Here is a 57230-nt window from a genome sequence, read left to right on the forward strand (position 1 = left end):
CATCAGCTTGTTTTGATAAATCATCATAAATAATTAAAACATGTTGTCCATTATGCATGAAGTACTCACCCATGGTAGCACCGGCATAAGGAGCGATGTAAAGAAGTGATGCAGGTTCAGAAGGACCAGCATTAACAACAATGGTGTAATCCATAGCGCCATACTTCTCTAAAGTACTTACAGATGAACGAACAGTTGAATCCTTTTGTCCGATAGCAACGTAAATACAAATCATATTTTGATCTTTTTGATTTAATATTGTATCAATAGCAATTGATGTTTTACCAGTCTTACGGTCACCGATGATTAACTCACGCTGACCACGACCAATAGGAATTAATGAATCGATGGCTTTCATACCAGTTTGTAAAGGTTCGAAAACTGACTTACGTTCCATTACACCAGGAGCCTTACGCTCGATTGGCATATGGTCGCTTGCCTTTATGTCACCTTTACCGTCAATCGGTTCACCAATAGAATTAACAACCCGACCAATTAAAGCATCCCCAACGGGAACTTCCATGATCCGACCAGTTCTTTTTACAGAATCGCCTTCACGAATACCTGTATCATCACCAAGAATGGTGATACCAACCTCGTTAGCTTCAAGGTTTTGAACCATTCCGAAGACGTCGTGGCCGAAGTCGAGCAACTCTCCAGACAACGCATTTTGAAGTCCATGAGCACGAGCGATACCATCACCAACATAAGTAACGATACCTGTTTCTTGAACGTCGAGCTCGTTGTTATAGCCCTCTAATTGTTGTTTAATAAGAGCACTGATTTCCTCAGCTTTAATGCTCATAAATTTCACCTCTTTAAAATAGATATCGTTATTTTAGTAACAATTCTTTCACTTTTTCGATTCGAGCCTTAACACTGCCATCAATTAGTGTATCTTCAGACCGTAATACGATTCCTCCAATAATATCACTATCAACTCGCGTATTTAAGACGACCTTTTTGGCTCCAATACGATTAGCAAAGGCATCAGCAATTTTTGATTGTTGATCATTATCCAACTCTACAGCAGAAGTAACTTCAGCTGTGACGATTGAATTTTCTTTGTTATAAAGCTTTCCAAATTCGTCAATAATGGTAACGACTTCAGTGTATCTTTGATATTCATCAATTATGTTGAATAGATTAATTAAGAAATCAGACCCATTTTCTAGAATGGGTTTTAATAACGACTGTTTTTGGTCAGCACTGGTTTGACTACTTTCCAAGATCGATGCTAATGAAGGATTTTCCTTAAATATTTTACGAACTTCAACAAGTTCAGAATATTCTTCATCTAACTTGTTTTGATCTTTTAGGGCATCCAACATTGCTTTTGCATATTTCTTTGCGGAAGTTATATTATCTGTCATTTAGCTTTCCCAACCCTTCAACATAAGAATCAACGAGAGCTTTTTGGTCATCCTCGTTTAATTCTTTAGAAATGATTTTGGAAGCGATCTCAACTGATAGACTTGCCACATCTTTCTTAGAGTTTGCCAATGCTTCTTGTCGTTCTCTCTCAATATCTTGTTCAGCAGAACTCTTAAGGTTTGAGGCATCTTGCCGAGCATCGTTGATAATTTGATCACGTTGCTTTTGACCAGAGTCCTTAGCTTGACTAATAATTCCACTAGCTTCTTCACGAGTGTTTTGAAGTTCTGCTTGTCTTTTACTTGCAAGATCAGCAGCTTCAGTCCGTGATTTTTCTGCGGAATCAATATCATTTGAGATTTTATCGGAACGATCTTGTAACATCTTGGTCAATGGTTTCCACGCAACTAGTTTAATCAACCACATTAAGATCAAGAAACTAATCATGACGAAAATCATATCACCAGTGTACAACTGTGTTCCTACTACAGAATACGAAAACATTTATTGGCACCTCCTTCTGAAATATTATTAATCGTCACTACTTGTTCATTACTAACAAAGCGACAACGAAGGCGATGATAGGCATAGCTTCAACCAAACCTACACCAATAAACATATTCGTACGTAATTGACCTGACATTTCTGGTTGTCTAGCCATACCATCTAACATTTTTGAAATAATAAGACCGTTACCAACACCAGCACCAATAGCGGCACCAGCCATAGCAATACCTGCAGCAATTGCTCCCATAATTAATAATCCTCCTTAAATTTTACTCCTCGACTTCAACTTTTCGAGAAATATAAACAGCTGATAATGTTACAAAAATAAAGGCTTGAATACATCCAATAAATACAGAGAAGCCTTGCCAAGCCAATTCAAGTGGTAAACTAACAACCCACATTAGTGGACCGCCCTTTACCGCCATACCTGTGATAATAGTTAATAACATTTCACCGGCATAGATATTACCGAATAGTCGTAGTCCTAAGGTCAAGAAATTAGTAAATTCCTCAAAGATGTTAACCACGAAAAACAGTGAAAATGGTTTAAGATAATTGGCAAAATGCTTCTTGTATCCTAGAGCCCTAATACCCATAAACTGAGCTAAAGTCAAAGTTAACAGCGACAACGTTAAAGTAACGATTGGATCAGCTGTTGGACTCTTAACATAGGTCACACCGGAAACATCAACGTGCAAGAATAATCCTAGTTGGTTAGCAACCAAGATGAATAAAAACAGCGTAAATGCCCAGAGTCCTAAATCTTTGCTCATTTCACCAGGGAGAGAGCCTCTAACGATTCCGTTAGTAAAATCAACCGCATACTCCAGAATGTTTTGACCCTTTCCAGGCTTAAGGCTTAAATGTCTAGACAAACCAAATACGATTCCAAATACAATAAGAAAAACAATCATAATTGAAATTAAGTTTCCAACGTTAAAAGTTAATCCTAAAAATTGAAAGGTAGAAGTAGGTTGTCCCACATAGTCTCACCTCTTTCCATGACAAATTCTACGCAACGTGTATCTAACTGGTTAGTGGTCGGGAAGACATCTCATACCAAAGATAAATTTGCGATGGTAATGAACGAAATTATAAATCCGTCCAAATACATTAGAAATCATACCACCAAACAAGCCAAAATTCAAAGCAATATTGACTTTAAAAAAACTTATTAGATAAGGTCGTTAACGACTTTTTAAACGCATATCAAAAAAGCAGAGGCAAAACTTCACCATCTGCAAATTAATTAATTATTTAGTTCCGAATAAACGGTCACCAGCATCCCCTAAACCGGGAATAATGTAACCATCATCACTTAGCTTATCGTCAAGTGCGGCGGTGTAGATATCAACGTCTGGGTGCGCTTCTTGTAATGCCTTAACTCCTTCAGGAGCAGAAACTAAGCAGACAAACTTGATGCTACTTGCACCGCGTTTTTTCAATGCATCGATGGCCATGATTGCTGAACCACCAGTTGCCAACATTGGGTCCACAACAAAAACTTGTCGCTGATCAATATCAGAAGGCAATTTTACAAAATATTCATGAGGCTCAAAAGTCTCTTCATCACGATACATACCAATGTGTCCAACTTTGGCTGCAGGAATCAAATCAAGAATTCCATCTACCATGCCGATTCCGGCTCTCAAAATTGGCACAACGGCAACTTTTTTACCCGAAATTTGCTTAGCATGGGCAATTGCGACTGGAGTTTGAACGTCAACATCTTCTAAAGGCATGTCTCGAGAAACCTCAAACGCCATTAACGTTGCAATTTCGTTAACAATTTGTCGGAAGTCTTTCGTACCACAATCCTTATTTCTTATCATTGTCAATTTATGTTGAATCAACGGATGATCCATAACTTGAAACTTACCCAAAGTATTCCACTCCTTCTTTATTCCAAACAATTGTATCACATTCATACCTGACTGTTGAGATAAGTTAGGCCTAATTAGCAATTTTAATGCAAAAAAAGAATTCCAACCGTCTCTGAGTTGGAATTCTGCTTAAATCTCTACTATTGTATTGGATATTTATCTGTTAATTCGATAGCTTGTTTAGCGACCTGTTGTAAATTAGCTTCATTTTCAGGATCATTGATAACTTGAAGAATCAATTTGGCAACAGTTCTACAATCATTTTCTTTAAATCCACGAGTAGTTATCGCAGGTGTTCCTAATCTTAAGCCACTAGTTTTCGAAGGTGGCAATGGATCGTTAGGAATCCCTTCTTTATTGGTAGTGATATGAACTTTATCTAATAAATCTTGTAGCTCAGCACCATTTAACCCACACTTCGAAAGATTCAAAGTCATTAAATGATTATCCGTACCGCCCGTCAAAACTGAGACTGTGTCTGATGACTGAAATACCTCGGCCATTGCCTGAGCATTTTTAATAATCTGTTTGGCATAATCTTTGAATTCTGGTTGTAAGTCTTCATAAAACGCTGCAGCTTTACCTGCTATTACATGTTCAAGTGGACCACCCTGACTACCAGGAAAAACAGCTGAATTCAATTTTTTAGCATATTCTTGTTTAGCTAAGATCATTCCACCACGAGGACCTCTTAAAGTCTTATGGGTCGTTGTAGTAACCACGTCAGCATATTCAACTGGATTAGGATGTAATCCTGCAGCAACTAATCCAGCGATATGAGCCATATCGACCATCAGATAAGCACCAACAGAATCAGCGATATCTCTGAATTTTTGCCAATCGATAATTCGGCTGTATGCAGAAGCCCCTGCTATGATGAGCTTTGGCTGAACTTCTTGTGCTTGTTTTGCAATAGCATCATAATCTAAAAGTTCAGTTTCAGAATTTAATTCATACGAATGAGCATCATAGAGCTTTCCAGAAAAGCTGACTTTCGCACCATGGGTAAGATGACCACCAGCATCTAAACCCATGCCCAAAATTGTATCCCCAGGCTTTAAAAAAGCAGCGTATGCAGCTTGGTTGGCTTGCGATCCTGAGTGAGGCTGAACATTTACATACTCAGCATTAAATAATTCCTTAGCTCGATCAATAGCCAGTTGTTCAACCACATCAATATATTCACAACCGCCATAGTAACGACGTCCAGGATAACCCTCAGCATACTTGTTAGTTAAGACTGAGCCTTGAGCAGCTCTGACAGCATTAGAAACAATGTTCTCTGAAGCAATCAATTCAATGTTATGTTGCTGACGATTTTCTTCATGACCGATTGCATCCCATAAGGCACGGTCCTGCGTTTGATAATCATAGTTCAACCTACAACACCTCACAATAATTTTTTAGTTCTCTAAAATTTCTGAAACGATACCTAAATTATAACTGCTTGAAATGCATTTGCCCAGCTGATTTGTTTAAGCGATTCATATAAGCCTCGCCCAGTCCAACTGGAGCCACGCCCTGAACAAAAATCGTTTTATATTCAGGCTGATCATCAAACGCTCTTAATTCGTTGAATAGATTATGGCTGGCATCTTGCACATCAGTTCCTAGAGAAATTTTTTCAATATTATTGGCCCAATCAACTGATTTTAAGTCCTTATCAAATGCCATCACACCGATTGGATCACTTGATTGATTATCTTTAACCCATTGATTAACGTCTTTCCAACTATCATCTGGGTCCACGATATATACCTGAGCATTGGGAGCATAATGTTTGTACTTCATGCCCGGAGCCTTTGGAACTTCATCTACGCCGACATGATGTAATTCATCCATAACAGGCTTACCAATAACCGCCTCAATTTGATCTTTAGTGACAGCGCCGGGTCTCAAGATTGCGGGTTGATCAGTAGACATATCTAGTACCGTTGACTCAACGCCAACCTCAGTCGGTCCATCATCTAAAATGGCGGCTATTTTACCTTTTAGATCGTGATAAACATGTTGAGCTGTGGTAGGGCTTGGTTTACCAGATGTATTGGCAGAAGGGCCAACCATTGGCTTACCAGAAGTTTTGATTAAGTTTAATGTTGTTTGGTTATTAGGAAATCTAAAAGCTGCCGTACTTAATCCACCAGTAACGGCTGGTGATAATACATTGGGCTTTAATTTAAAAATCATCGTCAAAGAACCTGGCCAGAAAGCATCCATCAATTTGTGGGCTTCAGCACTTAAAGTATCAGCAAAATGTTCAACAGTGGCAATATCTGCCACATGGACGATCAAGGGATTATCACTGGGACGCCCCTTAGCTTGGTACACTTGTTTAACAGCTGATTCATTAGTTGCATCAGCACCTAAGCCATATACAGTTTCAGTTGGAAAAGCGACTAGTTCACCAGCACGAATTAACTTAGCGGCCTCGTCAATTTGATCTGGTTTTAAAATTTTTGTTTCCATAATATACCTCCCAGTATTACTTCTTTAATTTAATCATTCGTTGATTACCTGCAACATCATGTCGTGAAGTAACCGATGCTTCATCAAAATGTTTCGTTAATAATTTTTCAACAGCCTGTTCTTGCTGGAATCCAATTTCAAAAAATAACATCCCACTACCATTTAGATGTTGATCCAAATTTGCGATGATCCGCTTATAAACGGCTAATCCATCATCTGGTGCAAACAAAGCTAACGCTGGTTCGTATTTGACCACACTGTCTCCCATGTCACCGATTTCTGATTCTGATATATATGGTGGGTTGCTGACGATAATGTCATATTTATCTGAGATGTTGTCAAACACGTCACTAAGAATGAACGAAATATCAACGTTTTGTTCTTTTGCATTCTCAGAAGCGATTTTTAAAGCTTCACTTGAAATGTCTGAAGCAGTCACATTAAAATTAGGCCGATTTTTCTTTATAGCAATCGCAATCGCACCACTTCCCGTGCCAATATCTAGGAACCGAAGTGACTCATCTTTGATCTCAGTTGTAGATTCTAAAATCCAATCGATCAATTCTTCAGTCTCAACTCGAGGAATAAGTACCTGCTGATTAACTTTTAATTGCATGCCATAAAAGTCAGCCTTGCCGATTGCATATTGAGGTGGCACGCCTGTAGCAATTTCATTAACCACTCGTTGAAACTCTTGCCAATCTTTTGAAGCCATTTCAGTTTGATTTTTTATCAACAACTGAACCTGCGAAATATTAAACAAGTGTGTCATGATAAAATCGACGTCGGTTAAAGTATTAAATTCTGAATTATCTTTTAAAGTAAAAGAAGCCCATTGGCGGGCTTCAAAGTATGTCTTAGTCATTATTTAAGTTCTCTAATTTTTGGGCTTGATCTGAAACAATCAAGGCATCAATAATGTCATCAAGTTCACCATTCATTACTCGGTCCAACTTGTTCAATGTCAAACCAATTCGATGATCAGTTACCCGGTTTTGTGGGAAGTTATAAGTTCTGATTCGTTCAGAACGATCACCAGAACCAACTGCAGATTTTCTTTCAGCGTTATATTGATCCTTTTCTTGTTGAGAATAGTAGTCATATACACGGGCTTTAAGAATCTTCATTGCTTTAGCACGGTTTTGTTGTTGTGAACGTTCATCCTGCATAGCTACCACGATTCCAGTAGGTAAATGAGTCATTCGCACAGCTGAAGAAGTCTTGTTAATATGCTGACCACCGGCTCCAGAAGAACGATAAACATCGGTTTTAATATCTTTAGGATCGATTTCGATATCAACATCTTCTTCTTCAGGCATAACACCCACTGTGGCAGTAGAAGTATGAACACGACCTGCTGATTCAGTTACTGGAATTCTTTGAACTCGGTGAGCACCATTTTCGTACTTAAGCTTTGAATAGACCTTGTTACCAGTAATCATCAAAACAATTTCCTTAAATCCACCAACTTCAGTGTCAGCTTCATCAACGATTTCAACGTTCCAACCTTGCTTTTCAGCATATTTTGAATACATATTAAATAAATCAGCTGCGAAGAGACTTCCTTCATCCCCACCAGCGGCCCCATGAATTTCCATGATGATGTTTTTATCATCATTAGGGTCTTTAGGTAGAAGCAAAATTTTCATTTCTTCTTCAAGTTGTTCTTTTTGATCACGTAAATCAGAAATTTCTTCTTTAACCATTGATTCTAATTCTGAATCATCGATTTTTCCTCGAAGCATCTCTTCATCATCATCTAACTGACTAGTAACATCCTTGTACTTAGTAAAAGTTGCTACTGTTTCTCGAAGATCAGCTTCTTCCTTTGAAAGCTTCATGAATTTTTGAGTGTCTGAAATGACTTCTGGATCACTGATCAACTCATTTAATTCATCATAACGGTCAACGACCGCTTGTAATTTGTCAAAAATTTCATCCATTAAATATTTTCCTCACTTTGTTGCTTAATCAGTGGATTGTAATAATGCTTACGACATACGGGGTAATATGATTCGTTACCACCCATTTGAATTTGTTCACCCTCATACACTGGTTTTCCATCATGAAATCTAAGGTTCATAATAGCTTTTTTGCCACAGAACCAGCAAATTGTTTTCATCTCTTCAATCTTATCTGCGTAAAGTAATAAGTACTCAGAACCCTCAAATAAGTGATTCTGAAAGTCATTCTTCAACCCAAACGCAATAACTGGAATATTTAATTCATCAACGATTTTTGCGAGTTGCAAAACGTGCTGTTTCTTTAAAAATTGGGCTTCATCAATCAAAACACAGCTAGCATTAGGATCAATTTTTTGGACCTGCTCAAAGACGTCTGTGTCGTCCATGATTGGGTATGCAGGTCGTTCCAGACCAATTCTTGAGGCAATCATTCCGTGCTTTTCACGAGTATCGACAGCACTAGTCATGATGACTACACTTTTGTTTTGTTCTTCGTAGTTATGGGCGACCTTAATAATCTCAATCGTCTTACCACTATTCATTGCTCCGTAACGATAAAAAAGTTGTGCCAATTTATCCACCCTTTTTCTGACAGTTTCCATTCCATTATACAGAATTCTTGCTAAAATATCGATACCTACTATTGAATCCATTGACAATCTATTAGCAAATCATTAAAAGTAATGATTATTTACCAATTCCACCAATCAATATGCTAAACTTAGTTTTTGGATTAAAAGTACTATATTGTTCAAAGGAGCAATCGACATGTCATTAAAAAGTTCATTTGCAAAGGCAGCAGGAAAATCTTCCTACTGGTTCCTTCACACTTTTCTAAATGGTGGTAGTTCCCTTCCTGGAAAAATCACCACTCGCATCGACCCTGACATCTTAGAAACATTAGGCCGAGATTATGACGTTATCGTGATTACTGGAACAAATGGTAAGACACTTACCACCGCTCTTACAGTTCAGGTATTGAAGCAAAAATACGAAAACATCTTAACTAATCCTTCTGGTTCTAACATGGAACAAGGAATCGTGACCACTTTCTTAACAGCTAAAAAGTCACGGAACCAACGTCCTTTGGCAGTACTTGAAGTTGATGAAGCTAATATCATCAAGGTTACCAAGTATATTAAGCCTAAGGCATTCGTTTTCACTAATATTTTCCGTGATCAAATGGATCGTTATGGTGAAATCTACACTACTTATCAAAAAATCATGGATGGGGTTGCTTTGGCACCTAATGCAACGATTATTGCTAATGGAGATGCTCCAATCTTCCATAGTAAGCAGTTGCCTAACCCAATGGTATTTTATGGTTTCAAAGATCAACCAGAGTCAGATATCAAAGCATCTCCAAATACCGATGGAGTTCTGTGTCCAAATTGTCAACACATTCTCCACTATAAATACATTAGTTACGCCAACTTAGGGGACTATTTCTGTCCAAATTGTGGATATTCACGTCCTGAACTAAACTTCGCATTAAACAAACGTATCGAATTAACTCCAACCTCATCAACATTCGAAATTGATGGCGAACCGATTAAGATTGGTATCGGTGGAGTTTATAATATTTATAACGCACTTGCAGCTTACTCAGTTGGCCGATTCATGGGCGTATCACCTGCTCAAATTCGTAAAGGATTTGAACAAGATGAACGAATTTTTGGTCGCCAAGAAGAAATTAACGTTAACGGTAAAGATGTAACTTTGATTTTAGTTAAAAATCCAGTTGGTCTTAATCAAGTTATCGATATGATTTCAACTGATAAGGATGAATTTTCGTTTATTGGATTATTAAACGCTAACTACGCTGACGGAATTGATACTAGTTGGATTTGGGATGGCGACTTTGAACGTCTACCAAAAATGAACATTAAACAATTCATCACTGGTGGTGAACGCTATAAAGACATCACCTATCGTTTGCAAGTGGCCGGCGTCGATCCTGCTAAACACTTAGTTGAACCCGACTTAGATAAAGTTGTGGAGATGATTGATGACACACCAACCAAAAAGGTGTATATTCTAGCAACGTATACAGCAATGTTAAGTTTGAGAAAGACATTTGCTTCGAAGGGTTATATTAAGGGAGGTATGGACTAATGAGTTACTCACTTAAAGTTGGTCATCTATATGGGGATTTAATGAACACCTATGGTGACATTGGTAATATTTTAGTTTTAAAGCACTTAGCCAAAGAAATGGGCGTTGAGATGGATGACGAAGTTGTCAGCCTTGATCAACCATTTGATAAAGACAAGTATGACATCGTCATTTTTGGCGGTGGTCAAGACTTCGAACAATCAATCATTTCTAAAGATATCCAAACTAAAAAAGCCGATTTGACCGACTTCATTGAGGATGGCGGATCAATGGTTGCCATCTGCGGTGGGTATCAGCTCCTAGGTCATTATTACATTGGTGCTAACGGTGAAAAGCTTGAAGGTATTGGTGCGTTAGACCACTACACTGAAAAACAAGAAGACCACCGATTCATCGGTAATATCTTGATTGAAAATCAAGAGACTGGTGAAAAGTACCGAGGCTTCGAAAACCATCAAGGAATCACTTTCTTAGGTGAAGGCGAACGCCCACTAGGTAACGTAATCGAAGGTTATGGTAACAATGGTGAAGACAAAACCGAAGGTGCCATTTACAAGAACGTCTACTGCACCTATTTCCATGGTCCAATCCTTGCTAGAAATAATCAAATCGCTAAGCATGTATTGATGAATGCTTTAAGTCGTAAGTACCCTGATGCTGATTTAACTGCACAAAAACAACTGCAAGTTTCTGAAACATTTTAGGTTTAATTAAAAGCAAAAAAAGTAGCCACTAACTATTTAGTGGCTACTTTTTTATTGATTAGATTCACTAATAAACGTGTGGATTAATTCACTACGGTACTTTAGAAATGGTTCACCTACTACTTGCGGGTGCACCCGGTTTGATAAATACACTAAACCACGATGATGCTGTTTATCAATAATCAACAGTGTCCCCGTATATCCCGTATGAAGAATAATTGGTTGTTGCTGATAGTAAGTTAAAATCCAGCCAAAAGATCGAATTCCTAGATGCGTGGGCGTCTGATCTTGGTAAATTCCCGCCAACATTTTATCGTTAAGGACATCCTTAAAATCATCTCGGTTTTCACCTAAAATAAAACGCACGAATTTTTCTAAGTCTCTTTGAGTAGAAAACATTCCCGCCGCCCCACTATCAGAACCTAATATTTGAGTTTTCGGATCATGAACCATTCCTCTTAACAACCCGTATTTGGGTACGATTTGGGTTGGAACTACCTGCGAGGAATCTTGGGGATTAAAGGTAGTTTCTGTCATTTTTAACGGCCGCAATACTCTCTCAGTCATCAACTGCTGAATTGGCTTACCAGCAATTCGCGAAGCAATCCATCCCAAGAACAGGAAATTAGTGTCTTGATAACGAAGTACCTGCGAGCGCTTGTCACCTGATGACAGACCAAGTTCTGCTTGAATAAGTTGTTCTTTTGGCAATTCATTGCGATGAGGAATATACCCGACAATATCTGAAGTATGAGTCAATAGGTTGCGAATAGTCACTTCTGGGGAATGCCATTCCGGTAAGTACTTACTGATCGAATCTTCAAGACCTATCTGGCCATCACTAGTTAATTGTAAAATCACGTTAGTTGTCCCAACAACCTTAGTTAAAGATGCCAGATCATATAATTCATTTGGCTGTAATGGGATTTCAGTTGGCTCCAATTCTTGTTGCCCCACCTGTCCCTCTAAATGATCAACGCCATCGATAACCGTGTAAGACGCGCCAGGAACGATGTGTTTGTCGACTCCATCTTTTATTTTGGCAATTGTTTTATCAAATTTCATTTTTATCAGCTCTCATATCATTGATATTTCCATGATACCATTCCGGCTTAATCATCACCGCATTTTTCTGGTACAATTAAACAAAGAAATATTTTTACGGAGGCCTAAAGATGGCAAGTAATTCAGATACAATATTTCATGTATTAAATTATATCAAAAAGCATCCACAGCAAGTCATCATGGATAATGATCAGTATAAAAATGCCGTTTCATTCTACCTGGATGACCAAGTTAAAGTTGGCAATCCCGAAATATACTTTCCAGAGAAAAATCTGACTATTAACCGAATGACTGAAGATTTTATTGCCAAAAATGGCGACCTACTGGATTATTTTCACGGTCAAACCAAGGTATCAGACCAAAATTATCACGACCTGTGGGTAACCACCAGTCATCTAGCCAACCAAAAACGATATTTGGTCGACTTATCATTCGAATAAATGAAATGGAGTTTACAAAATGGGGGTACAACTGCTCGACATCATTACTAAATTAGCATCATACGCGATGGTAATTTGTTTTGGATTATTTGCGTATTATAAAATTACAGATAAGTCCACTAATATTCATTACGGCCGATATGCCCTATTATCACTAATAATTATGATTATGTTTGGAACAGCTTTCTTCTTAACGCCTCAAGGCCAGCACATTTTAAAAACGGGTGACACTTCTGATACCGTATTATCGGGATCAGCTAAGAAAAAAGCCGTTATAAAAAATCCAGTTACGGCAGTGACAAAGACTTATAACGACACCAATAACCTAATTTTTAAGCATCCTACCGAAGTGACTCTTAAGAGTAAAAAGCTCAACGTGACTGTGGCCGATTCCAGAGACACCAATGGTTCATTGAAATTGGCAACTGCAGAAATACTAACTACACTCAAGCAATCCAATTTAAAGGATATCAATAACATTCAAATCACATATCGACCACTCAATAGCCAAAAAACCAGACTGAAATATCAACTAAGTAAGTCGCAACTGATCAACTCTTTACCTAAAAAAGTCACGACAAATAATTTGAATAAGTTTGCAAACTAAAAAGCAAGCCAACACCACGTTGGCTTGCTTTTATTTATTAATCAGTATGTTGTTAAAATATAAACGACGTCACCCGTCATTTTCTAGAAAATTAGTGACTACATCGTTTGCTTTAAGAACAAAATGGTGTCGTCGTATACATCATCCAAATAGCCTTTAGCATGACGAGAACCAGTTAAGAATCTAGTTCTAACAGGAATATTGTGTTCAACTAAGGTCTTTTCAAGTTGAAGAACACCACTAGTTGGCACGAATTCGTTCATTGAATTAGCTAAGTACATTGGTCCTGTTTTGTCAGTAACGCGATGGTATGGAGTTGCAGGTTCAAACTCGGCTTGGTTGCCATCAAAGTAGTTAACGACAAACCACTTGTAAAATGCGTCGTTGGCACCAGTTTGATTGATTTCTGAACTAGCTGTACTGTTAAATGTATTATTTGTATCACCAGGTTGTGGAACAACATCCTCATGCTTAGACAACCAATCATCAATGTCTAAGATTCCTGATAAGGAAACCACTGGGATTCCATACTTAATTCCCATTTCAACAGACATATTTCCACCAGCTGAAGAACCAACAACGCCAATGTGGTCATGGTCAAATGAATAATCAGAAGCTTTCAACCAACTGTAAAGATCGTCCATATCTTCAAGTGGAGCTGGGTAATGAGCAGCAGGTGTGTAGCGATAATTAGGAACTGCTACAAAGTAACCCTCTTTAGCAAGACGCTCTCCCCAATCAGCATCCTTACTCTTGTCACCACGGAACCAGCCACCACCATGAATATCAATAATGGCACCAGAATAAGATTTTAAATCTGCGTCGTAATATATATCAGTCTTTAAGTCTTTATCTAAATTGTAAACAACATCTAATTCACTTTTAATTGCTGTCATATTGGACAACCCCCTTCATTAATACAATTAGTATAAGGCTGTTATCTGTGCAATGAAAGCATTTGGCTTGCCCAAGAATAAACAAAAAAGTCCAAAACGTTAGGTAAAACCCGACATTTTGGACTTTCTTTTTTAATTATCACCCGCACGGGGCTCGAACCCGTAACTCCGCCTTGAGAGGGCGACGTCTTAAACCAGTTTGACCAGCGGGCAATGTGATTGTCGCTCAAACTTACTATAATAATTTATCGCATTAACGCCGGCTTGTCAAGTTTTCTCAGCCATATTTTGATTTGACAAACCTTTTAAATATCGATATCATATTATTTGTTAATAATTCATTGGGTATTCGCCAAATTGGTAAGGCAGCGGACTCTGAATCCGTAATTTACTGGTTCGAGCCCAGTATACCCAATCTTGATATCTACTGTGACTATTAGTCTTTAAGAGACTATGGTCACAGTTTTTTTGTATGAATAGATATTTTTGATACAAATGTATAAACTGTCCATTTCGTTTTTCATATAATAACAAAAAGGTTCTCACAACCTATTTCGTTGTGGGAACCTTTTTTACCTATCTTAAAGACGCTTATTTAATTCATCACCAATTTCTTCAAATCCTGGTTTACCCAGCAACCCAAACATATTAGTCTTATATGCTTCAACCCCAGGTTGATTAAATGGATTAATTCCGTTTAAGTAACCTGAAATGGCGATTCCAATTTCGAAGAAGTAGATCAAATATCCAAGTGAGTATTCATTAAGTTCTGGCATATGAACTGTCATAACTGGCACCCCACCATCGGTATGAGCTAAAACAACCCCTTCATAAGCCTTAGTATTAACCCAATCCATTGATTTGCCTTCAAGATAACCAAGCCCATCTAAGTCCTTATCAGCAGAAGGAACGATAATGTCCTCGTTTGGCGTATCCAACTTAACTACTGTTTCAAATAAGTTTCTCAAGCCTTCTTGAATGTATTGACCTAAGGAATGTAAATCGGTAGTGAAGTTAGCTGAAGATGGGTAAATTCCTTTTTGATCCTTACCTTCAGATTCACCTGCCAATTGTTTCCACCATTCAGAAAACATTCTCAAGTTTGGTTCATAGTTTTCCAATAATTCTGTGGTGTAACCCTTACGGTACAAGATGTTTCTCAATGCAGCATACTTGTAGGCATCGTTCTTAGTAACATCAGGATCAGTCAATTCATTTTGAGCATCACGGGCACCGTGCATTAAATCGTCGATATTACCGCCAGACACGGCAATAGGCAATAAACCAACTGGACTCAATACTGAGTAACGACCACCAACACCATCAAGAATAACAAAGGATTCCCAACCGTTAACATCAGCTTCACGCTTTAAAGCACCGCGTTTAGCATCGGTAGTAACGTAAATTCTTCCATTAGCTTCTTTTTCGCCATACTTTTGCATTAATTTTTCTTTGAACACTCTGAATGCAATTGCTGGTTCAGTGGTAGTACCTGATTTAGAAATAACATTAATTGAAAAGTCATCATCACCAACCAAGTCCAACAATTCGCTCAAGTATGATGAGCTCAATGAGTTACCAGCAAAAATTACTTGAGTTTCATCGGATTTTCTAGTGTAGAAGTTGTTGTGTAAAACATCAATAGCCATTTGGCCGCCAAGATATGAACCACCAATTCCAATAGTGATTAAATATTTTGAATCACTACGAATTTTATCTGCGGCCTTTTGAATCCGGGCAAACTCATCTTGATCATAATTAGTTGGTAACTCCAACCAATCACGATACTCGCTACCTGCACCAGTGCCGTTTCTCAATTGGTCATCAGCAGCATTAACCATTGCTTGCATTTCTGACAATTCATTCTCATGAACGAATTTACTTAATTTAGAACTATCTAATTTGATGTATGCCATCTTTACTTACCATCCTTAATGTCTTTTGCTTGGTTCTCAGAATCTGGATTGGATTTACTGTGTCCTTCATCTGGGAAGACAATTATAAATGTTGTGCCTTCATCGAGCGTAGATTGCACTGAGATTGTACCGCCGTGCTGTTTAACTAACTGATGCACAATTGCTAACCCTAAACCGGATTCACCATATTCGCCACTGCGACGAGAGGCGTCGGCTTTGTAGTAGCGTTCAAAGATATTTCTTTTCTGCTCCTCGCTCATTCCAATTCCGGTATCAGCTATTCGGATAATGGTTTCGTTAAATCCCCGTTCACCAATAATGGTAACTGTACCATTTTCCGTGAATTGTAGTGCATTGTTAACGATATTGATAATAATTTCTGAAAAGCGATCATAATCTGCGTAAACCGGCAATTCTTTAGGTGATTTAATGATTAATTCATCACCCGCATCCTTTGCCTTATTACTCAATTGTTCTACAACGTTCGTAATTAAATTATACGCATTAAAGTTTATTCTATCCAGTTGAATTGAGTTAGTTCTGATTTTTTCGTAATCTAAGTTATCATTGACCAAGCGAATCAGCCTTTGAGTTTCACTATTCATCAGTTCAAAGCTTTTGTCTCTTGCTTCAGTGGGAATGACATCATATCTAATTCCTTCAAGAATTCCAGATATTGTAGTTAATGGCGTGCGCATCTCATGAGCAGCATCTGCTAAAAATTCTTGACGGCGCTCCTCTTGACGTTCAATTTCTTGATTAGCCTCTTTTAAAGATGAAGTCATGTGGTTAAAATCCCCAATTAACTGACTTATTTCATCATTGCCTCTGTTAGGAAGTTGAATGTCATAATTACCATTAGCCACCTGTTTAGCTGCACTTCGTAGTTTTGCAACACGCCGGTTCATACGACTAGCAAGAAATAAACTGACTACCATAGAAATAACCAGTGCCACCACTAAACCAACCAATAGATTTCGATTGATTCTTTTAACATTTGAATTGAGATTAGAAACAAAAGATCCCGTAACTACCGCCGCTACTAATTTTTTATTATAGTAATATGGCTTAACAACTTCGATCATCGCAGGTCTAGTCTTGCCATCATTCATTTTTTTGGAACGATTACTAATCTTTCTGACAATTCTTCCGTTTTTGATACTATTCCAATCACTTTTGGTAATATTGGTTGAAATTCCATCATTAGGAAATAATACCTGTTTTTTTGCACTAAAAATCGTAAAATGGGCAGACTGATTGTCTAACATTGCCTCACTAGTTTTTAAGCTCAAATTATTAAACGAAACACTGTTATCTTTTTTATTAATAATTAGTGACTGCTGTATTAAGCTATCTGAATAATTCTCTAGTCGCTGCCAAGTACTATCGTAGACAAATGCTTTACTCATTCTTGAAAAGGAAAAACCAAGTAATAAAATTATGAATGCTATCACCACAAAAAATGCTAGCAACTGCTGATAAATCATTTTCATTTTTGATTATCCACTTCACTATCATCGAACTTGTAACCCACTCCCCACACGGTTTGAATAACTTGAGGCCCAACTTGTTCGATTTTTTTCCTGAGTTTTTTAACATGGGCATCAACGGTTCGTTCATCACCGTAATATTCATAATCCCAAACTAACTCTAATAATTGCTCGCGAGAAAATACTTGTCGCGGTTTTTGACCCAAAGTTTTGAGTAACTCAAATTCTTTCGGAGTCAATCCTGGTATTAATTTGCCATCCAAATATGCCTCACGAGTTTTGACATTCAATCTAAAGTGATCTGTTAATATTTGTTCATCACTATTATGACCATTTTCCTGTTCTTCATTGGTATCAGCGGTATTGTTTTGTGATCGCCTTTGAAGTGCCTTGATTCTGGCAACTAGCGTAATAGGCGAAAATGGTTTAGTAACGTAATCATCTGCACCCATCTCAAATCCTAAGACCTGATCACTATCCGAATCTCTAGCTGTTAACATAATAATTGGTACCGAAGCTGATTCCTTACGAATTTCTTGAGCCACCTGCATGCCATCTTTTTTTGGTAAGTTCAGATCTAATGTAATGATGTCCCAGCCTTGTGGATCTTTATTGAAAATGTCCATTGCCTCTTCACCATCATAAGCATATGAAACATTCCATCCTTCCTTTTGAAAAAACATCGACATCATTTCTGATACAGATTTATTATCTTCAATCATTAATAAATTCATTTAATCTCTCCTAATAACTAATTGCATCGACAGTGTTTTCATACAAATGTTTTTTCAGATGACCTGTTGAAATGATTTCTAATCTACCAGTCCATGGGTCATTGTAGTAAATCGTGTGTTTATTAAATCCAACTATCAAAATAAAACTGTTTTTTAGATTATTCATACCAGCAACCCGGAGCAAGATTGGCTTACGTCTCATTAATTGAGTTTGTAACTGTCGCATGTTGACTTTTCGCAAGTCTTTAATGGAATGCGTGTGATCGATAATAATTGATTTTAAATCAATTAAATCAGTTGAAGTATCATTCCACTTTTTCACGGCATCTAGAACAACATCGTATCCAATTGAATCACGCGAGCCACTTGTCAATAACATCATCAGCGCAGTCGCTTGATTATCAATATCACTTTGCGACTCTTGTTGAATAGGTTTAATAGCTAATCGGCGATAGTTAGCCTTCACACTACGTTTTAGAATCCAGCCCGAAATATCATCAATGGTAAATTTATACCATGCTTGTTTATTAAAAAAACTAAGTTCATCGATTAATAGATCTTGTCCAGCGACGCTATCTGGAAAGCTAACCTTGCGATTGCTTTTATCAGTCGCGTCATCTAGATCCCTGATATACCAGTTATCACCGGCCACAGGTTTTAAGCGCACATAAAATGGATTAGGGCGCTCATTTGCAATTGAGATTTTTCTCATTATGTTCACCTCATGTAATATCTATTTTACCAATAAACAGCTTAACTTGCTTGAAAAGTCCAAAGATTGTTATTATTAACTCGTACATAATAAATCATGTTAGGTGGTAAATTCCATGTATAAAGCAATTGCGTTTTTTGACCTTGATCACACTCTATTGAATGAACAGACTAAAGTTGACGACGAAGTAGTGGACGCAATGAAACAGCTTCGAGAAAATAATGTTCTGCCCGTCATTTCTAGTGGACGAAATATTTTTGAAATTACCGAGATTCTGAATCGCACAGGAATCGACACGGTGGTTGGAGCCAATGGTAGTTATGTTGAATACGAAGGCAAACCAGTCTATAAATCACTCATTTCCAATGAATTGATCGAAGAATTTATGGAATTTGCCAAACCATTTGATGATTCAGTGACTGTTTATAATGATGAAGACTACCGAATTAATTTTGTAAACGATAATGTCAAAAGTAACTACGCATCAATCAATACCCCTATTCCGCCTCTTGGTGTGAATGATTATATTAAGAATCATGAAATCGTCATGATGGTCATCAACACTGTCGGTCATGACAAAGATTATATCGATAAGTTTGCTGGTAAATTAACTTTCTATAGAAACACGCCATATAGTATGGATGTTGTGATGGATGGTGGATCTAAAAAACGTGGAATTCAAGAACTACAAAAAAATGCTGGGTTAGAAAACATACCAACTTACGCTTTTGGCGATGGAAACAATGATGTTCCTATGCTTGAATACGTTGACCATCCTGTAGTTATGGGAAATGGTCTCCCACACGTTAAAGAACTGGCAGAGTTCATTACCACCAATAATACTAATCATGGTATTGTGAATGGTTTAAAACATTTTGATTTGATTTAACAAACATAATATCTGCACTGAGGTGCTTATATGCTCGGACGCGGGTTCGACTCCCGCCGACTACATTTTATAGCATCTAGAACAGACACAGTAAAATAATAAACAAGGGACGTCCTATATGGATGCCCCTTGTTTATTTAGATATCTAGATTATTTCGTAGCAATCAATATTTTGGTACTTAGTGCCCCATACATACCATTAATACCAGCATGGGCAATGTGGATATCACTAACACCAAGATGTTTTAATCTATTTTGATATTCCTTCACGTGCTCAATATCTAAAACAACGATTTTACCACCTGGCTTTAACACTCTGTATGCCTCATCGATTGCCTTTTCTCGACTACTTTTGGGCTTCACATTGTGAATCGAAAGGCTAGCTACAACGTAATCAAAATAATTATCTTCAAAAGATAACTTAGTCATGTCTCCTGTCACCAATTCACTAACTGAAGCAAGCCCTAGACTCTGAATATTTTGTTGCGTTTCTCCAATAGAATTTCCTGACTGGTCGCCACGATTCCAAATATCAAGGGCAAAAACTTTACCAGGTTCCTTTAATTTTCGTGCGATTTCAATCAAAAAAGCTCCATGACCTGTGCCCAAATCTAGTATTTTTGACTCGCTATTTAAGTTTAAGCTTGTCACTAATCTTTTAATGCTCTTATATTTTCCAATAAGTGAAGTATATAAATACAGAGCTCCAAACAAGATAAACACAGTTGGGATAATACACCGTGTCCAGATTTCTGAGATGATTCACATAGTTAATCCGATTATACCAACCAGCAAAAACGTAATTGGTACCAGTGGTGCATCAATTCCTTTTTTCATAAAGCATCTCCTCTTTGTATAAACCACATTGTTAAATAATACATGTTTTTTTGGACCAGTAGCAAGCACATTCGTATTTAAGAATAAATGAGATAAGTTATTATTGCATCAAAGAAAGCAAAAACAATTCAAAATCATTAAGAACCTCTTTAGTTATTCCAATTCACTTGGCAACATGCCGTTGAATATATCAAAATGAAACTGGGAGATGAAATCTATGAATAACAAAATTATTAATGGTTTATTTATTGGTCTAACAAGTTTAGGAATTGGCTTTGCTATTAACCAGCCACGTACTTATGCATCATCATATCGCTGGATTAAGACTAAGCAGTACAATAATATTCCCTTTCATGCTAAGACAACTAATTCCGCTTATATGTGGAACTGGAATCACACGAAACGGATACATAATCTAAAAAATTATCCCAAAACTACTTGGTACTTATCACAAAGTGTCAAGATGACAAAGGGTCGAAAATCTGGAATTTTTTATCAGGTTACAAGTGGTAATGGTCGTGTATCTGGGTATGTTTGGCGCGGTTATTTAACCAGTGGAATTAATCAAACAAGTCCCTCAAGTGCTTCAACTTCAACCACTGATCAAAACAGTCTAAGTAACACCCAAAATAATAACTACACAAAACAGATTTTAAGCCATCTGACTGGACTTACTGTTGACCCATCATTATCAAAAGCAGCAGATAAAATTATAACGGGTACGAACGAAGGCAAAGATAATGATGGCACCTACTACGATGCAATTAATTATTTATCAGAAAGTGAGCAGTCAAGCTTGGTTGCAGTTAATGGAGGTGCCACTGCCACAAATAAATGGGACGGCAAAGAACCTTACGACACATTTATCACTCGTGCATTTGCTGATGCAAAATTTTCACCATCCAACTATGTTGGCTGGCGTGTAGGAGTTTCGGCAGCAAAAACTGACATTAACTATGACGGTGCTTCACATAACAAAGGTGAGTTCATAATATTATTACTACCACCAGTTGGATCACGACTAACTGATGTCCAACTTGCTAATGCTTTGCCTGAGTTGTACCAACTTTTCCCTGGAACAACTAAGGACCCTCGACTAGAAAACATGGCCACAACTTTAGCAAATGCTGACGATGAAGAACCAGATGATAGCCGCGCAACCTACGATGATGCAACTAAATTCCTTACTTCAAACGAAAAATCATCAATGAAAGGGTTATTTGGTTCTATTAGTACTAATGAATTAAATAAAGTTAACTCAACTAAAGATTACGTTGAATTAATTAAACAGTCACTTCTAAAAAATGACCCTAATTTTGCAACTAAGTATCAAGGGTATTCAATTGGTATTGGATTAACTAAATTTGGTATTACCTACTTCGGCAATAATCCCGGTAGTTACGACATCTATTTATTACCACCAACAAAATAAAAAACAAAAGAGTCAGAGAAATAATATATTTCCCTAACTCTTTTTCATTTGCAAAAAATTCATGATCAAATCTGAATTCTGCTTTTGAGCTTTTACGTTATTAAAGTTCATTCTTGCCTTTATGACTTTGTATTTTCTTACCCGTTGAAGGCCACAAAAGTCCCATGAATCCCCGATATTCTCTAGTGAATTCATAGTAATGGTCTAAATCATGCAACACCAACTCTAGATGTTCTAAATCATAATCGTCCATTGTATATATTGGATTAACGATCATACTGCCATTCTTAGGTTGCCGCATGAAAAAGAAAACATATTGTTTCACCTGATCATTATTAATAATTTGTATTTGATAACGATCGCCATGCATACCTTTAAACAACGGCTTAATCTTATCTGCAATTAATTTAGCTTCATGTGCTGGTTTCATGAGAATGCTTCCTTTGTATTTTTGTTATTCATTTTAAAACACGATCATTTCTTATAATAGTATACTTAATTTGGAGGGATAAAATGAACAAAAAAATTATATATAGAACTATCGATATTATTGCTATTATACTGTGGATCATCGCCCTTATTGTGATTGTCTTGTCCATAATCAATCATAATTTTTTGTCATTAACACCAATATTTACTCATAATCATCCTCAAGGTGTGTTGGGATGGGATATATTTTTGGCTTTGATACTGTCAATCGTCCACTTCATGACCAGAACGCATTCATAAAACTAAATCTCAGATTTTAAAGAATTAAAATATTAAAAAAGCCGACAGCTCCATGCTGTCGGCTTTTCTGTATAAATGGAGTCGGCGGGCTTTTTGATTGTTGTTATATCAACCTTTATAGGTAATTTGTGCAATTTTTGTGCAACTCAAAAAAATATTTAAACTAAAACTTTTTTAAAATAAATCTTATTTAATACATAAAAATGGAGGAACAGGAATAAATCCCCCATACTCTAAATCTCAATTAAGTAATTACTTAAGTCTATTGCATCATCATCCATTTTTTGTTCTTCCAAAGTAACCAGTTGTTCGCAAAGATTTTCAATCGCAACATTAGCCCGTTCATTGGTATCTTCACCTTCATAATAACGGTTAAAGGTAACGTTTGATAAATTAATACCCATTTCATGAACTTCAATCATGATGTCTTCAACTTCGTTAACCAAGTCTTTATCTAGCCATGGGTGGGCTTCAATGAACGCGATAATTGGATTACCCTGCTGTGCTGATATTTCATCTAGTACTTCACCGGAAGTTTTACCAGTTGCCATAGCTAATGCGTTCAATATTTTGACGGTAAGACTATTCAAGCTGCGTTTGTTTGCGTCACTTAAAAGCGATTCAGAAATCCCGGAAATTTTCGAAACTGTGTAACGGTTTAGATCATATTTTTTTAAAAATTCATCAATCATTGTTAAACCACCTTTTTTAAAAAATAAAGCTCAAGTCTCCCTCATCGTAATTAATACGGCCGTAATCACCGGCCTTACTGCCTGATTCATGATCACTGATTCTAACTTTTAGTTGAAGTGGCTTTTCATTGTTTAAATAATCTTCAATCGTATCTTCATCGAATTCGAATCCGACAAAATCATTTTCAAATTGTTCAAGTGACCCACTGAAATTAATCGTTAAATAGGTACTGATGGTTAGGTTTGATAAGTCGTGTTTAATAATTTCAACATTGTCTAATTTTTCAATATCGTCAATAACTTTTTGAACGGTTTGAACTTCGTTTTCAAACTCTCGAACATCTTCTTTGCGCTTACTCATTTCAGTTTCAAAATCAATTGCATTACCATTATAATCGTACATTTCTTCGGTGATATCGAGGCCCAATTCATTAGTGACATTTTCGGCTGTTTCAAAGTCATCAATGTAATTTAATGAAGATAGTTTCACATCATTTTCGTCACGTTCATCTTCATCTAAGCATTTAGCTTCTTCGATAAGTAAGCTCAATTTATTAACGTAGGAATCTTATAATTCATTGATTCTATCATTGAGTTCATTAAATGCACTGTAGTCTTCTGCGTTTAACTTAATCATTTTAACACCCCATTTGTTTCTATTAAGTTCTTCTTTATATGTATATATTGCTTCAATATATTAAAGTGGTCAAGTATATTTAAGCAATATATTGTTTATAAATAAACTATTTTTCCATACAAAAAAGCGCCCACCTCCGAAGAGATGAGCGCTTTTCTATTCCTTTTAAAAAGGTAATAAAATTTTTTTAATATCACAGTATTATGTGTGAAAGCTATCATTTATAATGCTCAGTATGATAAAATAAAAAAGTAAATTAATTCCAGTTAAGTGCATGGCACACCGAAATTCTAAAACGGAGGTGGTGCCATGCAAAAGTTTATTTGTTTTGGTATTTTATGTTTAGCAAAGGACGTCGCTCCACCCTTTGGTAACCCCATTTGATGGTATAGCTCATATTGTTGAATCAATGCACGGCTTTAACAATATTCAATTTATTGGATTATTATTGTTATTTGCCCTTGCATTAATATTAGCATTTTGCTATTTTATCGTTAAAATGATTAAAAAATAACTAAAATAAAAAACCGCTTTGCTTGGACGGCAACGGTTTTTGATGAATTGAAATAGATTCACCTAATCGGTGTGACGGGTTACTTACTGGACTGCAAGTAATTAATTTATACTAGAGTTAGTCAATGTTGGTCGCATTGATTAACTCTTTTTATTTACCTGTAAAGTATATCACACTGAAAATTCATATACCAATATTTATTATATATTTCCTAACTACAATATGTGTACCTATTTGGCACTAAAATATCTTTATATCCAACCATATCCATATAAATACGTCCAGATCCGCACTTACAGTTTGTTTTAATAAGTCGCATTCCAACTATACCAATTGTTTAATTAAACAAAAAAAGCGCCCACCTCCGAAGAGATGAGCGCTTTTTTGTTTATGTAGGCCTTTCTACCGGCGAGGCAGAAAGGAGATTAAGATGACAGGCTAACCACCACAGTTAGCTACGGGGTTACCAACCCCCAAAACAACACAGATTCGAGATGAATCCTTGTTGACCTCTATTGTGTTTAACGTTTGTGTTAATTATTTTATTCAAATAATTGTTGGAGTTTTTATCATTATCATCATCAATTTTGTTATTTTTTTCACTCAAATTCTTCTAAAGCCTTCCATAAATCTTTACCGACTGCCTGCCAATCACCAGCCAAAGCAACTTGGTCAGCCTCAATAGTTGAATCAGAATAATTATATTCGTTCATTGTTGATCCTAAATCAAGGACCCTAGCAGCACCATTAATGAAACTGGGCATTGCAAATAAACTATCAAGTTCCATGACGACTCCTCCAATCACTTTAACAATTGTCCTACACTGTTTCCCATAAGCACATTCTATATTGTAACAATTTCAAAATCAATTGTTTAGGTAATTATTTATATTAACTTAAAAGAGCTCACCTCGTTAGTGCTGAGCTTCTTTAACTAGGATTATTTCCAAATAATAAATTTCTTGTTACCTGTTACATATTGACCATTAGTTAACTGGTAGCGAGTAGCTAATTTGTATTTCTTAATTGATTTAACTTTTAAAGTGCTACCTTTTTTATAGAGTTTTGCTTTACCAGATAATTTAACATTCCGGTATGACTTAACACCCTTTTTATTAATAACCTTAATTTGCTTATTCTTTGGTGTAGTAGCGTAATATGCTTTGACAACATATTTCTCACTAGCGGTAATGTAACCCTTAGTTCCGGCGACATATTTACCTTTATATGGATTGTATTGTTGAACTTTATATCTCAAATTGCCATCGGCATCTGACTTGTAACCCTTAACGATAAATTGAGGACGGTTAACTCGACTAGTCTTAGCATAATGCTTGATACGTTCGTTTGTATAGAAGTTAGTATTACTATACAAGTAGAACCCCTTGATACCATAAACTGATTGTCCCTTTACAGCGGCCCAGTTTGGTAATCCAGTTGAATCATTGCCAGGTACGCTTGGCGTTGGTAATACTGGTTGCGATGGTTGAACAGGTGTACTTGGTTGAGATGGTTGAACTGGTGTACTTGGTTGGGTCGGATTTGTTACTGAACCCCCACCAGAGTTATTATTTCCGCCATTACCAGGATTAGTTGTTGGTTTAGGTTTGATAATTAATTGACCATTACCATCACTATATCCAGGCTTTGAGAAGGTTAACGTATATGAACCACCAGTTAGTTTTTGCAGGTCGGACACATCTTGTTTAGTACTATCAAAAACAACCTCATTTTTATCATTCTTAATTACATAATTTGCATCATCTGGATCAACTTCGAATGATTTATTAGGGTCAAAATCGACTTTTCCCTCATCAATATTGACTTCTGGTTGATTAACTAATAATTTTTGTGGATTGAATGTTCCGAAAATCTGCACATTATTGGCAGGAACTGTGCCGTATTCTTGATTGTTGAAGTATACTAATGTCGCCGCTAAACTGGACATAGTACCCTGATAGTTATCATTTGCAATTGGTTCCATAAAACCATTTAAATCTGTCCCTGGTAACACATTCAAGTAATCTGTGCTTTTAGAGTTGCTTTCATCGAAAGAAATATCAATCGGTAATATTAATTGAACTGGCTTGCCTGCTGGCACATTATGCATGACGAATAATATTATAGCGGCTTTCTTGAATGTCTCTACATTCGTAAATTTTTTTACATTAGTACTCTCGTTAAGGTCGGCTTCGCTGGGTTCTCTGGTTTGTGGTAAATAAATTTCAATTTGACCTGAACTATCTTTCTCGGTGTCTTGTAAATATTTTAATGATTCTTCGCTTAGTTGCATTTGAGGATTTGTCTTATTGTGATATTGATCAGATAAGTCCCCCTTAAACTCAAGTTCCATCATATGATCCGAATTCTTTTCACCTTGTAACATGATGTTTATATATCCTTTTCCATCGGTAAAACGACTCGGATCAACTAAAGATCTCGAAAGGTTTATTAAGTTAGGGACCCAGGCTTGATGATTATTTAAATTAAAATCATTCTCAGGAACACTGTTATCAATAATATTTTGTTTGTTATCACTACTCTGTAGTTGCATAGCAAACTTGGTGTTATCAAAATTTGAAGTATCATTGTACCCATCTTTATCTTTGTTGAAAAGCAACGCTTTGTCTTCAGAAGTAGCAAGATTATTCGATAAATTAGTATCATCTGCAAATGTGTTTATCGCTGAAACTGATAATATCGAAAGAGACAAACTAAGCGAGATTAGCACTTTTTTGATTGTTGATTTCATCTTGAATCATTCCCCCTATGTAATTGAATACTATTTTTATAATACCATTTCTAAAGTTATTGCGTAACGAAAAAAGCGCCCACCTCGTAATGAGATGAGCGCCTTTAGTGTAGATCAAGAAATCTAATTCCTGAATTTATTTTTTTATTGTACTATTCAACGAACTTATTAATCAACTTGTTAGCTGAAATATATGTTCCGTCGGCAAGTTGCAAACGGGTAATCTTACCGTGTTTAACAACTTTCTCAACATCAAATTCAGTCCCAGTCTTAAAGCCTTTAACTTTGTGCTTAAAGTCTAGATCACTGTATTTGTTGGTACCCTTGACTGACTTAACTACCCTAACTTTAGAATTAGTAGTGTAGTACAAGTTGTTAATGTAGTTCTGGTTACCTGAAATATACATACCATTGGCTAGCTTGAAACGACTAGTCTTACCGTACTTAACTAGCTCGACAACATCAAATACAGTGCCGGCTGGGAAAGTGTCAACTTTGTGCTTAAGTGCTTTGTCGGTGTAACGACTAACGTTTGTCTTAGCAAAAACAGTATCAGGTTTCCAGTCGAAATATTTGGCAGGTTTAGGCTTAGCATGACCCTTAGCTTTGCCACCAAGATAGAAGTCGCCATAAAGCTGTGAGACATCAAAGCCACCGTAACATCCAGCAAAGTGAGCTTTTTCAGTCCATTGCCATGCATTATAGGCGCTGTATAAGTTCATTCCACTTGGATTGTATGGATAATTGGCAATCCAACCCGCTCTACCATCGTTATTTAACGGCATTGAGTTGACCCAGCTACCCATAGTATAGATATCAGTCTTAGGATAACCTAAACGATAAACTTCGTCGGCGAACGCCTTAGTGATTGCTGAGTTAGTCGCCCAACCTAAGTTGTTCGACTCAAAGTCATTAACAATGACGTTATCAGCAGTTAATCCAGCACGCTTAGCTTGGCTAACAGCTAGTTGAGCTTCGGCTTTGGCACCAGCAACGCTAGTAAAACGCGCAAAGTGATAACCGTTAACATGTAAGCCAGCCTTCTTAGCATTCTGAATGTTAGCCACCGCATATGGATCACGATAGGAAACACCCTCAGACAACTTTTGCACAATTGCTTTTACTCCACGAGCTTTCATGCTCTTGTAATTGGCAACCGTCATTAGGCCGTTGTTATTAGAAACGTCGACCATGTCATATCTAGGCATTGATGTCACCGCCTTTAACTACTGGTTTAGTGATACCGTAGTTCTTTTGATATGCTTCTTCAATATAGTCATTAGCTTGTTGTGGTGTGATATCTTTACCAAATCGTTTAGCGCTAGTAATTAATCGTTGGGAAGCCATCGCTTTTTGTTCTGTCCCAGGTAAATCGAATGGTTGAATTGCGGTTACTAATGTCTCAGCATCAGCTTTTAAACGGGCAATTAACTCATTATCTTTCTTAGTCTTTGTATGGTCAGCAAAAGTTTGTAAAATGCCAAATAATACTCTTCTGTTCTTTAAAAACCATGCTAGAACTAAAGTGGCGCCTCCACTAATGAGCCAAGTGAAAGCGTCAGTAACGATTTTTAATATCTGTTGGTAGGTCATGTATTTCTTCCCTCCATATCTTTTTTTAAGCTATTAATTGACGTGTTTAACTCATCAATAACTCTCGATTGTTCTTTAACTTGATTACTCAATTCTTCAACTTGAGCCCTAAGGTCGTCACGTTCTTGGATAACTTTATCCAGTTGATTGCTCAGTGTATCGATTCTATCCCACTGGTCTTGCACGTGCTCAGCATAGATGCCTTCTCTTGACGTGCTGTCGTTGTGGTTGGCAACAATCCAGCCCCCAATTGCTGTGATTACAGCAGTGATGATCGTTGTCGCATTGAAACTAAACATATGACTCATGTTTGCATACCTATCCAAAGCTCAAGGAATATCCGGACAACAATGCATGCAATCAAAAGCGAATCTAATGAGATTGGGGATCCCATTAGCAGGTCACGGTAAATAAATGCTGCCAAGTATGCCGACCAAATGGATAACATTGATGTTAGTGCAATCCGCTTAGCAAACTTCTGTTGCATGTCATACATTGCCACCAGAATGGCATACGTACCAATGATGACTAGGATGATTGCCAAGTAAGGGTCTTGCGCATGTTGTAGGATTATCGCCGGCTGATTATGGTGCATATGCGGATAACGATGATTAGCGAACACGTTGCTGACGTACATCAAATAGACACCGAGCAATAGCGTTTCAATGCCAGTGATTGCCATGAACCTATTGGCTTGAAAGTTGTGCCTCATAGCATCAGCTCCTTTTTTAGTGTAAAAAAATAAGCCTTAGCTAGTTAGCGGGCTTGTAATCATTTCCGGTAATTTGTTTATATTGGTCATCGTTGATAAATCCATTTTCACGATACCAATCAATACTTGGGTTAAGTACGCCTAAACCATAAAATAAATTAATGCAGAAAAAGTCCATTGTTAATTCCTCCTATTTATTATCCGTAGTAGTTTCAGTAGTTGATGCGTCTTGTGCTTTAGCACTAACTTGTAGTTGAGCAACTGCAGCACCAATAGAAGCCATTGCTTTGTTGGCATTGTTCACAGCTACTTGTAGTTGTGCTTGTTGACCACCAAGAGTTGCAGAAGCTTTAGTCATGTTGTCTAGCAATTCTTTGTAGCTAGTAATTTGTCCGTTAACAGTTTCAATTTGTGTTTGTTGCTGATTGATAGCATTAAGTAAGGTATCAATTGAGATGTCTGGTAAATTGCCTGGTGCTTGCAGTCTATTGTCATCATCTACTCGGTATTTATCGTAATAGCGTAAAAAGTATTCCTTATCGGTTTCTGCTACCTCTACTTTGGTGTAACCATCTTTTGGTTCTAGTTCTGGCAGAACGTTGACGAATCCTTTATCGTCCTTAGTGATGTAATACTCCATTGTAAATCCTCCTTTAAAATAAAAAAGCCTTAGTAGGCTGTGATTGAATCGATAACTGCCCAAGCCGAATAACCTCCGACGCCAGACGCTCCTATCGCAGTCGAATTCAAATAGGTTATTGGTGAACTATTATTTGCAAAAACAGATTCGAATTGTAGTGTTTTCCCGTCAATTAGTTTTACATACATTTGATTATTTTTGTGTGTACCGCTTGGGTCGATTTCGTAGCTGTTATTGTACAGTATAAAATTACCAGTTTTTAAATCCTTCAAAGTAACTTGTGACCCCTGATTATCAACATTTATCGATGTGCCTTTGTAAACAGAACTATTTGGATCTATGGATTGCCCAAGCTTTGATATTCCACCGTCTGTTCCTAAAGAAACCCAAACGACTACTCTTGAAATATTGATTTGTATGCCGTTTTTTAGCTTATCAACAGATTCGTTCAATTTTATTGTTTGGTCAATTAATAAATTACCCCTATTTTTCATACCAGTTGGAATGCCGCCATAGGATGTCAACGCTTTTCCACATGGGGCTAAGATCGTACCCGGTCTAATAAAATCGTTCCAAATCGGTGTACCGCCAAATCTCGCTCCCATTAAGCAATCCCCCCCTTATTCTGTTCAAATAGACTTGGCAATGATTGCCCTAGCATGATATTAGTTACACTAAACTTAGGTGTCTTATACAGCATGTAGTTAATAGTTCCAGATTGCCCAATCGTTCCGATAGTGCTGTTACCTTGCGATAGATCTAACTTAATGACCGAAATTGTTTTTCCCGAAAAAGTTGATGTGATGTTACTTGAGTTGTCAAAATCTGATGACTTAAAGAATTTCCAATTGCTGATATCATACGCAAAATATAATTTGTTTAATCCATGCTTACTAAGTTTTCTAAAAATATCATCGAAAGTAACGCTATCTTTTGCAGTAACTAAACTAGTTAAGATACTGGTTAAGGTTTGTGCAACTGTACGACCTAAATTATTGTCATCGATAATCCAAGCATCATCAGGAACTGTCTTAGTGGCAATCCCCACCGTGCCAAAATCTTGGGAATTATCCATATTTACGGTTAATTGTTTAAAAATTGGCATTTCTATTTCTTGATGAATTATCGTATTCTGAAATTTGGCATTGTTAGCATTTATTCCTTGAAATTTAACTGGCATTTAAGCCACCTCCCAATCAGGCTTTTCAATAGGTGCTCCCATTACTCCTCTCCCCATTCGTGTTGGGTATTTGGATGAGTAGCTTCACGAGTCGTTGCAGCAGCTTCATCAGCCACTTTGACGATTGGTGCGACTGGATCAGTATCGACTGTTAAATCACCGTAGTTAAAGTTCATCTTAATCTTGGCCTGACCAGTATTAGGGTCGACGATTTTAGCCATAATTGAGTCAGTAATCGTTTGAGCAAATGTTGCTAAACGATTTTCAAGGTCTACTCCAGAAATGCGCTTAGCCCACGCACTCCAAACACCATTGCGACAAGTGCGTTCCCAGAACATGTCGTAGTTATCGCCATGGCCACTTTGATGAATGACACTTGTACCAGCATCTGGACTAACTTTGACGTCAACAAACCACCAGGCGCCTGTATCTGGGACATGTGCGGGATTTTTAACGAAATATTGACCTGGTGTTTTTAAATCGTTCACATTTCCGGAATAATTAATTGCTTTACCAGTATCAGCAGTGAGCTTATATTTTTGCCAGGCATTAGAAGCGTTAGCAGTTATATATGAACTGCCATCAGCACCTTTGGCATCAGTTGAGAAAGTCTTGGCACCAGTAATCGTTTGATCTTGATCAACATAATCAATATTGTCTGGCAAAGTCACCTTGTTATTCTTGATGGCGTCATCTACATAATCTTTAGAAGCATAATTCTTACTTTGAAGTAGTGCATCTAGGTCAGTTTCAAGAACATATGCTTTTAAGATACCTTCTAGTTCTTCATTTGATACTGAACCATCTGGAGAAATAACGATATTAACGTTTGCAGCATCTCCAACATGAACTTTTAATTTAAAAGTGGTACCGACAACGGTACTACCATTTTGTGCAGGAATTAAATCGGGGTTAACAGAAGTAGCAATCCCATATAGAATTTCAGTACCATCAATTGTTTTAGCAAACAATGCGATAGCACTCAGTAAATAATCTGATTGCAGATCATTGTTCATTACTTTAACCGGAACATTAACAGTATGATCATCTTGCACACTAACTGTTCCAATAGGTAAATCTTGAACAACATTATCCAATGAAGTCATTGTCTTCAATTGATCAGAAGTTAATGTACTCATATCCTTATCAGTTGTTTGAGCATGTGTATATTGAATTTTATTACCAGCCAATGTTTGAGCGGATAATTGATATCCGGCATCAGTGATAATTAATTTGTTCCATTTAGCCATTTCATACCTCCTCGCTTTCGATTTCGTAAGTTGTTTGAATTGTTTGAGTAGACCTTAAATAACTAGTCTCAGTGATTACATGTTCAAACGTTTCAGTATCAACGTCACTTTCCAATTCAACAAAATTCATCGTTGTTAATGCAGTTCCAACATACATTTGAGCCGGAAGAGATATTTGGAAAGTCACTTTTGACAAAGTGATACCTAAAGCAAGAGCATCCTGAATTTCGTCGATAAATAATTGGACGATTTCAGGATGCTCTATATTTTCTAGTGGTAAATCTTGAACAGATACATGAAACGGATCGCCAACAGTTGAATCATCATTCTGTAATTGATAATCGTTTCTTAATTGAACGTCATGTTTATCAATATTAAAGGTGTCAGCAATTAAATTAATTAAAGAATTAAAAGTAACCTTTGAGCTTCGATTAACAGACTTCATTTTTAATAGAAATCTATATAAGTCATCAGGTTTACCCAACCGTAGTAAATCAAAGTCATCCCCGATATCGTCAAGTTGGCCACCGACTGCATTATCTAAATCATTAAGCATAGCAATACTTTCAGTATCTTTAATATCGTCATAAATGGCTTTATCAAAAACTTTCATTAATCGCTCTGTCGGACTACCTGGAGTCGTATTAATTCGATTTGTTGGAATCGCTAAAACTTCATCTTCGTGGTACAACTCAAATTCTGACTTATCCATTTACTACCACCTCGATTGCTTCATCGTTAGTAATAGCAGTAGCAAAGTTAGAAAGTTGAATGTTACTTCGATTAAGATTTCCTTGATCAGTACCCCAGGTTAAATCAGTGACATCATCAACACCTTCAACATCGTAAATAATACCGAATAGTTGAGTGTATTTGAGAATATCCCCCATTGAGAATTCATCTAACCAAACTTGGATATTATCCTTTATATCTGCAATGATTTCATCTTGAGTCGTGTCATCGACTGAAGCGAATGATACCGAAATATTCATATAAATGGTTTGACTAGAGCCAATAGAAAACGCGACATGGTTTACATCACCATTATCTAAAGGCACATCAATTTTCTCAGTACCAGTTAAAGTAATTCCCAGAGCAATAGTATCTGAAATAGTTTGAGCAATGACTTGTCTATCACCACCAAGCACATAAATATGAGTTGTATATGGCGGGTCACCAGCTTCATTAACTGATGAGCTGTTGTTAACAACATAGCGAACACTTTTGACTCCTGGAATACCAAATAAAGCAGAAGATACTCCGTTTGGAGTTGAAGAAACTACACTCTTCTGTGCTAATTTAATTCGTTGACGCAAAGCATAATCAGTTTCCATATCAGAACCACTAGTCGCCGGTTCCGGATTGGTAACACTAGTTATTTCTTCAACATAAGTTACTTGGTCAGTGATCATATTGGCATCACAGTTATAATCCTCGCCAGTATCTTCAGCATAAACTCTAACTTCTGCTTTTCCATTTGAATCAATTGTTACTTCAGAATCAGTGATATAGATCATATCCTGATTATTACTAAACATTGACTCTGCATCAATTACATATCCTGGAGTTCCAGTGATTTCAAGTATGGCCGTCGCATAAGTGGCTACACCTCTAGTTAGACCATAATTACTTGCTAGCCTATCTAAAGAAATGTTTTCGGCTAATGAAACAAATCTTGAATCGTAAACATCTTGCTTGGTTAAATCAGATTGTGCTAATTGTCTGGCTAAAGATTCGGCCATGTTTTCATAAAAAGAACCCGTTGATAAGTCAATATCGTTACCTATCTCAGGGTCTTGTCTCAAGTTTGTTTGCAATGAATTTAACCACTGGTCATAATCCCAGGGATCAAATCCTGTACTCAATAACGGCATTTATATCACCTCCTTAAATTGCAATCGACGTATCTAAATCTAAATTAGGATCGCCGTTATCACTAATTAAACTATCATCAGCTAAACGCATGGTTATCTTAATATCCGCTTTTCTATTTTTGTAATCAGGAGTTATATCTACTGAAAGCACCGATGCAACACGATCATCTTTTTCTAAAGCCTCTGATATCTTGTCAGATGCTAAATCAGTGTCTTTATAATCGCCAAAAAAGTCTAACCATTCGACGCCAAACTCAACATCATCAACTGCCCAGCCAACCTGAGATAGCAAGCGCATTTCTAATGACTGTTTAAGCTCATCGACTCCATTTACATAGTTTTTTCCATTGGTAATATCTGGGTTCCCATTCTCATCAAGTTTTACATCAGTACTCACTTAATCACCCCCAGAATAATGCTCGAATCAACACTATTGCGACGATTAGGGTCTTCACGGAAGTCTTTTCCTTTGGTGTAATTTTCGATGCTATCGGCAAATACAGCAACAACTACCTCATCGCCATTAGCTAATTCACGAGCGTGCCCGTTATCCTCTGAACCTTTAATATAGTATTCAAAATCTAATTGGCGACAATCTCTGACCGGCATTTTTTTACTACCATCATCATCGAGTGCCTTTGGTTGAACGGTTAATGGCGAAGTAGAAATTATTCTGCCAAGATAGATTGTTTTCAAGCCGCTAACCGCAGCGTTAATTCGTTGATCTATTAAATTTAATAATAGATTTTCTCCAATCTTCACTTCTTACCACCACCTTTATTACTACGTTTTTTTCGTTTCTTTTTAGTCGCACTTCGAGCAACTTTGTCCTTGGCCTTAGCATTTTTCTCACTTAATTTGGCCTTATCTTTATCCTTGGCCGCATTGGCTTTAGCTTTCTTAAGACTAGTTGCTTTTGCTTTTTTATATTCGTTATATGATACGAATTGAAAGGTTACCGTACTGGTCGAAGTGGTGTATTCGCGTTGGCCACTTAACACCACACATTTCCCATAATTTTTTACGCCATCGTCAATATATAGTAAAGCTCCTACTTCAATCTCCTTACGCATCAACGATTGGACTTCAAACTTTTTGCCATCATAAGAACCATCATCTGATGGTGTAGGATGACTAATTATGCCTGTTTCTGGGGTTAAGTGTAGTGTTGCTTTTTTACCCGTTGTAATTTCTCGAATATAGAGCTTACTACCCGATATCACAATGTCAGTATTAGCACTATCAGCTACCTTTTTAATGGCATTTAATGGTTTCCCACTAACTGTATATCCGTTAGCATATTTATGATCGTAGTTAAGCTTTAAAGCCCCTAATGGAATATGTGCCCGTTTTGCAATGTCTTTAATGATTGTGGATGCCTTAGTACCTTTTTTATATGAGAGATTGGCGTATTTTATCTGCTTGGCATAATGCGCCTTGTCTTTCTTTGTTTTAACTTTTTTAGAATATTTCTTCCGCATCCTCGAAGCATAAAGCTTGCGCTTATTGGTGAATTCCCTTTGTTTCTGTCCTCTTTGGTGGGAAGTCGCTTTAGGATTAGCTTTCAACCACTTCTTATATTCAGCGGTTTTCGCTTTACTGTAGGCGTTAATCAAATCTGAAACGCTAGTTGCTCCCGCCTTTTTACGATCTTGAGCTTTAACCGCAACTTTAACTTTAGTGATCTTTTTAACTTTGATAACATCTTCAGAAATATCCGGAAAATGATTAAAGTTAACTTGAATTGAACGGTCGGTTCCATCAAGATTCATGGGTGTCATTGATTTAATCGTTCCTGTAGTAATCAAGCCACCATTCTTTGCGGAAGCATCCGAATTATAAAACCCCGCAGTGATGGCCACCTGCCGGTCCTTTTGAAAATAATTAAATTCATCCGGAGTCAGATCATACATAGTCAAGGAATTTACATCTGGATTCACTCCCACCGTAAATGGTGAAGTCATTTCAATTTGTCGGTTATTTGGTGCTTTGTCCCATGATAAAAAATGTTTCTGCTTGCCGGACCATTTAACATAAACTCTCAAATAGCGGTGAACGAACTCCATTAGACTTCACCTCGATCTTCAACAAAATCATCTAGCCCATCAAAATCATCATTAGATGGTAATGTATCATCGTCATCCATCCCCATATTGGTATCATCACCGTCCGGATTATAGATACCTTCATCAGTGTTATTCGGATTTGTTTCATTGCTGAAAGTATCATCAATGGTGATGAACATACTTTCATTAACGTTGGCAAAGTTAACACTCGTTTCCTTACCTGTTTCGTCCATTAGAACCAAATCTTCACTTGGTAAACTAGCATCGCCAATATCAGCAAATAATCTTTCTCCAGCAACCAATTTTTCATTAGTAACTAAAACTTTGCCATTTTCATCTGCCAAAGTTAGGTACAAGCGGTCGTTGGCTTCGTTGTATATCACTGTAATTTGATAGTCATTCCCACTCAGAGTTAAGTTAAATTTTTCCGGTAACTGGAATTTGTTAAATTGAATCGTATTTCTATACATAACAGTTCCTCCTACTTAACCCTGACTTTTTTACCAATTGGCAATTCTCTATCAGGATAACCATTCCAGCTTCGTAAATTAGCAATAGAAGAACCGAATTTTAGATGGTACGCCCAGTAGGTATCACCTTTTTTAATCGTTAAGTACTTACCGGCTTTAGGCTTCACCTTATCCCGATCACCTTTAGTTGGACTCTTAGTGCCTGTATCGTTTTTGCTTTTATTATTCGATGAATTGCTTGAACTCGAACCTTTATTATTAGCCGATTTCTTTTTTGTGGCACTTTCAGCCCATCTAACATCTTGAAGTGATACCGAAACCGCTAAAGCATTATCGCGTGGTTGGTCAAAATTAGCTGTCACTGAAGTTAAAATGGCACTTGAACTATACTTTTGCCCATGAAATTCAACTTCGGTTCCATTCGTAGCCCACCTGCGTAACATATTAAATTGTTTTTTTAGCCCAGAAACTTTAGACAACGATGATCCGCCTAACTTGCCTTCAATTTGTCGTTGAATTGGCTGTGTCTGGGTGTAGTGGTTGATATATTGTCCTGGGGAAATTGTATTTGTAGTGACTTCGGTTGAAGCCGTCTCACTCTCACTTGTATTATCGATGAATACATAACTATTCGTTGAGCCTGGATACTTAGGAATCACGTATGGTCGCTTAGACTTCCAATAGCCGGGTTTGTCTTTTTTCATCTTGCTAATTACTTTAGTCTTGATTTTTAAAGCAGCCTTACGTTTTTCACTTGCCTGACTCTTTTTAAACATTGCTAGGTTACTTTTGGCTTTTGTATATGCTTTTTTGGCCTTAGTCACTTTATTTGTGGAAGCCTTTTTAGCCTTGTTAGCAGCGTCGAGCTTAGTTCTTAGCTTATCTTTCTCACTGCCCTTGGCTTTTTTTAACTTGTCGTTCAGATTTTCAACCGTTGATTTATTGGTGGAGTCAATACGTTTGGCCTTATTATAATTAGTTTTTGCGTTGGTATAAGCTGTTTGATATTTTTTTAAAGTGTTCTTTGTGGCCATAACATATTTCCTCCCAAAAATTTAATTTATGTATGAAAAAAGAGCTCTCAACAAGAGAACTCTTTTAAAATTGTGCCATTGTTGCATTTAAATAATCGTTCATCATCGATGTAAATTCACGACGATCCTCAGTTAATCTTTGTGCGACAACCTTACCAGTTTGTTCTGGATCACTAGCACCCTCAATGTGAATCTCCGGATGATAGTTAAAGCTAGGTCTGATTGTTGCTGGTTTGGCTTCTGCTTTATCCGCTTTAACAGAACTATTGAATTTAATTCTTGAAAGTTTCATTTTCTTGAACTCATTCTGCATCTTGGCGAATGCCTTAACCTTACCAAATAAACCATTAGGATCCTTAGATGCCCGATCACTGATAGCTTCCATGATTAACTTATCAGCAGTTGGCCGACTCGTATTAATAGCAACTTCATTTTGGCCCTTAACTTCACCAAAGATATTAACTTTGCCGTTTTGAGCCCAGCCGCCATTAGCATGTAGCGCTTTAGCGATTGATGTGGCACCATTAACATGTTGCTGTGTATATCCCCCACGTTCCCATTGGTTTGAGAATTTAGCAGCTAACGAGGCTACGGAACCTTCACCACGTAAGACACTACGCAACACGTTTGAATCGGTACTATCATGTGACAAAGCAAATTCAAGTTGAACACCTGCATTTTTCCAGCTCTTGCCTTTACTACGAGCAAATCTGATTAAGTTGGCTTTACGTCCACCTAACCATTGGCCTAACCCAGAAGCTCCACCGCCTGAATTAACCGCACCTGGATTCAATTGTGATTCAAATTTCCAGTTACCAAGAACCGCAGCGATACCAGCATTAGTTGCAGAGGGATAAGCCTTTTTAATTGCAGCGGCTAATTGACGAGCTCTAGTTCCAATGTCACCAGCTAAGTTCATACTTCCTAAATCGCCTATGCTGTCATCACTAAATTTAGACTCAAGTTTTCCTAAAGCTTTCTTTCCAAATTGATGTTTAAACAACTTTTCAAGACGTTTAGACGGTTTAGACCCGTTTGATTTTTTCTTAGCTGCATCATGCAATCCTTTGACTCTAAAGTATTCATATCCCATGCCTTTATCAGCAGCAATTGAAGTAACTCTAGCTCTTGGTGGAGTTTCGTTGAACATAGAACCTGTTTTAGGATTCTTAATGATACCAACGTGCCCTGCGGCGCCTCCACCATGACCAAAGACAACAATATCTCCTGGGACAGTATTCTTTAAATCATGGCCACGTGATTGGACACCAGCACTAGTTTGCATATCAACGGTTGTTCGACCTATGTCTACACCAAAATGTTTCAAAGCTGATGCTACCATGGCAGAACAATCATAATATGTGGGTCCCATTGATCCCATGTTATAAGGTTTTCCCGTGTAATGCTCTTCAGCATACTTTAGAAATGCTTCACGAGTTCCACCTGCTCCACCAGAGCCTTGACTGACAATATCATTAATAACATTCCACGCAGCCAAATAGTATGGTTTCCCAGACTTGCCACCGCCGGCTTTAACACCCTTAGCAACGTTATTAGCAAACTTAGTTCCAATAGAACCAATTTTACCGGCAAAGTCATTTCCCCATGCCTTCGCAGGGTCAGCGGCTTTACTTGCAGCAATCTTTTCAAGTGCACTCTTAGAAACGCCGGAACCCTTTGCGTAGTGCTGAATAACACCCCTGTCAGCTAACTCTTTGGTTTGATAACCGTTAAGAACGGCATCCCCTCTTTGTAGCATTTGGACAGTGTTATCGCCTTGCGGCAATTCAATTTGACCGTTATTTCTAACAATCGCCTCTTGCCTAGGTCCGACCGGCGAATCATTCAGCATGGCAATTTGGTTGTTTGGAATCTTACCATTAGATCCCTTAGCGTACTTGATAGGTGTAAGCACTGAACCATTTCCGAATTGACCAAATGCCGAATTAATACCTCTAAAACCAGCATTAATTTGCTTTATAGCATTGGCCATACCAGCATGAGCGTAGTTATCTAACTTACCAAATATCTTGGCAAAGTCCTTAACAATCGCATTAGCTCCAGCGACTACGCCGGTATGCATCTGATCCATTTGTTTTTGAGAACCTTTTTGCATATCGTCAAAATCGCCAACAGTATTAGATTGAATTTTTTGAGTTTGCTTCTTGGTCGATTTAGTTAGCTCATTAAAGGTATCAATTGCATTATCTTGTAATTTATCAATGGTCTTTTTACTGCGTTTATTAGAATCATCATAGCCGTCAGTAATATATCCTGTTATGGATTTCATTAACTTCTTAGTAGCCTTCATAGTCTTTTCAAGACCGGTACCGTTAATTTTAATAGCGGCAGTTTGTGCAACTGTAGTCGCCTTAATTGAACCAGTACCTTTAGCATATCCAGGCAAAGTCTTGCCCCGACCCAGACCACCAGATAACAACTTAGCGGTATCTTTAGCGTTAATAATATGTTCACCAGCATGAACTTTGGTGATTGTTGGCCCGTTACCAAGTAATCTAAAGCGTCCTAAATTAGGGTTATAAGCTATTTCGGTACCGGCTTCGTTAACCATAGCCATGTGTGTCCGACTAATTAACCCACCAGTAGCATGACCAACACCAGTAGCTATATTTATTTTTTTGCTATCATAGTTAGCGGTTCTTTTAGGTTTATTCTTTTTACTATTTAGGTTTACGGTGGCACCGCTAGTAAAGTACCCTTTACTATTATTTGTGCTTCCAGTTTTAGGTGCCTTAAACCATGATTGAATAGTTTGAATCGGATGTGCTAAAAACTTAGCAACGTTAGTACCAAAGTCCATTAACCCGTTCCACAGTGAAGTAAGAATATCCTTAAAAACATTTCCAATAGTGCCAAAAATTCCTGAAAATATCTGCATGGCATCTTTCCAAATATTTTTCCATCGGCCGTGGAATATATCACTAATTAACGAAACAATCCCACTAATAGTTTTAATGAGTCCCTTTAAGATATCGGCTACTACGCTAATAGTAGTTTTTACTACCGCTCCGAAAACCTTAAAAGCGACTCCCGCTACCTTCATAGTTGGAACCATTACAGTTTTGAATCCTTTAAAAACAGAAGTTAGGAATTTACCACCGTTTTTACCAGACAATGGTTTGACGACGTACTTGCTCCAAGTTTTACTGATACCTTTAGTACTACTATCCCAAACTTTTTGAATGCTTTTAATAGTTGATTGGAAAGGCTTAAGTAAAGCATTAAATACTTTACCAATCGAATTAATAATTTTCCCAAGAGATTTACGAATCTTCTTAGGCATGGTCTTATCAATAGTTTGACCTAGCTTAGAACCAAGCGCATCACCAATTGCAGCCCCTGCCATACTTCCAATGGGTCCGAAAAGTGATCCGGCTAATCCTCCGGCCAACATACCAGCCGTTGAACCAACTTTTTTGCCAGCGTTGTTTTTATTAGTACCCAACATATTCATACCGACAGCTGCAATATCTAAAATAGGAACATTTCTAGCAAGTTTACCGGCTCCCTTAAGTACGTTGCTACCTTTGCCAGCTAACTTAGTTACTCTCGGAAAAGCCTCGCTAGCACGCTGAATTATGCTAGTTTTACCAAATCTACCAAGTCTGGTGGTAGCGTTAATATCCTTTACTTTAGTACCAAATATTCTGTTAGGAATACCTTTAATTTCTGCTGTTCCTTTGCCAACTAAATTTCTAATTGGTTTAGGAGTTATCATTTTTATGCCTCTGCCAATCTTGCTAGCTCCACTCCTAAGGACCTGACGATTATAACTGCCACTGCTTAGCATGCTACTACCACGAAAACTTGGTTCTGTACGTTCTGCTCCCTTTCCCAAACCAGATATAAGTGTAGTTTTACCTAATTTAGAAACTACTTTATCAATACTACTTCCAACTTTTAAGAATGTTCCTGCTAAGATTGCTAGTGGACCAATAGCTGCAGTTGCTACTGCTGCTAATCCAATAAATTTTTTTGCCGGTGTAGGTAGTGCTTGGAACTTTTCTAATAAATCTGCAGTCGCTTTAGCTAACTTGGTGATTGTTGGCATCCAAGCATTCGCAACCTGGACACTAGAGTTTAACAAACCATTTTTAATACGATTCCATTGGTTTTGAAGTGAGCCCAAGTTCTTTTTAGAAAGTTGTGCTACGTATCCTTCACCATTGTTCATATTTTGAGATTCTTTAACTTTTTTGTCTAACTCACTAACTTGCTTGTAGCTGGAACCTAATGCTTGAGCAGCGCTTGAAGCATTAACTCCAAACAGAGCTGCATATAGGCCACCTTTATCAGTCTTCGACATACCTTTCATACGAGCGTCCAATTTAGCAAAAATATCTTGAATTGGTAGTAATTCGTTTTTAGCATCCCTAAAATCGGAATACTTCATACCTAAGGTTTCCATTGCTTTAGGGGCCTTGCCTTTTTCAGGAGGATTAACTAATCTCTGATAAATTTGCCGCATAGAGGTCCCGGCTTGTGATCCATCTCAATTTTGTTATCGCAAAGGCTCTTTATCCCTTGCTTCTACATGTTTCCATGCAGTTCAGACTATATTTTCACCTACATCTTTAATGTTTAGGTGCTCCGCCTTCGTGGATATTTCACCATACAAAAAGCGCTCTTATCGAGTGCCTGATTAGGTTACTATATCTAGTCGTTACGCCTTACTAGTGTTTCCATCTAGTCTTGGTTCGGTCTTAGCATGCATAAATGTTTAGCCTTGAACCGAGTTAACGGAGTTTATTACGCAGCTGTTTCTAACTGCGAGGACAGTTTCCAAATCCCAAAGTTACTTAAATCACCAATCGCTGATACTGTTTCATGAAGTGTTTGATTGGCTGCATGAGCGTCTGGACCAGCATATTTTAGAGCCTCTCCTAAGTCACCAAATGAAGTAGCTGTTAAGTCAGCACTGTAGGCCATTTGGTTAATAGCTACTTTAGAAGCGTTAGCCATTCCTTTCACGGAATTGACCTTCATACCAAACTGTTCAATAGCACTAGCGGCGTTATTAACAACGTCTGTATAACTATCACCGGATGCAATTGCACCTTGTAAATACGATTTTTGGGCCCCTAATGCTTGATTGGAGGTATAACCACGACGAACCAAAGTTTCGTAACCATCTGCAATCTTCTTGGTAGCAACACCATACTCATTTGAATACTTAGTACCATCTCTTTGCATCTGGTTAACGTTCTTTTGAACCTCGGCACTTTTCTCACCACCGGTAACCGCTAAGTTATTAATAATCTTATAGCGGTTTTGTAACTGAGTAGCGGTTTTTAAAGCTACGGCAGCGCCAGCAGTAAGACCCGCTGTCACCACTGTCGCCTTAGAACCAAAACTTTGCATTTGGCTGCCTAGCTTACCTAAATCTCTTGTATGCCGATTAAAAAAGGACTTCCCAAAGGATTTATCCATTGAGTTGCCCAGTCTAGTTGTTCTAGATTCAGTTGTATCAGCTGCTTTACCAGTTTTCTTTAAACTTTCGTTAATCGCATCAACATGCTTCTTATCCTTATCTAAGCCGCTGGTATTTCCTTTATTCATATCAGCATTTAGTTTATTAAGGCTATCGTTAGCACCTTTAACCGATTTATCTAACTTAGGCATTAGTTTATCAATCTGCTTGATAACTCTTTGCATCCCGTCGAGTTTAGAGAGACCATCAATATCAATTTTATAACTAATTCGATCGCCGGCTATTTCTGCCATTAAGACCCCTCCTTACCGCCAAATGCTAAAGCAATTGCCATCGCTTGATTATAACGACTAGTTTTCAACCTCTCTTGAGTTGCGTACTGTAGAATACTTAGCTCGTTGCCATTCATATGCCGTATCTCTTCACGAGTAATATTCACCGAACCATTGATATAAGCTGACCATTCCATTGCTAAACTGGGAATCTTATCGAATAACTTTTCAATTTGTCGTTTATTGAAAAAAATATTACTATTCGAGGTAAAACGTAGCGATGATACCCATGTAATCATCTAATTCAGCCTTTGTCATTCCAATTTCTGACAAGCTTTTAAAGGTAACTGTATGAAGTGGTGCTTTATCAACCAAGATTACTTTAATTAGTTTATCCATAATCAAGCTATAGACACTCATATTATTAATCGTTACATACTGACTACCATCATTGTTTTGGTTAATTCTAACCGTGTTATCTGATAGTTCAGTACTGATTGCCAAATCTGGTTTAGTTACGGACGTCTTTAAATTCTTACCATTTTTGAGTACATAGTCAAAGTTAAAGTTATCATCAACGGCAAGTGTTTCTTGTCGTTTGATTGATGGCATGTAGTCCAATACTTCGGGCTGAGTTTCCGCAGTCTTAGCTACTTCATTGCTTCCTTCTCCTTGATAGTCATCCAATGGTTTAACACCATCTTGATCACTTGCTGGAGTTGGTACTCCAGCGGTTGTCGCTTCTTCGTCTACTAATACATCATCAATGTTTTCAGCCATTAAAATTTACCCCTTACTTATTTTTATTTGGTTCCAATGCGATGTTGATACATGAGAATGCAGCATCAACAGTTTGTGCTGTACCACCAACATTAATATCGGGATTCTTAGTTAGTAATGCTTTACCTGCATAGACATGCTCATATGGAGTTGAGATATCAATCTTGTGATAGCCGGTTGATACTCCATAACCCATAATGTCTTGCCAAGTATCTGATGCCCGGTTTAAATGCATGGTAATAGTCCCACGACCATCATGGTTTCTTACCGCTGTACCAGATCCTTGAGCATCAATGTCCAAGGTAACGTTATCAGTAGTCCAAGAGATGCTAACCATATCATTACCATTAAAATATTTAACTAATTTTTCGTCCAAATAAATCGCAACGTCAGCTGCGTCAAACAAAGGTTCGTCGTCTTCAAGTACTTGGTTTGCTAAATTATCTGCCATTTCTTAATCCTCCTCTACATTACGATCGTATTTTCAATATAGGCGTCTTCGATCATGCCCATTGGTTGGTAAGATGTCTTGATGCCACGCATCTCACGTTTAGTTTCATAAGATTTAGGTAACAGACCAGGTTCTACATAATCAACACTATACTTAGGCTTACCGGTTTCTGAACCGTTCACATCTAACTCAGGAGCAATAATGTCTAGATCAGCTGCATCGATAAATACTCCACGAATGACATTGATAATTGAATCGAAGCCAACTTCTGAATAAGGAATACCTTGCTTGGCATTTTGAATAAACAGATTGGCAATTCTAGTTTGAATTTCATTTTGAATCCAATCCCAACCTAAGATAATATCAATATGCATCCCACTTGCTGCAGTTCGTGAACTAGTCACACGTGGTGAATCAAGCACATAGGCATATGTGACAATGTTGTACTTATCAAGATCAGCTTGATCATCCGGCGTAAAGTCAAATCGATCCTGTGGCTTGGTGTAAGGCAATCCACCTAAGGCATATTTCCAAGCTGAATGTGGTTTACGTCCATAAACAGTTCCGACTAAAGCAGCATCGAATACATTGTTATAAGTGTCTTGCGTATCAGCGGTAGAATCATCGACTGATGGCAAGGTTAATAACAAGGTTTTCTTGTTGTCGGTATAGGTTTGCAATTTGGTTGCATCATTGGTATATGCAACATAGACACCGGTATTTTGTAATTCAACAAAATTAGAAACCGCATGGGAAACTTCGTCATCGAACTCAGCAAGCATCCAGAATTGTGGACCGGCATAGTAGTATTTTTTTAGTGCAGTAACCGCACCAATTGCATCAGCCGACAAGTTAGAGTTGTTTGTCACCACAGCATCTGCTTTAACAACTGCACCATCCTTAGTAGGTGTGGTGGTAATTCCAGTAGGAGCGACCACCTGTTGGGTATCACCAGGAGCATATGTTAGTACCAATAAACTTGATGCCTCGCCGTTAGCCGCAAAATATGCTCGTGCTTTTTTCCATAATGATGAATACATCTCATAATCGTCTGTAACTGAGTCTAAGTCGCTATACACTTTAATTCCTTGTTTGGTGCCTTTAACTAGCACACCCGCAAATGGAGCCTGTACCTCAGTAACAAACTGATTTGAAATATGAGCTGGAGAAATCCGGCTCAAGGTGCTAAATAATGTGTCTGCCATTATTTTTCCTCCTAATTGTTAAAATTAATGTTTGATATTTGATCAATTGGACTTTGGAAATGCCGAGAATAACGAATCGTGACATCAAATCCGTGATGATGGACAGTGTCAAAAGGTAGATTTTCAATTGCTCGTCCTTGAATCGGACCAGCATCATCAATGACAATCTTGCCTTGACGTAATTCTTGGCGTACGTATGGATCACTTAAATAAACATGTAATGCTCCGGCATACTTCATAGCATCAGATAACGTTTTACAAAAGATATCTAGAGAAATCGTTGATTCAAACTGGCCATAATTAATAGTCGGGTCGGAATAAACGGGAATATCGTATGTGAGTGGATAGAAACTAACAAACGGTAATTTTTTTACCTTGGCAATCCGTTCATTTGGGATAACTTCAAGACCAGTAATCTTGCCAACCTCTTGGATTAGGGTGCCTAAGACATCGTCATAATCGGTTGGTTGTTTATCAAATGGTTGGTTCAAGCGCATCATCCCCTTTCAACCTATATACGAATGCCCCGGCCATATGGTTATAGTCTGTGACGCTATCAATTTGTAAGATGTGGTTATCTACCTCAACCAAAATACCGGTTGTAAATTCATGCTGTGAGTACCAGATGTATCTTCTTGGGATAGTGTTCCCGCCTCCGCCAAGGCTTTGTACCAAAGCTAAAGTGGTTACTGCGTTAGATGATTCTGGAACTACTGGCTCTTCAAGTTTTATAACATCCAAATCATTTACCACATCATCATATTCAATTGGCACCAACTCATTTAATTTATTAAGTTTGCCGCCTTGAAGAACATTTAAATTTGGATGAACCGTAATTGGAATACTAAAACCATCTATCGCTTCGAAAAAGTCATCAATGATCACGTTTTGTCACCTTCTCATCAATTGACCGATATAATCCACCGGTGTCAACCAGCGGCTGATTACGTCCCTTGAGTTTGACGGTTGCTGCTGCATTAGGTGGACCAATGGTATCAATTTGCTTTCTAACATCATCGGCCATTTGCTTACCAACCATTTGATACGCTTGATTGCCGGTTAATTTTCCGTTTAAAACACTTTTCAGTGCAGTCCCTGCAACGAACTTCCAACTATGTTTACGATTACGAGCACTCGCTCCACGTAAAAAGGAACGGGCCGGTATCTTAGCAGTACCGAACTCGTTCCATCTCACAATTTTCTGTAACTCTTCTGGCGTATGTTCGGGTACGTTCTTAAACGCGCCCACATTGGCCTGATTATTATTGAGCTGTTTTAATCGTCGCTGTTGCATTCGCAGCTTTTGGATAATTTCATCTGCTCCAGAACTCATATTAGAGCACCAATGGAATCTTTAATACTCTTACACCGGTCAAATCATTAGTTTGTAACCCGTTGATAGTTTTAATGGCTCCAACTGTTGTTTTATCTTTGAATTTTAGCCAGAGGCTATACACAGTCTCGTTATCTTGTGGCCTATAGCTTGCAAAATCAACGGAACGACCATTTAAAATGGTTTGTCCAATAACCTTTAAAGCGTCTTGATTATTATTTTTCTTTACCAAATTAATCCCTCCTAACTAAATCCGGTAACTTTGTTGGTATATCCATGTTCTGATAGGAAATCTAAGAAATCCTGCCAATAATTGTTTTTATTAGCATCATCGAATTTCGTATATTCACCGTCTTCAAGTTTCACCGTTTTAAATTTGATAGAACTTTTTTTATAGTCCCGAAACAATAGGTTACATGCATACAGATAAGTTGCTCTACTAAGCAAATCATCACTTAATTGATAACGTTTGATTATAGTTACAGCTTCATCAACCGCATCACTAACGTACGCTGCATCAAGCTTATTAAAATCAGGATTACGACCGATTCGCTCGATTATTTGTTGTTCGAACAAGCTTATCCCTCCTAACTATTTAGGGTCAGCAGCCGGCACAGTAAATCCTGGGACTGGAACCCGTTCAGACTCCGTTTGTTTACCAGTATCATCTGTATTGGTGGCCTCATAATCTCCTGTAGCCACCACGGTTCCTGCAGCTAAGCCTGTAATCGCTACACCACTATTATCACCAGTGATAACTGGGGTTAATTGACCCTTTTTATAAAGATTAAATTTAATCATTAGCCTAACTTTCCTCCTCTAAATACGACAGCAACTGAGCTTTAGTGTCAGTTGACTTGTAAGAAATATTTTGACCATCTAAGTACGTCTTAATTTGGTCATTTGTCCAACTTTCATCAGGCACGTCAGCCTTTTCAGCTGACGATACTATTTTTTTGCTGAGCCATCTGAAGTGGATGAAGTTGAAGCTTGTCCTGAAGGTTGGGTTGGTGCCGTTGGCTTAGCAATTGTCAAACGAAATACGCTTTGTGATCCTTCAAATGATGGTAAGCAGTTCATCGATACTAAATCTTCGGTTTGAACCAAGTTTTGATTGTAATATTCATGATAGGCAACCCCAGTATCGAATAATTGAACCGTGTTTGAAGCAATCTTACCGTTACGCAGTCCAAGTTCTTCCGGCGTTGGTGCAAATGCCATATGACCGATAGTTGATGCTGATTGAACTAAACCAGTTGATGATGAACCAGTTTTAGCGAATTGTGCAGGAATTGGAGCGTTCAAAAGAACTACCTTTCCGGGAGTTAAGAATGGTGTGAAATCATCAGTTCCTGTTGCTTCTTCATCAACAAATCCTTGATCATAAACAACGGGAATCACGTGAAGATTTGAAATGATGAAATCAACTGCTTGGTTTTCAGTCATCATCATTTTTGAAGTATCAAAGTTAGATGGCCATAGAGTTGTTTTGATACGTTCGTTATTTAAAATCAAACGGAATGTATCGTCATTCATCAAGATTTGGTTAGGAGTAATTCCCTTATGCTTCATTGACGTAATTGCCTTACGCATATCTTCAATTGGATTTGAATTTTCAGTATCTGACCAATCAGTATCTACTTGAGAGTTCAAATCTGAATCAGATGAATATGAAATGGTTTGTGTAACCCCGTTAGAATTTAAGGCAACCTGACCAGTCATAAGGGCTTGCATTGCCATCCATTCACGACGTGTACGCATACCCAACAACATCTTTGTCTTATCATCAAATAAACCTAAGATAAGTGATTTTACTAGTTGGTCATCCCCATTAAACAAGGCACGGTTAATTTCTTCTAAGTCATTTTCGTTTAATACTGAACGTGAACGGAAGAAATTAGTTTGGAAATATTCCTTGCTGAAGTTTTCACGGTTCATAGGAGTTGGTTGAGCATCGTATGTTGAAGCCTCAGCCATTACTGGAGCACCTTGTTTTTGAGTTAGATATGAGAGCATATCAGTTGCAATCTTTGTCGCTGGAAAATAAGTTTCTCCCAAATATGGTGGTAGAGTTAGTAGCTTTCGTTCGTAATAAACCGCCATAGCTTGGAGATTCGTTAATTCATCAATGTTTGCCATTAAAATATTCCTCCTAAACTAAAATAATGTGAGTGAGTGCTTTTTGAATATCAGCAGTAAAGAGTGCTCGAACATCTTTATCCATATTCTTATAGACCACATCACCACGTTTGATTACAGTCGCCGCAGCTTGACCATTAGTAATATCGATATCATGCATAGCGACTACTTGAACAGCAGTTGCATCAGTTGTAGGTGTTAAAACAACGCCTTTATTTAACCGAAAATCTTTAGCAGCTCCTAATGGTGTCCCGGCTTTAATAATCTTTCGGCCTTCGTCATTTACGGTAGCGGCACTATTATCAACAGTTGCTGGTAAGGTTAATGATTGGCTGAAATTCATTAGAATCTCTTTACCAGATGAATAAATTTTTCCTTGCATTATGAATCCTCCTCTTATTTTTGTGGACCAAATTGTTCGTCCAAAATACTTCCTAAAAAGTCCTTGGAATCGCCAATTCTGTCGCTTCTAGTGGTATTGAAGCCAGTATCAGTACTAGCAGTTAGCGACTTCTTCAACGCTTCATCATGAGCTTTCATATAGTCAGCAAATGACTTTACGTTAGCCTTAGTCGCATCGTCGTTGTCTCCCACAAAGAAGCTTTCAAGACCGTCAATTTCCAGATCGGATTCCTTGGCAGTATTCTTAGCCAAGTTCAACGAATCGCGGTGCTTCTGTTCATTAAGTTGTTGTTTCAATTTATCTAATTCTGATGATTCCTGTGATTCGTTTGGCTGTTCGGGTTTAGCATCATTAGTTTGATTAAATTTAGTAAATAACTGATCAATTTTTTCAGTTAAGCTATCAATCTTACCTAGCTTTTCACGGAGTTCTTTTTGATCAACATTTTTAGGTTCGTTAGGTTGTTGAGAACCCTGCTCTTGATTTCCTTGTGTTGAATTTGATCCTTGATTTTCTTGTGTGTCATTTGTTTCGTTTTCCATGAGTAAATCTCCTTTTAGTAATAGATAACAAAGCACCGGCAACCAAAGTGTGGTTTGCCTGGTACATTGTCTGCGCTATATGGATTAGCTCCTTGTAGTGATTGGCAAGCCTGACAAACATGCGAATCCTCAACGGTATACCAATCTGCCCGTTTTAACTTCCAGTGGGTAGCTAAAAAGGCACTGATAGCCGCAACTATCAATGCCTTTTCGTTTAGTAACAAAGTGTGTACATAATATTTAATTGTCGAATCGCTAATCGACTTGACTGAATCTTCATTTAACTGACTTGTTTCATAAAATAGCTGATCATCTATCGAATTAACATCGATACCAGCCACTAACGCCTTATGAATGGCCTGGTTAATCTTAGCTGCTAACGCATCAGCCTTTAGCCATATACGACTAGATAACGTTAAGTCTTGAGTTTCTCGGTTGATAAAGTTTTCAACAATATCATTAATCTGCCGGTCTAAGTCGCCATCGGGAATCCCGTTGATTTTAATAACATTCCCCTGAAATGTGACCTCTTTACCAGCCTCAGCTTGAATTGCTTGTTTAATGAACGTCTCGGCGTCGATAGCCACTTTAGAGGTAATTATCTTGATGATTGAACTAAGCAGCGTCTCGCGGTCAAATCCAGCCATTTTTTGAGCTGTTTTAATTCGATACTGCGCTTCACTATTGCCAGACAATAGCCGCTTATATTTTTTAATGAATTTCTTCCAAGTAGTTAAGTCATTAGTATTTGGAGCGGTTCGCATAGCGTTGATTGCTAACATTCCGTCTTCGTTGTAATTATCAACAAAATAACTCACGTATTGCCTAATATCAGCACTGGCACTAGTCAATAAGTTAGCCAGTGTATCAGCATCGCTAGAGTCATCAGCTTTGATTTCTCTTTCACGCTTCTTGGCTAATGATTTGCTAGGCTTCACTAAGCATCACCGCCTTTTGGTGGCTCGTCTTGATCGTCATTTAAAGCACCTTCTTCAGAATCAGGTTCACTGAACATTGTCATACGTTTTTCAGCCTCTTCTTCCTCTGCCTTAAGTTCATCATCGATGTTCTGAACTCGGCTTAAGTAACTAATCAATGTTCGCTTAGAAACGATGCCATTAAGATTCTTAACAATAGTAGACTCATCCACTTCTGAGTGTGGAACGTTAGGTGTAAATTCAACTTTAATATCCCTTAAGATATCCGCCACATCATCATTAACAAATCCGTTGTATCTCAGAATGATATTAAGCAAGCGTTTAATGGTTTTCCGCATTTTCTCAGCCTTTGTTGCAGCAACCATTTCCATGGGTTGCATTCGCTGAGTTAAAGCAAACCCTGAAGCTGCAGAACTAATGCTTGGGTCAGCTAGGTTAACCACCTGTGAACCATCATAAATCTTGTCTGATAAGTGTTTCATAGAATTTTCTTGTAATCCATCAGCATTTGGCTTGTCTAAATAATCAACCTCAGGATCAACATTTGGATCAGTATTATTGACCTGCATAACTCGCCAATGCTTAATTTCTTGTTTTTGTTCCGCTGTAAATTCCGCAACACCCTTAGTTAATAAAATTGCATTGGAAAAGTTATCATTATCATCTATTTTCTCAGACAAAACCTTATCTTGAGCATCAATTAATGAAACTAAATCATCAAACATCCCTAAGCGTTCATCGTTCTCAGGTAGTTCAGTTATAAATTCCATACCTACAACGTTTCTAAAGATGTTATTTTTCCATTTCAGACTGGCCTCAAAACCACCTGAAGATTCCAAATCATCACTATTAAATTTATAAATATTATTTGGTGTATGCAACATCCCGAATTGTCGATTATCCACGCTGTCAAAAGTAAAACCAAACATTGGCCGACTTTCTTCATTATTGCTATATACAATAAAGGCATTCTCAGGAGCCTTATGGGTGAACTTAAGTGTCTTGTCATCATCATTTGCAATGTAAGCTACCAAGTAACTACGCCCATAAATATCAGCTTTTTTAGCTAGCTCATAGAATACATCATCGGAATCACTATCTGATAACGAACGAGAAATGATTTCATTAACTAGGTCCACTCTAGTTTGATTAATTTTCTTATCGCTATTTGGAGCATAGGTAATCTTAGGCGGAATACCAATAAAGAAACCGCTGAAAGTATTAACTAAATTTCTAGCAACATTAACCACTATCCGGTTCTTCTCAGGATCAATAGCTGTATATTGAATTCGGTCACGGATAGTTTCATGGTCGCCCTTGTAATAACGCATCTTTCGGTGATACTGGTTACGCAGCATAGTGTCATAACTGCTTAACATCACACTGATTTCATCGAGATTGTTTTCAATGTTAAAATCCGGGGCGCATCTTGGAATGTCATTGTCATCCAAATAAACGTGCTCAGACAACCAACGACTATCTGAATTAGTCATTGATGTGACACCACTAATAAAACGACTTGGGCCATCTCTATCTTTCAAAAACTGCGATATAGTGCCTAACTGGGTCAATTAATCATCTCCTTTCTAATAAAAAAGCCGGTCATGACTGACGGCTACTTGTGCTGGTTGACTAACTATTTCCCTACTCAATGCTTGAGTCATTGAATCGACCTCATCATCATGTTCCATGTTAGGAAAACCAGTCCATTCATCTAACAATTCGTTAACCCACGGTTGCCACTTGGGATGTGGCAAATAGATATTTCCAGCCTCAAAGAACGGTACTACTACATTAGCTCTGGTTACTTTGTCTCCCTTTGGGACAACCGGAATCACACCAGAAATAGCATTACGAATCGTATTAATAATTGCAGATCCATTAGCTTTATCTTCAATATAAATAGCCGATGCTTTAGGTTGTCGTTGATGCATGCTCATAATCGCTTTTAACTGATCATTAAACGCCATACGGTCATGTACTCGATCAAGTAAGTAGAAGTTAGCTCCTTGCTTACCCCAAGTTTGACCAGCCACGTAATCGCTAGTATCTGACATTGTAAAGGTAAGATCCCAACTACTCCATGTTTTATCTAGCTTAGGTAAGATGGCTACTGAATTGTCATGGTCTAGTCCCAATTTGGTTGCAGTCGCTCCATCTGGTAGATAGTAATGTACTTGATCAGTTTTAAAGACGTTACCACCATCTAGCACTGGCCTTTGCTGGTACAATGCTGCCCATGTTTTAGAGCCTGATACTCTCATAGTTTGTTCCGCCCACTCTTTTCCCTTATTCATAGGTGGGAACGGACATAATGGTTCACCAACTTCACGACCTAACATATCGTTTTCTTCAGCAATCGCTGGTAATTTAATTTCTTCCCATGGCAATGCCATTTCTTTAAGCAATCTTCCCGCTAAATCATCAACATTCCATCGAGTCATAATCACAATAACCGAACCAGTTGCTGATAAACGACTATAGAAACTGGCCTGCCACTCATCCCAAATCTTATTACGAATTGTAGTAGAGTTAGCATCTTGCATCCCTTTAATTGGATCATCAATAATCAATAAATCAGAATGCTTACCAGTAGCTGAACCTAGAATAGTAGTTGAATGCATAGCACCACGGTGGTTAGCAATTTGCCATTCATTACTCGTATGCTTAGTAGGAGAGCTGGTTAATCCATACATATCCCTACCGAATTCATTAAACTTAGCCAAGTTACGACTACCGAAGCGTTGTGCTAAATCATCAGAATAACTGGCTACCATAACTTCTTTTTCGGGATGCTTCATCAAATAATAACTGGGAAAGGTTTCCGTGATAGTAGTCGACTTGCCGTGTTGTGGTGGCATTTCAACAATTAAAAAACGACGCTCACCGTCAGCAATAGGCTGCAGAGCGTCGCATAATAACTTTGTATGTGGAAACAACCTCATTTGATAATCTTGGGACATTTGAAAGTAATCGGCGTAACTACGTCTGGATAACTCTAATCGGGACTGCTTTGCAATCGTTGCACGTTCACTCTTTGTTAGGCTCATTAGCTAATCGCCTCAATTCTTCGGTACTTAACTCTTTTAAGTTAGGCATGTTTAAACTACCAGATACATCAATATCTTGCTTATCTCGCCATTTTTCAGGCTGTCTATTCTTTAGCCAGAAAATTTGTGCCGTTGTATCTGGTGGAACTTCTTTTTCCACTTCTTTAAATATTTCCAGCTCACCAGTTTCTTCTGAGATAGATTTAGTGACTTCAACAGTTTTATAACCCAAAGCTCGTCTAAGCAACGCACTTTCAACTGCATAGTCTGTGACCTCTTTCCCCTTTTTTAGGGACTCTAGAATCTCTGGATACTTATTCTCCCAAACATATAAAGTAGCGGATGAAATACCCATATTTTGAGCAATTTGTTCATCAGTGAGGCCATCTCTAGCCCAACCTTCAATCTTGATTAGCCCTTCCGGTGTTAACCACTCTTGATATTTGCCTTTAGCCACGACCTCACCTCCTCAATTCTGTCTAGCTATTCTTTACGTTTGTCTTCTAATTCTTTATCAATTTTTCTATCGATCATTTCTTCTAAACTGCAGGCATAACCGTATTCGGTTTGACTCATGTGGCCGCTATGGTAGAGATCCATCAATCCCACCAGCCTTTATAGTGGCCTAGCCACCAAATAAATGATTCAAATACTAAAGCTACTAAAATTGTTATTGCGGTCTGCATAGGCCACCTCCTTAAAAATGGGTATAAAAAAACAGCCCATTGGCTGTTAATCTTTATTGATTATTTTAGAAAGTATTAAAAAGATTATGACTAATATGATAAGTATTATGCCTGATTGAATCAAAAAATTGTTTGAGAATAGCTGTAAGCTCATACCTACCACATCCCTTCGCTAATAAAATCCTTTTTCCATCTTTTGAGGGATAATTAGGCAAAGGCTAAGTGACGGAGTTGCACCGACATATCTACTCTTAGCCTACCAGTTAGCTATCTAAATTAATGTATAATATATTGAAGGAGATATTATTTGGTTTGGCTATGATTTTTCTAACTGGTAAAGTTGTCAGTCGGAATCGAACCAACTTAAAGCTCCTAGCGACAACTAAGGGTGTTTTTATATTTTTCGACAATACCAATATAACCCCGTAAAACACATTGTGCCTGCACTGTAACTGCTCCCTTAATGCAATTTTTTAAAAACTATTAGATCATAATACATAAATGACTCTGCAAACTGCAGCAGTGCTTTTGGCTTCCAATAATGAAAATAACTAGATGGACTATAATTTATAAATTGCCAGCACATTGTATCGGTATAGCCTTCAAGATAAAGCAAACTAAGTATCTGTTTACAGTCTTTATCACAAATACTGATAGCTTTGATAGCTTCTTTAACGGCTTGCTCTGCAGTTAATCTTTTAACGATTGTTTCATCGGCGGTATTAGTCGAACTTGGTGCTTTAGGCATACCGTCATATGTAACAGCCCTTAATTCACTAGCAGATCTACCACTCATACGCATTAACCCTGGCAATTCTACCTCTAGGAAATGTATTGCGTTTTTACGAGTTGCCTTTTCATCAATTTCACGAAATAAATGAATGATATTTTTGTCGTCCAATATAGTTACACCCCTGTTTTTAATAATTTTGTGAATAAAAAATAAATATGGTAAAATTAGGTGTAAACTTATACTTTTATTAATTGGTCGCCCCCGATAGGCGATCTTTTTTATTGCTTTGGTTCCAGAATATTGAGAACACGTTCAGTTAATCCCATGACCGTTTTTCTATTAGCACCATGGGATAGTAATTCGTGGCCAAATATGACAGCGATATCAGTTAAATATTCAATTTCGTTATCATATCCGTTCATATCAATATCGAATCCTGCTTCACCATTCTTACTTGTAAAAGTAATCTTTTTCATTATGCTAGCTCCAATTCTTTGATTGACCGTTTTCTAATTTCATTCTTGTAATCAACATCTAAATCTTGATTAATAAGAACTACATCTGGAAATACTAAGCTTTCAAGCCCTTTAGGCATTAACTCTTCAACAAATTTAATCTTCATTTTTAGTTCTCCAATCAGGCAATCCGACCAAGGTACCTGTTTTTAGTCCTGTTCAATTACTTATGATCAACTTGATTTTCCAAATATAAGTCGCTCATCCCTAATAAATCAGCAATGCTATACAAAGGTTCAGCAATCAGCTCCTGAATATCCTGTTTTGTAGCATTTCTAAATTCGTCTTCACCAATCTTAGTCTTAATTTCTTTAGCTTCTGCAATTTCAATTGCATCCTTAAGTGCATTTCGTACGTTATCGTAATCAGTCATATTGCTTTCTCCTATTTATCTTCTTTATAATCTTGTTCAATCATTGGCATAATTCCATTTTTCTTTAATAACTGATAAATAAAAATATGCCCCTTTTGAGTCCATTTAGTCTGTGGCTTAATATCTTTGCGACCATCGGTGTGATTATATGGGACTGGGATTGTGTGGGTATAACCGTTACTTT

Annotated in this window: 69 protein-coding genes, 2 tRNA genes and 1 pseudogene (2 of these 72 only partly in view); 7 read left to right on the forward strand and 65 right to left on the reverse strand. The window is 37.6% G+C overall.

Annotated features, from left to right (window positions below; all coding sequences use genetic code 11):
- The 11 genes from atpA to O0236_RS06420 form a co-directional block, all read right to left on the reverse strand.
- Nucleotides 1-805 carry the 5' portion of a F0F1 ATP synthase subunit alpha gene (gene atpA / locus O0236_RS06370; RefSeq protein ID WP_268913275.1) on the reverse strand. 737 nt of this gene lie to the left of the window's left edge, so only the first 805 of its 1542 coding nucleotides appear in the window; its start codon is at nucleotides 803-805; the stop codon falls past the left edge of the window.
- Nucleotides 806-833: 28 nt separating this feature from the next.
- A complete protein-coding gene (atpH, locus tag O0236_RS06375; protein ID WP_268913276.1) occupies nucleotides 834-1373 on the reverse strand; it encodes an ATP synthase F1 subunit delta in 540 nt (179 codons plus the stop codon).
- Entirely contained in the window at nucleotides 1363-1878 is a 516-nt protein-coding gene (gene atpF, locus O0236_RS06380) for a F0F1 ATP synthase subunit B (protein WP_268913277.1), read from the reverse strand. The genes atpH and atpF overlap by 11 nt, the downstream gene beginning before the upstream one ends.
- Nucleotides 1879-1915: 37 nt before the next feature.
- Entirely contained in the window at nucleotides 1916-2128 is a 213-nt protein-coding gene (gene atpE / locus O0236_RS06385) for a F0F1 ATP synthase subunit C (RefSeq protein ID WP_125008621.1), read from the reverse strand.
- A gap of 22 nt (nucleotides 2129-2150) precedes the next feature.
- Nucleotides 2151-2864, reverse strand: a complete 714-nt coding sequence (gene atpB / locus O0236_RS06390) for a F0F1 ATP synthase subunit A (RefSeq protein ID WP_268913278.1) — start codon at nucleotides 2862-2864, stop codon at nucleotides 2151-2153.
- Between the two features lie 270 nt (nucleotides 2865-3134).
- Nucleotides 3135-3764, reverse strand: coding sequence for a uracil phosphoribosyltransferase (gene upp / locus O0236_RS06395; protein WP_268913279.1), 630 nt, complete (start codon nucleotides 3762-3764; stop codon nucleotides 3135-3137).
- 140 nt (nucleotides 3765-3904) lie between these two features.
- Entirely contained in the window at nucleotides 3905-5143 is a 1239-nt protein-coding gene (gene glyA / locus O0236_RS06400) for a serine hydroxymethyltransferase (RefSeq protein ID WP_268913280.1), read from the reverse strand.
- Nucleotides 5144-5201: 58 nt separating this feature from the next.
- Nucleotides 5202-6230 (reverse strand): L-threonylcarbamoyladenylate synthase, encoded by a 1029-nt coding sequence (locus O0236_RS06405; RefSeq protein ID WP_268913281.1) that lies wholly within the window; start codon nucleotides 6228-6230, stop codon nucleotides 5202-5204.
- Nucleotides 6231-6246: 16 nt separating this feature from the next.
- Nucleotides 6247-7095 (reverse strand): peptide chain release factor N(5)-glutamine methyltransferase, encoded by an 849-nt coding sequence (gene prmC, locus O0236_RS06410; protein ID WP_268913282.1) that lies wholly within the window; start codon nucleotides 7093-7095, stop codon nucleotides 6247-6249.
- Complete coding sequence (prfA, locus tag O0236_RS06415; protein WP_268913283.1) at nucleotides 7088-8173, reverse strand: peptide chain release factor 1; 1086 nt, start codon at nucleotides 8171-8173, stop codon at nucleotides 7088-7090. The genes prmC and prfA overlap by 8 nt, the downstream gene beginning before the upstream one ends.
- Nucleotides 8173-8766, reverse strand: a complete 594-nt coding sequence (locus O0236_RS06420) for a thymidine kinase (protein WP_268913312.1) — start codon at nucleotides 8764-8766, stop codon at nucleotides 8173-8175. The genes prfA and O0236_RS06420 overlap by 1 nt, the downstream gene beginning before the upstream one ends.
- Nucleotides 8767-8962: 196 nt before the next feature.
- Here O0236_RS06420 and O0236_RS06425 point away from each other — a divergent pair, with 196 nt between their 5' ends.
- Together O0236_RS06425 and O0236_RS06430 are read left to right on the forward strand one after the other, a co-directional pair.
- Nucleotides 8963-10309 (forward strand): Mur ligase family protein, encoded by a 1347-nt coding sequence (locus O0236_RS06425; protein WP_268913284.1) that lies wholly within the window; start codon nucleotides 8963-8965, stop codon nucleotides 10307-10309.
- Nucleotides 10309-11013 carry a type 1 glutamine amidotransferase gene (locus tag O0236_RS06430; protein ID WP_268913285.1) on the forward strand — a complete coding sequence of 235 codons (705 nt, stop codon included), beginning with the start codon at nucleotides 10309-10311 and terminating at the stop codon, nucleotides 11011-11013. Before O0236_RS06425 ends, O0236_RS06430 begins: the two co-directional genes overlap by 1 nt.
- Before the next feature lie 51 nt (nucleotides 11014-11064).
- Here the strand turns inward: O0236_RS06430 and O0236_RS06435 are convergent, their stop codons facing one another.
- Complete coding sequence (locus O0236_RS06435; protein ID WP_268913286.1) at nucleotides 11065-12078, reverse strand: serine hydrolase domain-containing protein; 1014 nt, start codon at nucleotides 12076-12078, stop codon at nucleotides 11065-11067.
- A 110-nt stretch (nucleotides 12079-12188) separates the two neighbouring features.
- Here O0236_RS06435 and O0236_RS06440 point away from each other — a divergent pair, with 110 nt between their 5' ends.
- Both O0236_RS06440 and O0236_RS06445 read left to right on the forward strand, forming a co-directional pair.
- Complete coding sequence (locus O0236_RS06440) at nucleotides 12189-12518, forward strand: hypothetical protein (RefSeq protein ID WP_268913287.1); 330 nt, start codon at nucleotides 12189-12191, stop codon at nucleotides 12516-12518.
- 19 nt (nucleotides 12519-12537) lie between these two features.
- Nucleotides 12538-13125 carry a hypothetical protein gene (locus tag O0236_RS06445; RefSeq protein ID WP_268913288.1) on the forward strand — a complete coding sequence of 196 codons (588 nt, stop codon included), beginning with the start codon at nucleotides 12538-12540 and terminating at the stop codon, nucleotides 13123-13125.
- A gap of 98 nt (nucleotides 13126-13223) precedes the next feature.
- On the opposite strand, the gene O0236_RS06450 is transcribed toward O0236_RS06445, so the two are convergent.
- Together O0236_RS06450 and O0236_RS06455 are read right to left on the reverse strand one after the other, a co-directional pair.
- Nucleotides 13224-14021, reverse strand: a complete 798-nt coding sequence (locus tag O0236_RS06450) for an alpha/beta hydrolase (RefSeq protein ID WP_268913289.1) — start codon at nucleotides 14019-14021, stop codon at nucleotides 13224-13226.
- 139 nt (nucleotides 14022-14160) lie between these two features.
- Nucleotides 14161-14234: transfer RNA gene (locus O0236_RS06455), tRNA-Glu, on the reverse strand.
- Between the two features lie 129 nt (nucleotides 14235-14363).
- Here O0236_RS06455 and O0236_RS06460 point away from each other — a divergent pair.
- A tRNA-Gln gene (locus O0236_RS06460) sits at nucleotides 14364-14436 on the forward strand.
- Between the two features lie 166 nt (nucleotides 14437-14602).
- Here the strand turns inward: O0236_RS06460 and O0236_RS06465 are convergent.
- The 4 genes from O0236_RS06465 to O0236_RS06480 are packed head-to-tail and all read right to left on the reverse strand — an operon-like array spanning nucleotide 14603 to nucleotide 18873.
- Entirely contained in the window at nucleotides 14603-15937 is a 1335-nt protein-coding gene (locus O0236_RS06465) for a glucose-6-phosphate isomerase (RefSeq protein WP_268913290.1), read from the reverse strand.
- Between the two features lie 2 nt (nucleotides 15938-15939).
- Nucleotides 15940-17430 carry a sensor histidine kinase gene (locus O0236_RS06470; protein WP_268913291.1) on the reverse strand — a complete coding sequence of 497 codons (1491 nt, stop codon included), beginning with the start codon at nucleotides 17428-17430 and terminating at the stop codon, nucleotides 15940-15942.
- Entirely contained in the window at nucleotides 17427-18161 is a 735-nt protein-coding gene (locus O0236_RS06475) for a response regulator transcription factor (protein ID WP_268913292.1), read from the reverse strand. Before O0236_RS06475 ends, O0236_RS06470 begins: the two co-directional genes overlap by 4 nt.
- 10 nt (nucleotides 18162-18171) lie before the next feature.
- On the reverse strand, nucleotides 18172-18873 hold the full coding sequence (locus tag O0236_RS06480) for a papain-like cysteine protease family protein (RefSeq protein WP_268913293.1): 702 nt from the start codon (nucleotides 18871-18873) through the stop codon (nucleotides 18172-18174).
- 115 nt (nucleotides 18874-18988) lie between these two features.
- Between O0236_RS06480 and O0236_RS06485 the strand changes: the two genes are divergently transcribed.
- On the forward strand, nucleotides 18989-19762 hold the full coding sequence (locus O0236_RS06485; protein ID WP_268913294.1) for a Cof-type HAD-IIB family hydrolase: 774 nt from the start codon (nucleotides 18989-18991) through the stop codon (nucleotides 19760-19762).
- Nucleotides 19763-19912: 150 nt separating this feature from the next.
- Here O0236_RS06485 and O0236_RS06490 read toward each other — a convergent pair whose 3' ends face one another.
- Entirely contained in the window at nucleotides 19913-20485 is a 573-nt protein-coding gene (locus O0236_RS06490; RefSeq protein ID WP_329608917.1) for a class I SAM-dependent methyltransferase, read from the reverse strand.
- A gap of 331 nt (nucleotides 20486-20816) precedes the next feature.
- Here O0236_RS06490 and O0236_RS06495 point away from each other — a divergent pair, with 331 nt between their 5' ends.
- Nucleotides 20817-22031 (forward strand): hypothetical protein, encoded by a 1215-nt coding sequence (locus O0236_RS06495; RefSeq protein ID WP_268913296.1) that lies wholly within the window; start codon nucleotides 20817-20819, stop codon nucleotides 22029-22031.
- A 100-nt stretch (nucleotides 22032-22131) separates the two neighbouring features.
- On the opposite strand, the gene O0236_RS06500 is transcribed toward O0236_RS06495, so the two are convergent.
- The 46 genes and pseudogenes from O0236_RS06500 to O0236_RS06725 form a co-directional block, all read right to left on the reverse strand.
- Nucleotides 22132-22461 (reverse strand): hypothetical protein, encoded by a 330-nt coding sequence (locus O0236_RS06500; protein WP_268913297.1) that lies wholly within the window; start codon nucleotides 22459-22461, stop codon nucleotides 22132-22134.
- Nucleotides 22462-22993: 532 nt separating this feature from the next.
- Nucleotides 22994-23452 (reverse strand): hypothetical protein, encoded by a 459-nt coding sequence (locus tag O0236_RS06505; protein WP_268914143.1) that lies wholly within the window; start codon nucleotides 23450-23452, stop codon nucleotides 22994-22996.
- A gap of 16 nt (nucleotides 23453-23468) precedes the next feature.
- The gene (locus tag O0236_RS06510; protein ID WP_268914142.1) at nucleotides 23469-24002 is read right to left on the reverse strand and encodes a hypothetical protein; all 534 of its coding nucleotides are present in this window, start codon (nucleotides 24000-24002) and stop codon (nucleotides 23469-23471) included.
- A gap of 1200 nt (nucleotides 24003-25202) precedes the next feature.
- Complete coding sequence (locus O0236_RS06515; RefSeq protein ID WP_268914141.1) at nucleotides 25203-25391, reverse strand: hypothetical protein; 189 nt, start codon at nucleotides 25389-25391, stop codon at nucleotides 25203-25205.
- A gap of 152 nt (nucleotides 25392-25543) precedes the next feature.
- Complete coding sequence (locus tag O0236_RS06520) at nucleotides 25544-27355, reverse strand: DUF5776 domain-containing protein (protein ID WP_268914140.1); 1812 nt, start codon at nucleotides 27353-27355, stop codon at nucleotides 25544-25546.
- A 152-nt stretch (nucleotides 27356-27507) separates the two neighbouring features.
- Nucleotides 27508-28563 carry a GH25 family lysozyme gene (locus O0236_RS06525; RefSeq protein WP_268914138.1) on the reverse strand — a complete coding sequence of 352 codons (1056 nt, stop codon included), beginning with the start codon at nucleotides 28561-28563 and terminating at the stop codon, nucleotides 27508-27510.
- Nucleotides 28556-28948, reverse strand: a complete 393-nt coding sequence (locus O0236_RS06530; protein WP_268914137.1) for a hypothetical protein — start codon at nucleotides 28946-28948, stop codon at nucleotides 28556-28558. Before O0236_RS06530 ends, O0236_RS06525 begins: the two co-directional genes overlap by 8 nt.
- A complete protein-coding gene (locus tag O0236_RS06535) occupies nucleotides 28945-29256 on the reverse strand; it encodes a hypothetical protein (protein WP_268914135.1) in 312 nt (103 codons plus the stop codon). Before O0236_RS06535 ends, O0236_RS06530 begins: the two co-directional genes overlap by 4 nt.
- Nucleotides 29253-29660 (reverse strand): hypothetical protein, encoded by a 408-nt coding sequence (locus O0236_RS06540; protein ID WP_268914134.1) that lies wholly within the window; start codon nucleotides 29658-29660, stop codon nucleotides 29253-29255. The genes O0236_RS06535 and O0236_RS06540 overlap by 4 nt, the downstream gene beginning before the upstream one ends.
- 40 nt (nucleotides 29661-29700) lie before the next feature.
- The gene (locus tag O0236_RS06545) at nucleotides 29701-29838 is read right to left on the reverse strand and encodes an XkdX family protein (protein WP_268914133.1); all 138 of its coding nucleotides are present in this window, start codon (nucleotides 29836-29838) and stop codon (nucleotides 29701-29703) included.
- Nucleotides 29839-29850: 12 nt separating this feature from the next.
- Nucleotides 29851-30300, reverse strand: a complete 450-nt coding sequence (locus O0236_RS06550) for a hypothetical protein (protein WP_268914132.1) — start codon at nucleotides 30298-30300, stop codon at nucleotides 29851-29853.
- 29 nt (nucleotides 30301-30329) lie between these two features.
- Nucleotides 30330-30905 (reverse strand): hypothetical protein, encoded by a 576-nt coding sequence (locus tag O0236_RS06555; RefSeq protein WP_268914130.1) that lies wholly within the window; start codon nucleotides 30903-30905, stop codon nucleotides 30330-30332.
- Nucleotides 30905-31480, reverse strand: a complete 576-nt coding sequence (locus O0236_RS06560) for a hypothetical protein (protein WP_268914129.1) — start codon at nucleotides 31478-31480, stop codon at nucleotides 30905-30907. The genes O0236_RS06555 and O0236_RS06560 overlap by 1 nt, the downstream gene beginning before the upstream one ends.
- Nucleotides 31481-31521: 41 nt before the next feature.
- The gene (locus O0236_RS06565; RefSeq protein WP_268914128.1) at nucleotides 31522-32730 is read right to left on the reverse strand and encodes a pyocin knob domain-containing protein; all 1209 of its coding nucleotides are present in this window, start codon (nucleotides 32728-32730) and stop codon (nucleotides 31522-31524) included.
- 1 nt (nucleotide 32731) lies between these two features.
- Complete coding sequence (locus O0236_RS06570) at nucleotides 32732-33442, reverse strand: hypothetical protein (RefSeq protein ID WP_268914127.1); 711 nt, start codon at nucleotides 33440-33442, stop codon at nucleotides 32732-32734.
- Nucleotides 33435-34604 (reverse strand): baseplate J/gp47 family protein, encoded by a 1170-nt coding sequence (locus tag O0236_RS06575; RefSeq protein WP_268914126.1) that lies wholly within the window; start codon nucleotides 34602-34604, stop codon nucleotides 33435-33437. The genes O0236_RS06570 and O0236_RS06575 overlap by 8 nt, the downstream gene beginning before the upstream one ends.
- Before the next feature lie 13 nt (nucleotides 34605-34617).
- A complete protein-coding gene (locus O0236_RS06580) occupies nucleotides 34618-35001 on the reverse strand; it encodes a hypothetical protein (RefSeq protein WP_268914125.1) in 384 nt (127 codons plus the stop codon).
- The gene (locus tag O0236_RS06585) at nucleotides 34998-35366 is read right to left on the reverse strand and encodes a hypothetical protein (RefSeq protein WP_268914124.1); all 369 of its coding nucleotides are present in this window, start codon (nucleotides 35364-35366) and stop codon (nucleotides 34998-35000) included. The genes O0236_RS06580 and O0236_RS06585 overlap by 4 nt, the downstream gene beginning before the upstream one ends.
- Nucleotides 35363-36670, reverse strand: a complete 1308-nt coding sequence (locus tag O0236_RS06590; RefSeq protein WP_268914123.1) for a hypothetical protein — start codon at nucleotides 36668-36670, stop codon at nucleotides 35363-35365. Before O0236_RS06590 ends, O0236_RS06585 begins: the two co-directional genes overlap by 4 nt.
- Entirely contained in the window at nucleotides 36670-37140 is a 471-nt protein-coding gene (locus tag O0236_RS06595; RefSeq protein ID WP_268914122.1) for a phage baseplate plug protein, read from the reverse strand. The genes O0236_RS06590 and O0236_RS06595 overlap by 1 nt, the downstream gene beginning before the upstream one ends.
- An 11-nt stretch (nucleotides 37141-37151) precedes the next feature.
- On the reverse strand, nucleotides 37152-38174 hold the full coding sequence (locus tag O0236_RS06600; protein ID WP_268914121.1) for a LysM peptidoglycan-binding domain-containing protein: 1023 nt from the start codon (nucleotides 38172-38174) through the stop codon (nucleotides 37152-37154).
- Between the two features lie 64 nt (nucleotides 38175-38238).
- Entirely contained in the window at nucleotides 38239-41985 is a 3747-nt protein-coding gene (locus tag O0236_RS06605) for a phage tail tip lysozyme (protein ID WP_372791800.1), read from the reverse strand.
- A 147-nt stretch (nucleotides 41986-42132) separates the two neighbouring features.
- Nucleotides 42133-42675: pseudogene (locus O0236_RS06610) on the reverse strand (phage tail tape measure protein); the annotation flags it as partial.
- 269 nt (nucleotides 42676-42944) lie between these two features.
- Nucleotides 42945-43919 carry a phage tail tape measure protein gene (locus tag O0236_RS06615; RefSeq protein WP_268914119.1) on the reverse strand — a complete coding sequence of 325 codons (975 nt, stop codon included), beginning with the start codon at nucleotides 43917-43919 and terminating at the stop codon, nucleotides 42945-42947.
- Nucleotides 43919-44095: a hypothetical protein gene (locus O0236_RS06620; RefSeq protein WP_268914118.1), complete on the reverse strand. Its 177-nt coding sequence runs from the start codon at nucleotides 44093-44095 to the stop codon at nucleotides 43919-43921. Before O0236_RS06620 ends, O0236_RS06615 begins: the two co-directional genes overlap by 1 nt.
- 61 nt (nucleotides 44096-44156) lie before the next feature.
- Complete coding sequence (locus tag O0236_RS06625; protein WP_268914117.1) at nucleotides 44157-44678, reverse strand: hypothetical protein; 522 nt, start codon at nucleotides 44676-44678, stop codon at nucleotides 44157-44159.
- A 13-nt stretch (nucleotides 44679-44691) separates the two neighbouring features.
- Nucleotides 44692-45129 (reverse strand): hypothetical protein, encoded by a 438-nt coding sequence (locus O0236_RS06630; RefSeq protein WP_268914116.1) that lies wholly within the window; start codon nucleotides 45127-45129, stop codon nucleotides 44692-44694.
- Nucleotides 45130-45143: 14 nt separating this feature from the next.
- Nucleotides 45144-46334 (reverse strand): DUF3383 family protein, encoded by a 1191-nt coding sequence (locus O0236_RS06635; protein WP_268914115.1) that lies wholly within the window; start codon nucleotides 46332-46334, stop codon nucleotides 45144-45146.
- A gap of 11 nt (nucleotides 46335-46345) precedes the next feature.
- The gene (locus O0236_RS06640; RefSeq protein ID WP_268914114.1) at nucleotides 46346-46825 is read right to left on the reverse strand and encodes an LIC_12616 family protein; all 480 of its coding nucleotides are present in this window, start codon (nucleotides 46823-46825) and stop codon (nucleotides 46346-46348) included.
- Nucleotides 46809-47219, reverse strand: a complete 411-nt coding sequence (locus O0236_RS06645) for a hypothetical protein (RefSeq protein ID WP_268914113.1) — start codon at nucleotides 47217-47219, stop codon at nucleotides 46809-46811. Before O0236_RS06645 ends, O0236_RS06640 begins: the two co-directional genes overlap by 17 nt.
- Nucleotides 47209-47667: a hypothetical protein gene (locus O0236_RS06650; protein ID WP_268914112.1), complete on the reverse strand. Its 459-nt coding sequence runs from the start codon at nucleotides 47665-47667 to the stop codon at nucleotides 47209-47211. Before O0236_RS06650 ends, O0236_RS06645 begins: the two co-directional genes overlap by 11 nt.
- Before the next feature lies 1 nt (nucleotide 47668).
- Nucleotides 47669-47899 carry a LysM peptidoglycan-binding domain-containing protein gene (locus tag O0236_RS06655; RefSeq protein WP_268914111.1) on the reverse strand — a complete coding sequence of 77 codons (231 nt, stop codon included), beginning with the start codon at nucleotides 47897-47899 and terminating at the stop codon, nucleotides 47669-47671.
- Nucleotides 47900-47910: 11 nt separating this feature from the next.
- Nucleotides 47911-48243, reverse strand: coding sequence for a hypothetical protein (locus tag O0236_RS06660; RefSeq protein WP_268914109.1), 333 nt, complete (start codon nucleotides 48241-48243; stop codon nucleotides 47911-47913).
- Between the two features lie 15 nt (nucleotides 48244-48258).
- On the reverse strand, nucleotides 48259-48468 hold the full coding sequence (locus O0236_RS06665) for a hypothetical protein (protein WP_268914108.1): 210 nt from the start codon (nucleotides 48466-48468) through the stop codon (nucleotides 48259-48261).
- Between the two features lie 147 nt (nucleotides 48469-48615).
- Entirely contained in the window at nucleotides 48616-49806 is a 1191-nt protein-coding gene (locus tag O0236_RS06670; RefSeq protein WP_268914107.1) for a major capsid protein, read from the reverse strand.
- A 13-nt stretch (nucleotides 49807-49819) separates the two neighbouring features.
- On the reverse strand, nucleotides 49820-50188 hold the full coding sequence (locus O0236_RS06675) for a hypothetical protein (protein ID WP_268914106.1): 369 nt from the start codon (nucleotides 50186-50188) through the stop codon (nucleotides 49820-49822).
- A 14-nt stretch (nucleotides 50189-50202) separates the two neighbouring features.
- Complete coding sequence (locus O0236_RS06680) at nucleotides 50203-50751, reverse strand: DUF4355 domain-containing protein (RefSeq protein ID WP_268914104.1); 549 nt, start codon at nucleotides 50749-50751, stop codon at nucleotides 50203-50205.
- Nucleotides 50752-50765: 14 nt separating this feature from the next.
- Entirely contained in the window at nucleotides 50766-51689 is a 924-nt protein-coding gene (locus O0236_RS06685) for a hypothetical protein (RefSeq protein ID WP_268914102.1), read from the reverse strand.
- The gene (locus O0236_RS06690) at nucleotides 51689-53260 is read right to left on the reverse strand and encodes a phage portal protein (RefSeq protein WP_268914100.1); all 1572 of its coding nucleotides are present in this window, start codon (nucleotides 53258-53260) and stop codon (nucleotides 51689-51691) included. Before O0236_RS06690 ends, O0236_RS06685 begins: the two co-directional genes overlap by 1 nt.
- A gap of 15 nt (nucleotides 53261-53275) precedes the next feature.
- A complete protein-coding gene (gene terL, locus O0236_RS06695; protein ID WP_268914098.1) occupies nucleotides 53276-54739 on the reverse strand; it encodes a phage terminase large subunit in 1464 nt (487 codons plus the stop codon).
- The gene (locus O0236_RS06700; protein WP_268914097.1) at nucleotides 54720-55196 is read right to left on the reverse strand and encodes a helix-turn-helix domain-containing protein; all 477 of its coding nucleotides are present in this window, start codon (nucleotides 55194-55196) and stop codon (nucleotides 54720-54722) included. The genes terL and O0236_RS06700 overlap by 20 nt, the downstream gene beginning before the upstream one ends.
- A gap of 689 nt (nucleotides 55197-55885) precedes the next feature.
- The gene (locus O0236_RS06705) at nucleotides 55886-56326 is read right to left on the reverse strand and encodes an ArpU family phage packaging/lysis transcriptional regulator (RefSeq protein WP_268914095.1); all 441 of its coding nucleotides are present in this window, start codon (nucleotides 56324-56326) and stop codon (nucleotides 55886-55888) included.
- A gap of 110 nt (nucleotides 56327-56436) precedes the next feature.
- Nucleotides 56437-56634, reverse strand: coding sequence for a hypothetical protein (locus tag O0236_RS06710; RefSeq protein ID WP_268914093.1), 198 nt, complete (start codon nucleotides 56632-56634; stop codon nucleotides 56437-56439).
- Nucleotides 56634-56780 carry a hypothetical protein gene (locus O0236_RS06715; RefSeq protein ID WP_268914091.1) on the reverse strand — a complete coding sequence of 49 codons (147 nt, stop codon included), beginning with the start codon at nucleotides 56778-56780 and terminating at the stop codon, nucleotides 56634-56636. The genes O0236_RS06710 and O0236_RS06715 overlap by 1 nt, the downstream gene beginning before the upstream one ends.
- Before the next feature lie 56 nt (nucleotides 56781-56836).
- A complete protein-coding gene (locus tag O0236_RS06720; RefSeq protein WP_268914089.1) occupies nucleotides 56837-57046 on the reverse strand; it encodes a hypothetical protein in 210 nt (69 codons plus the stop codon).
- A gap of 11 nt (nucleotides 57047-57057) precedes the next feature.
- Nucleotides 57058-57230, reverse strand: partial view of a phage antirepressor KilAC domain-containing protein gene (locus O0236_RS06725; protein WP_268914087.1) — the final stretch only. Its footprint extends 622 nt past the window's final position; only the last 173 of its 795 coding nucleotides appear in the window; the start codon falls outside the window, past its right edge — the gene reads right to left on this strand; the stop codon is at nucleotides 57058-57060.

The sequence above is a fragment of the Lentilactobacillus sp. SPB1-3 genome, assembly GCF_026913205.2.
In the GTDB taxonomy this organism is placed as follows: Bacteria; Bacillota; Bacilli; order Lactobacillales; family Lactobacillaceae; genus Lentilactobacillus; species Lentilactobacillus terminaliae.

What these genes read in the sequence shown, in the direction of transcription:
- atpH (WP_268913276.1), bottom strand. Translation starts at nt 1,373, where the DNA reads ATGACAGATAATATAACTTCCGCAAAGAAATATGCAAAAGCAATGTTG.
- atpF (WP_268913277.1), bottom strand. Translation starts at nt 1,878, where the DNA reads ATGTTTTCGTATTCTGTAGTAGGAACACAGTTGTACACTGGTGATATG.
- atpE (WP_125008621.1), bottom strand. Translation starts at nt 2,128, where the DNA reads ATGGGAGCAATTGCTGCAGGTATTGCTATGGCTGGTGCCGCTATTGGT.
- O0236_RS06405 (WP_268913281.1), bottom strand. Translation starts at nt 6,230, where the DNA reads ATGGAAACAAAAATTTTAAAACCAGATCAAATTGACGAGGCCGCTAAG.
- prmC (WP_268913282.1), bottom strand. Translation starts at nt 7,095, where the DNA reads ATGACTAAGACATACTTTGAAGCCCGCCAATGGGCTTCTTTTACTTTA.
- prfA (WP_268913283.1), bottom strand. Translation starts at nt 8,173, where the DNA reads ATGGATGAAATTTTTGACAAATTACAAGCGGTCGTTGACCGTTATGAT.
- O0236_RS06425 (WP_268913284.1), top strand. Translation starts at nt 8,963, where the DNA reads ATGTCATTAAAAAGTTCATTTGCAAAGGCAGCAGGAAAATCTTCCTAC.
- O0236_RS06430 (WP_268913285.1), top strand. Translation starts at nt 10,309, where the DNA reads ATGAGTTACTCACTTAAAGTTGGTCATCTATATGGGGATTTAATGAAC.
- O0236_RS06435 (WP_268913286.1), bottom strand. Translation starts at nt 12,078, where the DNA reads ATGAAATTTGATAAAACAATTGCCAAAATAAAAGATGGAGTCGACAAA.
- O0236_RS06440 (WP_268913287.1), top strand. Translation starts at nt 12,189, where the DNA reads ATGGCAAGTAATTCAGATACAATATTTCATGTATTAAATTATATCAAA.
- O0236_RS06445 (WP_268913288.1), top strand. Translation starts at nt 12,538, where the DNA reads ATGGGGGTACAACTGCTCGACATCATTACTAAATTAGCATCATACGCG.
- O0236_RS06450 (WP_268913289.1), bottom strand. Translation starts at nt 14,021, where the DNA reads ATGACAGCAATTAAAAGTGAATTAGATGTTGTTTACAATTTAGATAAA.
- O0236_RS06465 (WP_268913290.1), bottom strand. Translation starts at nt 15,937, where the DNA reads ATGGCATACATCAAATTAGATAGTTCTAAATTAAGTAAATTCGTTCAT.
- O0236_RS06470 (WP_268913291.1), bottom strand. Translation starts at nt 17,430, where the DNA reads ATGAAAATGATTTATCAGCAGTTGCTAGCATTTTTTGTGGTGATAGCA.
- O0236_RS06475 (WP_268913292.1), bottom strand. Translation starts at nt 18,161, where the DNA reads ATGAATTTATTAATGATTGAAGATAATAAATCTGTATCAGAAATGATG.
- O0236_RS06480 (WP_268913293.1), bottom strand. Translation starts at nt 18,873, where the DNA reads ATGAGAAAAATCTCAATTGCAAATGAGCGCCCTAATCCATTTTATGTG.
- O0236_RS06485 (WP_268913294.1), top strand. Translation starts at nt 18,989, where the DNA reads ATGTATAAAGCAATTGCGTTTTTTGACCTTGATCACACTCTATTGAAT.
- O0236_RS06495 (WP_268913296.1), top strand. Translation starts at nt 20,817, where the DNA reads ATGAATAACAAAATTATTAATGGTTTATTTATTGGTCTAACAAGTTTA.
- O0236_RS06500 (WP_268913297.1), bottom strand. Translation starts at nt 22,461, where the DNA reads ATGAAACCAGCACATGAAGCTAAATTAATTGCAGATAAGATTAAGCCG.
- O0236_RS06505 (WP_268914143.1), bottom strand. Translation starts at nt 23,452, where the DNA reads ATGATTGATGAATTTTTAAAAAAATATGATCTAAACCGTTACACAGTT.
- O0236_RS06515 (WP_268914141.1), bottom strand. Translation starts at nt 25,391, where the DNA reads ATGGAACTTGATAGTTTATTTGCAATGCCCAGTTTCATTAATGGTGCT.
- O0236_RS06520 (WP_268914140.1), bottom strand. Translation starts at nt 27,355, where the DNA reads ATGAAATCAACAATCAAAAAAGTGCTAATCTCGCTTAGTTTGTCTCTT.
- O0236_RS06525 (WP_268914138.1), bottom strand. Translation starts at nt 28,563, where the DNA reads ATGCCTAGATATGACATGGTCGACGTTTCTAATAACAACGGCCTAATG.
- O0236_RS06530 (WP_268914137.1), bottom strand. Translation starts at nt 28,948, where the DNA reads ATGACCTACCAACAGATATTAAAAATCGTTACTGACGCTTTCACTTGG.
- O0236_RS06535 (WP_268914135.1), bottom strand. Translation starts at nt 29,256, where the DNA reads ATGAGTCATATGTTTAGTTTCAATGCGACAACGATCATCACTGCTGTA.
- O0236_RS06540 (WP_268914134.1), bottom strand. Translation starts at nt 29,660, where the DNA reads ATGAGGCACAACTTTCAAGCCAATAGGTTCATGGCAATCACTGGCATT.
- O0236_RS06545 (WP_268914133.1), bottom strand. Translation starts at nt 29,838, where the DNA reads ATGGACTTTTTCTGCATTAATTTATTTTATGGTTTAGGCGTACTTAAC.
- O0236_RS06550 (WP_268914132.1), bottom strand. Translation starts at nt 30,300, where the DNA reads ATGGAGTATTACATCACTAAGGACGATAAAGGATTCGTCAACGTTCTG.
- O0236_RS06555 (WP_268914130.1), bottom strand. Translation starts at nt 30,905, where the DNA reads ATGGGAGCGAGATTTGGCGGTACACCGATTTGGAACGATTTTATTAGA.
- O0236_RS06560 (WP_268914129.1), bottom strand. Translation starts at nt 31,480, where the DNA reads ATGCCAGTTAAATTTCAAGGAATAAATGCTAACAATGCCAAATTTCAG.
- O0236_RS06565 (WP_268914128.1), bottom strand. Translation starts at nt 32,730, where the DNA reads ATGGCTAAATGGAACAAATTAATTATCACTGATGCCGGATATCAATTA.
- O0236_RS06570 (WP_268914127.1), bottom strand. Translation starts at nt 33,442, where the DNA reads ATGGATAAGTCAGAATTTGAGTTGTACCACGAAGATGAAGTTTTAGCG.
- O0236_RS06575 (WP_268914126.1), bottom strand. Translation starts at nt 34,604, where the DNA reads ATGCCGTTATTGAGTACAGGATTTGATCCCTGGGATTATGACCAGTGG.
- O0236_RS06590 (WP_268914123.1), bottom strand. Translation starts at nt 36,670, where the DNA reads ATGGAGTTCGTTCACCGCTATTTGAGAGTTTATGTTAAATGGTCCGGC.
- O0236_RS06595 (WP_268914122.1), bottom strand. Translation starts at nt 37,140, where the DNA reads ATGTATAGAAATACGATTCAATTTAACAAATTCCAGTTACCGGAAAAA.
- O0236_RS06600 (WP_268914121.1), bottom strand. Translation starts at nt 38,174, where the DNA reads ATGGCCACAAAGAACACTTTAAAAAAATATCAAACAGCTTATACCAAC.
- O0236_RS06605 (WP_372791800.1), bottom strand. Translation starts at nt 41,985, where the DNA reads ATGCTAAGCAGTGGCAGTTATAATCGTCAGGTCCTTAGGAGTGGAGCT.
- O0236_RS06615 (WP_268914119.1), bottom strand. Translation starts at nt 43,919, where the DNA reads ATGGCAGAAATAGCCGGCGATCGAATTAGTTATAAAATTGATATTGAT.
- O0236_RS06620 (WP_268914118.1), bottom strand. Translation starts at nt 44,095, where the DNA reads ATGGAATGGTCAGCTTATATCAATGGTTCGGTGAATATTACTCGTGAA.
- O0236_RS06625 (WP_268914117.1), bottom strand. Translation starts at nt 44,678, where the DNA reads ATGGCTGAAAACATTGATGATGTATTAGTAGACGAAGAAGCGACAACC.
- O0236_RS06630 (WP_268914116.1), bottom strand. Translation starts at nt 45,129, where the DNA reads ATGGCAGATAATTTAGCAAACCAAGTACTTGAAGACGACGAACCTTTG.
- O0236_RS06635 (WP_268914115.1), bottom strand. Translation starts at nt 46,334, where the DNA reads ATGGCAGACACATTATTTAGCACCTTGAGCCGGATTTCTCCAGCTCAT.
- O0236_RS06650 (WP_268914112.1), bottom strand. Translation starts at nt 47,667, where the DNA reads ATGAGTTCTGGAGCAGATGAAATTATCCAAAAGCTGCGAATGCAACAG.
- O0236_RS06665 (WP_268914108.1), bottom strand. Translation starts at nt 48,468, where the DNA reads ATGATTAAATTTAATCTTTATAAAAAGGGTCAATTAACCCCAGTTATC.
- O0236_RS06670 (WP_268914107.1), bottom strand. Translation starts at nt 49,806, where the DNA reads ATGGCAAACATTGATGAATTAACGAATCTCCAAGCTATGGCGGTTTAT.
- O0236_RS06675 (WP_268914106.1), bottom strand. Translation starts at nt 50,188, where the DNA reads ATGCAAGGAAAAATTTATTCATCTGGTAAAGAGATTCTAATGAATTTC.
- O0236_RS06680 (WP_268914104.1), bottom strand. Translation starts at nt 50,751, where the DNA reads ATGGAAAACGAAACAAATGACACACAAGAAAATCAAGGATCAAATTCA.
- terL (WP_268914098.1), bottom strand. Translation starts at nt 54,739, where the DNA reads ATGAGCCTAACAAAGAGTGAACGTGCAACGATTGCAAAGCAGTCCCGA.
- O0236_RS06710 (WP_268914093.1), bottom strand. Translation starts at nt 56,634, where the DNA reads ATGAAAAAGATTACTTTTACAAGTAAGAATGGTGAAGCAGGATTCGAT.
- O0236_RS06715 (WP_268914091.1), bottom strand. Translation starts at nt 56,780, where the DNA reads ATGAAGATTAAATTTGTTGAAGAGTTAATGCCTAAAGGGCTTGAAAGC.
- O0236_RS06720 (WP_268914089.1), bottom strand. Translation starts at nt 57,046, where the DNA reads ATGACTGATTACGATAACGTACGAAATGCACTTAAGGATGCAATTGAA.